46 protein-coding genes and 2 tRNA genes (1 of these 48 running past the window's edge) are annotated in these 57,671 nt (G+C 35.9%); 36 read left to right on the plus strand and 12 right to left on the minus strand.

Annotated features, from left to right (window positions below):
* Positions 1 to 130 precede the first annotated feature (130 nt).
* From RTR43_RS17325 to tsaD, 6 genes are all read left to right on the plus strand, one after another.
* Positions 131 to 204: transfer RNA gene (locus RTR43_RS17325), tRNA-Met, on the plus strand.
* A 3-nt stretch (positions 205 to 207) separates the two neighbouring features.
* Positions 208 to 284: transfer RNA gene (locus tag RTR43_RS17330), tRNA-Asp, on the plus strand.
* Between the two features lie 200 nt (positions 285 to 484).
* Positions 485 to 940: a tRNA (adenosine(37)-N6)-threonylcarbamoyltransferase complex ATPase subunit type 1 TsaE gene (gene tsaE, locus RTR43_RS17335; RefSeq protein WP_312473531.1), complete on the plus strand. Its 456-nt coding sequence runs from the start codon at positions 485 to 487 to the stop codon at positions 938 to 940.
* A complete protein-coding gene (gene tsaB / locus RTR43_RS17340) occupies positions 937 to 1,644 on the plus strand; it encodes a tRNA (adenosine(37)-N6)-threonylcarbamoyltransferase complex dimerization subunit type 1 TsaB (protein ID WP_312473479.1) in 708 nt (235 codons plus the stop codon). Before tsaE ends, tsaB begins: the two co-directional genes overlap by 4 nt.
* Positions 1,645 to 1,656: 12 nt before the next feature.
* Positions 1,657 to 2,106 carry a ribosomal protein S18-alanine N-acetyltransferase gene (gene rimI / locus RTR43_RS17345; RefSeq protein ID WP_248735367.1) on the plus strand — a complete coding sequence of 150 codons (450 nt, stop codon included), beginning with the start codon at positions 1,657 to 1,659 and terminating at the stop codon, positions 2,104 to 2,106.
* Complete coding sequence (gene tsaD, locus RTR43_RS17350) at positions 2,103 to 3,128, plus strand: tRNA (adenosine(37)-N6)-threonylcarbamoyltransferase complex transferase subunit TsaD (protein ID WP_312473480.1); 1,026 nt, start codon at positions 2,103 to 2,105, stop codon at positions 3,126 to 3,128. Before rimI ends, tsaD begins: the two co-directional genes overlap by 4 nt.
* A gap of 538 nt (positions 3,129 to 3,666) precedes the next feature.
* On the opposite strand, the gene RTR43_RS17355 is transcribed toward tsaD, so the two are convergent.
* Positions 3,667 to 5,586 (minus strand): ABC-F family ATP-binding cassette domain-containing protein, encoded by a 1,920-nt coding sequence (locus RTR43_RS17355; protein WP_312473481.1) that lies wholly within the window; start codon positions 5,584 to 5,586, stop codon positions 3,667 to 3,669.
* Positions 5,587 to 5,764: 178 nt separating this feature from the next.
* On the opposite strand from RTR43_RS17355, the gene moaC reads away from it, so the two are divergent.
* From moaC to RTR43_RS17385, 6 genes are all read left to right on the plus strand, one after another.
* Complete coding sequence (moaC, locus tag RTR43_RS17360; RefSeq protein ID WP_312473482.1) at positions 5,765 to 6,262, plus strand: cyclic pyranopterin monophosphate synthase MoaC; 498 nt, start codon at positions 5,765 to 5,767, stop codon at positions 6,260 to 6,262.
* A 35-nt stretch (positions 6,263 to 6,297) separates the two neighbouring features.
* Positions 6,298 to 6,954 (plus strand): redox-sensing transcriptional repressor Rex, encoded by a 657-nt coding sequence (locus RTR43_RS17365; protein ID WP_312473483.1) that lies wholly within the window; start codon positions 6,298 to 6,300, stop codon positions 6,952 to 6,954.
* Between the two features lie 329 nt (positions 6,955 to 7,283).
* Positions 7,284 to 7,907 carry a YhbD family protein gene (locus tag RTR43_RS17370; protein ID WP_312473484.1) on the plus strand — a complete coding sequence of 208 codons (624 nt, stop codon included), beginning with the start codon at positions 7,284 to 7,286 and terminating at the stop codon, positions 7,905 to 7,907.
* 12 nt (positions 7,908 to 7,919) lie between these two features.
* The gene (locus tag RTR43_RS17375; protein ID WP_312473485.1) at positions 7,920 to 8,642 is read left to right on the plus strand and encodes a polymer-forming cytoskeletal protein; all 723 of its coding nucleotides are present in this window, start codon (positions 7,920 to 7,922) and stop codon (positions 8,640 to 8,642) included.
* Between the two features lie 16 nt (positions 8,643 to 8,658).
* Positions 8,659 to 9,378: a cytoplasmic protein gene (locus tag RTR43_RS17380; RefSeq protein ID WP_312473486.1), complete on the plus strand. Its 720-nt coding sequence runs from the start codon at positions 8,659 to 8,661 to the stop codon at positions 9,376 to 9,378.
* Position 9,379: 1 nt separating this feature from the next.
* Complete coding sequence (locus RTR43_RS17385; RefSeq protein ID WP_312473487.1) at positions 9,380 to 10,882, plus strand: MDR family MFS transporter; 1,503 nt, start codon at positions 9,380 to 9,382, stop codon at positions 10,880 to 10,882.
* A gap of 378 nt (positions 10,883 to 11,260) precedes the next feature.
* Here RTR43_RS17385 and RTR43_RS17390 read toward each other — a convergent pair whose 3' ends face one another.
* Together RTR43_RS17390 and RTR43_RS17395 are read right to left on the minus strand one after the other, a co-directional pair.
* A complete protein-coding gene (locus tag RTR43_RS17390; protein WP_312473488.1) occupies positions 11,261 to 11,461 on the minus strand; it encodes a YdiK family protein in 201 nt (66 codons plus the stop codon).
* Positions 11,458 to 12,180: a CPBP family intramembrane glutamic endopeptidase gene (locus tag RTR43_RS17395; protein WP_312473489.1), complete on the minus strand. Its 723-nt coding sequence runs from the start codon at positions 12,178 to 12,180 to the stop codon at positions 11,458 to 11,460. Before RTR43_RS17395 ends, RTR43_RS17390 begins: the two co-directional genes overlap by 4 nt.
* Before the next feature lie 283 nt (positions 12,181 to 12,463).
* Between RTR43_RS17395 and groES the strand changes: the two genes are divergently transcribed.
* Together groES and groL are read left to right on the plus strand one after the other, a co-directional pair.
* On the plus strand, positions 12,464 to 12,748 hold the full coding sequence (gene groES / locus RTR43_RS17400) for a co-chaperone GroES (RefSeq protein WP_312473490.1): 285 nt from the start codon (positions 12,464 to 12,466) through the stop codon (positions 12,746 to 12,748).
* Between the two features lie 54 nt (positions 12,749 to 12,802).
* Positions 12,803 to 14,437 carry a chaperonin GroEL gene (groL, locus tag RTR43_RS17405; RefSeq protein ID WP_312473491.1) on the plus strand — a complete coding sequence of 545 codons (1,635 nt, stop codon included), beginning with the start codon at positions 12,803 to 12,805 and terminating at the stop codon, positions 14,435 to 14,437.
* A 475-nt stretch (positions 14,438 to 14,912) separates the two neighbouring features.
* On the opposite strand, the gene RTR43_RS17410 is transcribed toward groL, so the two are convergent.
* From RTR43_RS17410 to RTR43_RS17430, 5 genes are all read right to left on the minus strand, one after another.
* Entirely contained in the window at positions 14,913 to 18,827 is a 3,915-nt protein-coding gene (locus tag RTR43_RS17410) for a hypothetical protein (protein ID WP_312473492.1), read from the minus strand.
* A 406-nt stretch (positions 18,828 to 19,233) separates the two neighbouring features.
* Complete coding sequence (locus RTR43_RS17415) at positions 19,234 to 19,389, minus strand: hypothetical protein (RefSeq protein WP_312473493.1); 156 nt, start codon at positions 19,387 to 19,389, stop codon at positions 19,234 to 19,236.
* Between the two features lie 51 nt (positions 19,390 to 19,440).
* Positions 19,441 to 20,436 (minus strand): toxin Cry1Ac domain D-VI-related protein, encoded by a 996-nt coding sequence (locus tag RTR43_RS17420; RefSeq protein ID WP_312473494.1) that lies wholly within the window; start codon positions 20,434 to 20,436, stop codon positions 19,441 to 19,443.
* Between the two features lie 610 nt (positions 20,437 to 21,046).
* Positions 21,047 to 21,988 carry a DUF4268 domain-containing protein gene (locus RTR43_RS17425; protein ID WP_312473495.1) on the minus strand — a complete coding sequence of 314 codons (942 nt, stop codon included), beginning with the start codon at positions 21,986 to 21,988 and terminating at the stop codon, positions 21,047 to 21,049.
* Between the two features lie 198 nt (positions 21,989 to 22,186).
* Positions 22,187 to 24,397, minus strand: coding sequence for a zinc-ribbon domain-containing protein (locus RTR43_RS17430; protein ID WP_312473496.1), 2,211 nt, complete (start codon positions 24,395 to 24,397; stop codon positions 22,187 to 22,189).
* Positions 24,398 to 25,123: 726 nt separating this feature from the next.
* Between RTR43_RS17430 and RTR43_RS17435 the strand changes: the two genes are divergently transcribed.
* The 5 genes from RTR43_RS17435 (at position 25,124) to RTR43_RS17455 (ending at position 36,411) form a co-directional block, all read left to right on the plus strand.
* Entirely contained in the window at positions 25,124 to 25,744 is a 621-nt protein-coding gene (locus RTR43_RS17435; protein ID WP_312473497.1) for a recombinase family protein, read from the plus strand.
* Positions 25,745 to 26,311: 567 nt separating this feature from the next.
* Complete coding sequence (locus RTR43_RS17440; RefSeq protein ID WP_312473498.1) at positions 26,312 to 27,421, plus strand: AAA family ATPase; 1,110 nt, start codon at positions 26,312 to 26,314, stop codon at positions 27,419 to 27,421.
* Entirely contained in the window at positions 27,411 to 29,783 is a 2,373-nt protein-coding gene (locus tag RTR43_RS17445; protein ID WP_312473499.1) for a S8 family peptidase, read from the plus strand. Before RTR43_RS17440 ends, RTR43_RS17445 begins: the two co-directional genes overlap by 11 nt.
* Positions 29,784 to 29,860: 77 nt before the next feature.
* Entirely contained in the window at positions 29,861 to 30,463 is a 603-nt protein-coding gene (locus tag RTR43_RS17450; RefSeq protein ID WP_312473500.1) for a hypothetical protein, read from the plus strand.
* A 2,936-nt stretch (positions 30,464 to 33,399) separates the two neighbouring features.
* A complete protein-coding gene (locus RTR43_RS17455; protein ID WP_312473501.1) occupies positions 33,400 to 36,411 on the plus strand; it encodes an efflux RND transporter permease subunit in 3,012 nt (1,003 codons plus the stop codon).
* Between the two features lie 173 nt (positions 36,412 to 36,584).
* Here RTR43_RS17455 and RTR43_RS17460 read toward each other — a convergent pair whose 3' ends face one another.
* Positions 36,585 to 37,289 carry a helix-turn-helix transcriptional regulator gene (locus RTR43_RS17460; RefSeq protein WP_312473502.1) on the minus strand — a complete coding sequence of 235 codons (705 nt, stop codon included), beginning with the start codon at positions 37,287 to 37,289 and terminating at the stop codon, positions 36,585 to 36,587.
* Between the two features lie 231 nt (positions 37,290 to 37,520).
* Here RTR43_RS17460 and RTR43_RS17465 point away from each other — a divergent pair, with 231 nt between their 5' ends.
* The 4 genes from RTR43_RS17465 to dsdA all read left to right on the plus strand — a co-directional run bounded on the left by RTR43_RS17465 (position 37,521) and on the right by dsdA (position 41,993).
* Positions 37,521 to 37,895: a RidA family protein gene (locus RTR43_RS17465; RefSeq protein WP_312473503.1), complete on the plus strand. Its 375-nt coding sequence runs from the start codon at positions 37,521 to 37,523 to the stop codon at positions 37,893 to 37,895.
* A 295-nt stretch (positions 37,896 to 38,190) separates the two neighbouring features.
* Entirely contained in the window at positions 38,191 to 38,565 is a 375-nt protein-coding gene (locus RTR43_RS17470) for a RidA family protein (RefSeq protein ID WP_312473503.1), read from the plus strand.
* A gap of 366 nt (positions 38,566 to 38,931) precedes the next feature.
* Complete coding sequence (locus RTR43_RS17475; protein ID WP_312473504.1) at positions 38,932 to 40,269, plus strand: GntT/GntP/DsdX family permease; 1,338 nt, start codon at positions 38,932 to 38,934, stop codon at positions 40,267 to 40,269.
* Between the two features lie 353 nt (positions 40,270 to 40,622).
* Entirely contained in the window at positions 40,623 to 41,993 is a 1,371-nt protein-coding gene (dsdA, locus tag RTR43_RS17480) for a D-serine ammonia-lyase (protein ID WP_312473505.1), read from the plus strand.
* Positions 41,994 to 42,236: 243 nt separating this feature from the next.
* Here dsdA and RTR43_RS17485 read toward each other — a convergent pair whose 3' ends face one another.
* Both RTR43_RS17485 and RTR43_RS17490 read right to left on the minus strand, forming a co-directional pair.
* Positions 42,237 to 43,139: a DMT family transporter gene (locus RTR43_RS17485; protein ID WP_312473506.1), complete on the minus strand. Its 903-nt coding sequence runs from the start codon at positions 43,137 to 43,139 to the stop codon at positions 42,237 to 42,239.
* 40 nt (positions 43,140 to 43,179) lie between these two features.
* Entirely contained in the window at positions 43,180 to 44,316 is a 1,137-nt protein-coding gene (locus RTR43_RS17490) for an NADH-dependent flavin oxidoreductase (protein ID WP_312473507.1), read from the minus strand.
* A gap of 137 nt (positions 44,317 to 44,453) precedes the next feature.
* Between RTR43_RS17490 and RTR43_RS17495 the strand changes: the two genes are divergently transcribed.
* The 4 genes from RTR43_RS17495 (at position 44,454) to RTR43_RS17510 (ending at position 48,221) form a co-directional block, all read left to right on the plus strand.
* Positions 44,454 to 45,326: a LysR family transcriptional regulator gene (locus RTR43_RS17495; protein ID WP_312473508.1), complete on the plus strand. Its 873-nt coding sequence runs from the start codon at positions 44,454 to 44,456 to the stop codon at positions 45,324 to 45,326.
* 200 nt (positions 45,327 to 45,526) lie between these two features.
* Positions 45,527 to 46,366 (plus strand): YitT family protein, encoded by an 840-nt coding sequence (locus RTR43_RS17500; protein WP_312473509.1) that lies wholly within the window; start codon positions 45,527 to 45,529, stop codon positions 46,364 to 46,366.
* 610 nt (positions 46,367 to 46,976) lie between these two features.
* The gene (locus tag RTR43_RS17505; RefSeq protein ID WP_312473510.1) at positions 46,977 to 47,504 is read left to right on the plus strand and encodes a GNAT family N-acetyltransferase; all 528 of its coding nucleotides are present in this window, start codon (positions 46,977 to 46,979) and stop codon (positions 47,502 to 47,504) included.
* A 198-nt stretch (positions 47,505 to 47,702) separates the two neighbouring features.
* Positions 47,703 to 48,221 carry a hypothetical protein gene (locus tag RTR43_RS17510; protein ID WP_312473511.1) on the plus strand — a complete coding sequence of 173 codons (519 nt, stop codon included), beginning with the start codon at positions 47,703 to 47,705 and terminating at the stop codon, positions 48,219 to 48,221.
* A 68-nt stretch (positions 48,222 to 48,289) separates the two neighbouring features.
* Here RTR43_RS17510 and RTR43_RS17515 read toward each other — a convergent pair whose 3' ends face one another.
* Entirely contained in the window at positions 48,290 to 48,871 is a 582-nt protein-coding gene (locus RTR43_RS17515) for an LOG family protein (protein ID WP_312473512.1), read from the minus strand.
* Positions 48,872 to 48,966: 95 nt separating this feature from the next.
* Between RTR43_RS17515 and RTR43_RS17520 the strand changes: the two genes are divergently transcribed.
* The 9 genes from RTR43_RS17520 to RTR43_RS17560 form a co-directional block, all read left to right on the plus strand.
* Positions 48,967 to 49,290, plus strand: a complete 324-nt coding sequence (locus RTR43_RS17520; protein WP_312473513.1) for a MazG nucleotide pyrophosphohydrolase domain-containing protein — start codon at positions 48,967 to 48,969, stop codon at positions 49,288 to 49,290.
* A 225-nt stretch (positions 49,291 to 49,515) separates the two neighbouring features.
* On the plus strand, positions 49,516 to 50,391 hold the full coding sequence (locus RTR43_RS17525; protein ID WP_312473514.1) for an ABC transporter ATP-binding protein: 876 nt from the start codon (positions 49,516 to 49,518) through the stop codon (positions 50,389 to 50,391).
* Complete coding sequence (locus RTR43_RS17530; RefSeq protein ID WP_312473515.1) at positions 50,388 to 52,514, plus strand: ABC transporter permease/M1 family aminopeptidase; 2,127 nt, start codon at positions 50,388 to 50,390, stop codon at positions 52,512 to 52,514. Before RTR43_RS17525 ends, RTR43_RS17530 begins: the two co-directional genes overlap by 4 nt.
* An 8-nt stretch (positions 52,515 to 52,522) precedes the next feature.
* Positions 52,523 to 53,194 (plus strand): hypothetical protein, encoded by a 672-nt coding sequence (locus RTR43_RS17535; protein ID WP_312473516.1) that lies wholly within the window; start codon positions 52,523 to 52,525, stop codon positions 53,192 to 53,194.
* A gap of 15 nt (positions 53,195 to 53,209) precedes the next feature.
* On the plus strand, positions 53,210 to 53,749 hold the full coding sequence (locus RTR43_RS17540; protein WP_312473517.1) for an RNA polymerase sigma factor: 540 nt from the start codon (positions 53,210 to 53,212) through the stop codon (positions 53,747 to 53,749).
* A gap of 5 nt (positions 53,750 to 53,754) precedes the next feature.
* A complete protein-coding gene (locus RTR43_RS17545; protein WP_312473518.1) occupies positions 53,755 to 54,549 on the plus strand; it encodes a hypothetical protein in 795 nt (264 codons plus the stop codon).
* On the plus strand, positions 54,546 to 55,259 hold the full coding sequence (locus tag RTR43_RS17550; RefSeq protein ID WP_312473519.1) for an ATP-binding cassette domain-containing protein: 714 nt from the start codon (positions 54,546 to 54,548) through the stop codon (positions 55,257 to 55,259). Before RTR43_RS17545 ends, RTR43_RS17550 begins: the two co-directional genes overlap by 4 nt.
* Before the next feature lie 194 nt (positions 55,260 to 55,453).
* A complete protein-coding gene (locus RTR43_RS17555) occupies positions 55,454 to 56,305 on the plus strand; it encodes a CPBP family glutamic-type intramembrane protease (protein ID WP_312473520.1) in 852 nt (283 codons plus the stop codon).
* A gap of 271 nt (positions 56,306 to 56,576) precedes the next feature.
* A protein-coding gene (locus RTR43_RS17560; protein ID WP_312473521.1) for an ABC transporter substrate-binding protein crosses the window boundary here: on the plus strand, positions 56,577 to 57,671 show its 5' portion. Its footprint extends 21 nt past the window's final position; only the first 1,095 of its 1,116 coding nucleotides appear in the window; it begins with the start codon at positions 56,577 to 56,579; its stop codon lies off the right edge, out of view.

The raw sequence follows: 57,671 nt of genomic DNA on the forward strand, positions 1-57,671 counted from the left end.
GCGCCGATGGTAGTTGGGGCAGGCGCCCCTGTGAGAGTAGGACGTTGCCAGGCTGTTTTTTAAAAACATATTATCGTCGAAGTCAGTTACAAATCATGGAGCATGCTCCAAACTTAATACTTTTTATTGTCGCGGGGTGGAGCAGTCTGGTAGCTCGTCGGGCTCATAACCCGAAGGTCGCAGGTTCAAATCCTGTCCCCGCAATATGGTCCGGTAGTTCAGTTGGTTAGAATGCCTGCCTGTCACGCAGGAGGTCGCGGGTTCGAGTCCCGTCCGGACCGCCATTATAGTTTGTAAACTAAGTACGAAACAGGGTTTCGTCTTTTTTTATGCATTTTAATAGGTAGTTCTCATTTTTTTCAAAAATCATGTAAACTTCAAATGAAATAAGTATCCTTAGGAGATATCCTAAGGTTTTTTTTGCACATAAATAAGGGTAAAATGAAGATATAGGATAGTTATGTTAAAGTATAAAGGTGATTGGATGAATCAATTAGAACTAAATACAATGAATACTGATGAAACTTCTCAGTTCGCAGAACGGTTGGCCGCATTTTTAAAAGCAGGAGATGTCATTGCTCTTGAAGGCGATTTAGGTGCTGGCAAAACAACCTTTACAAAAGGTTTGGCTAAAGGGTTGGAGATAAAGAAGACCGTAAATAGCCCAACATTTACAATTATTAAAGAATATAAAGGGAAGCTGCCACTATATCATATGGATGTTTACCGCGTAGCTGATGCTTATGAAGACTTGGGTTTTGATGAATACTTTGAAGGTGATGGAGTAACTGTAGTCGAATGGGCCCATTTGATTGAGGAGCAACTTCCTCATGAAAGGCTGACCATTTTCTTGTACCGTGGCGAAGGGGATACAAGGAAAATGGTTTTATCGCCAAAGGGTGAGAGATATGAGCAATTATGTAAGGAGATTTTTCGATGACAATATTAGCGATCGATACTTCTAACTATGCCTTAGGGGTAGCGCTTTTAGAAGATAATCAGATACTTGGCGAGTATATTACTAATTTAAAAAAGAACCACTCCGTACGAATTATGCCGGCTATTCAAACGCTTATGAAGGATTGTGAAAGGGTACCTGCTGATTTAACGAAAATTGTGGTAGCAAAGGGTCCTGGTTCTTATACGGGAGTAAGAATCGGTGTTACGATTGCTAAAACATTAGCATGGACTTTACAGATACCGCTTGTTGGAATTTCTAGTCTGGAAATTTTAGCGTCAGGTACAGGAAGATACTTTGAAGGCCATGTATCACCATTATTTGACGCGAGGAGGGGACAAGTCTACACAGCACTATATCAGTTTCAAAATGGCAATCTGACAACGGTGGAGCAGGATCAGTTGGTTATGTTAGCCGACTGGGCAGAAAAATTAACGGAATTAAGCAAACCGATTTTATTTGTTGGAAATGATCTTCCTATTCATAGAGCTAAGATTGAAGAGTTGTTAGGAACAAAAGCCATTTTTGCAAGTATCACGGAACACAATCCACGTCCGTCGGAACTTGCATTGTTAGGCAGAGATATACAAGGGGAAGATATACATTCCTTTGTACCGAATTATATCCGTTTAGCTGAAGCGGAAGCAAAGTGGTTAGAAGCTAAAGGGAAAATTTCAAATGGATAGGATAAGAGGAAAATGGTAGATTCTTACGTTTTTCGTTATATGAGGGAAGAGGATATTGACCAAGTTTTAGAAGTAGAACATGCTTCGTTTACAACGCCATGGAGCAGGGAAGCTTTTTATAATGAAATATATAATAATAAATTTGCTGTCTATATTGTTATTGAAGAAAATAATAAAGTCATTGGATATTGTGGGACATGGGTCGTGATTGATGAGGCACATGTGACAAATGTGGCCGTCTTACCGGGTTATAGAGGTAAGAAACTCGGAGAGGCATTAATGAGTAAGTTAATGTCAATGTCCAGGGAGATGGGAGCAAGAAAAATGACACTTGAGGTCAGGGTTACGAATCATGTAGCACAATCACTTTATCGGAAACTCGGGTTTCAAAACGGTGGGATTCGTAAAAATTATTATTCTGATAATCAGGAAAATGCACTAATTATGTGGGTGAATTTATGAAAAAAGATCAATTGATTATAGGAATCGAAACGAGTTGTGATGAGACCGCAGTCGCGATTATTAAAAATGGCCGTGAAATTGCCGCAAATATTGTCGCATCACAAATTGAAAGCCATAAACGTTTTGGTGGTGTGGTTCCTGAAATTGCTTCGCGCCATCATGTTGAACAAATAACAATTGTGATTGAAGAAGCATTGAAGCAAGCAAATGTTACATTTGCAGAAATCGATGCGATAGCAGTTACAGAAGGCCCGGGATTAGTAGGGGCCCTGTTAATCGGGGTTAATGCTGCGAAGGCACTTGCCTTTGCTCATAACAAACCACTTGTACCCGTCCATCATATTGCCGGGCATATTTATGCGAACAGACTGGTAACTGAGTTGAAGTTTCCTCTCTTAGCCCTAGTTGTTTCTGGGGGACATACTGAGCTTGTATATATGAAAGAGCACGGTCATTTTGATGTAATCGGTGAAACAAGGGATGATGCTGCGGGTGAGGCCTATGATAAGGTAGCGAGGACATTAAATATGCCGTATCCAGGCGGACCTCATATTGACCGCATGGCGCAGGAAGGTAGCCCGACGATTGATTTACCGCGTGCTTGGTTAGAGGAAGGATCGTATGATTTTAGTTTTAGTGGCTTGAAATCGGCAGTAATAAATACGGTTCACAATGCGGAACAACGGGGAGAATCGATAGCCCCTGAGGATCTTGCGGCCAGCTTCCAAGCAAGTGTCATTGAAGTGTTAGTGAAGAAGACGGAAAGAGCCGTAGCTGAGTACGGCGTGAACCAGGTATTAGTAGCTGGCGGTGTAGCGGCGAATAAAGGATTAAGAGCCGCTTTAGAAAAGACTTTCGCAAATAATAGTAGGGTAGAATTAGTGATTCCTCCTTTATCATTATGTACCGATAATGCTGCGATGATTGCTGCAGCTGGAAGTGTGATGTTCGAAAAAGGAATCCGAGCAGATCTTTCCCTGAATGCGAATCCGGGACTGGATATCGAAATATATAATAATTAGTCCTTCAACTGGAGGACTTTTTTTGCCGATAGGAAAGTATCAATTTCCTATTAGGCATACGCGACTACACCTCTGACTTCGCCTAACGACTCGCCAATCGGCGAGTTTTTTTTTATCTTATAAAAAACTAATCAAACGTTTGTTTAAATAGGATAAAGGTTCCGGAAAACGTTAATTTACAGAATAATGTGGATATTTTTTTGAAAAAGTTGAAACAAAAAACCATGAGTTGTTGATAAGTGGGTATGTAACTGTGGGTATTGTGGATAAAAACGGTGTTTATTGTGGATAATGTGTAAAAGTTAATTAACTGTTTGAAAATAAGCTGTTTGAAATGTGAATAAGGTTGTGGATAAGGGTGTTATTTATAATAAATTGTTATTATCCTACGATAATTTGTCGATAGATCCGAGGGATTTGTTAATATCGATCAAGATTTGTCGATAACCCACTAAAATTGGTTCATATATTCAGTAGCCTAGCTATTTTCAGGAAAAAAATAGTAAAAAAACCGGACTAATCAGTCCGGTTATCACACTTATTCAGCCAGTTCTGCCCATTCTTCCATCAATTGCTCGAGCTCTATCTTAGCTTTTTCACTTTTTAAGTTGATTTCTAATACTTTTTCGTGGTCTTGAAAAATCTCCGGTGCGCATAATTGCTGCTCATAAACGCTAATTTGTTCTTCAAGCTCCTCTATTCGTAACTCAATTCCATCCAATTTTCTTTTTCGCTGCCGTTCAAGCCTTTTACTATCCTTATCCTGTTGATATTTATTTTTCTCTTTAGCTTCCACATCTGCTGCTTTTTTTACCGACGCTGCTAAAGCAAGTGCTTCGAGTTCTTCCTTTTCAAGTTTCTTCTCTAAATAATAATCATAGTCTCCGAGATATTCTGTGCTTCCCTCACGGCTCAATTCTAATACTTTTGTAGCAATACGGTTAATGAAATACCGATCATGTGAAACGAATAAAATCGTTCCAGGGTAATCAATCAAGGCGTTCTCGAGGACTTCCTTGCTATCAAGGTCTAGATGGTTGGTTGGTTCATCTAATATTAACACATTTGCTTTTTCTAACATCAGTTTAGCAAGTGCAAGCCGTGCCTTCTCTCCGCCGCTTAAGGTAGAGACAATTTTCAGGACATCATCGCCGGAAAATAAAAAATTGCCGAGTACTGTCCGGATTTCTTTTTCACTTTTTAATGGGTAATCATCCCAAAGTTCATTTAATACGCGTTTATTCGAGGTCAATTCAGCCTGTTCCTGGTCATAGTACCCGATTGAAAGGTTTGTCCCATATTGTATGGCTCCTGCAAGCGCAGGTAGTTTTTTGATAACTGTTTTTAACAGAGTCGATTTACCGATTCCATTTGGGCCAACAAGGGCAATGCTTTCTCCCTTATAAGCCCGAAAGGTGATGGCATCTGAAACTTTTTCCCCGTCGTAACCAACCGCAAGCGAATCTACCATTAGAACGTCATTTCCACTTTGTTTTTCAATTTCAAACGAGAAGGTTGCGGACTTTTCATCACCTAAGGGACGGTCAATAGTCTCCATTTTCTCAAGCTTTTTCCGGCGGCTTTGTGCTCGCTTCGTCGTCGATGCGCGTGCCAGGTTCCGTTGGATAAAGTCCTGGAGATTGGCTACCTCTTGCTGTTGTTTTTCGAAAAGCTTCATATCACGCTCATAATTGGCCGCTTTTTGGTCAAGGTAAGAACTATAGTTACCCGGAAACCTTTGAATTTTTTTGCGGGCTACTTCGTAAACTTGGGTGACAACCTTATCTAAAAAATAGCGGTCATGGGAGACAATTAAAATCGCGCCATCATAGCTCTGTAAATATTGCTCAAGCCAGGAAAGGGTTTCGATGTCAAGATGGTTGGTAGGCTCGTCCAAAATTAAGATATCAGGTTTCGTTAATAGCAATTTCCCTAAGGCAAGACGGGTTTTCTGCCCACCACTTAAACTTGAAATCAGCAAAGAACTTTCGCGGAAATTTAGCCCATGCAGCACGGAGCGAATATCGGCCTCGTATTGATATCCACCTTGTTCCTTAAATTTCACTTGGAGCTCGTCATATTCTTTAAGAACACGTTCGTATCTTGTGTTGTCTTCGAACACACTTGGGTCAGCCATTTGATTTTCAAGCCTGCGAAGTGATTTTTCCATCAATTGAAGCGGTTCGAAAACGGTTATCATTTCTTCCCAAATTGATAAATTTGATTCTAAACCAGTATTTTGTGCTAAATAACCGATGGTCACTTCTTTTGGCTTGATAATATCCCCGCCATCATGAGACAATTGTCCGGCAATGATTTTTAACAATGTCGATTTCCCTGCACCATTGCGGCCAACAAGTGCCGCGCGGTCCCGGGTTTGTAATTCTAGCTTTATATTCGATAAAATAAGGTCAGCACCATAATATTTTTGTAGTTGATTGACCTGCAATAAAATCATTCTAATTCACCTCTATTACATAGGAATAGTGTACCTTATTCCGGCATTGTCGGCAATAAAGGGCAGACCTATAGCGTCGAGTGAGATATTATTTTTTGAAAAAAATGTTTGAATTAGTTCAAAGTTTCACACACAATAACTGAAAAATAGTGTATGATTTTTTTGGGAGGATTTATTTATGGCAAATTTTACACATTTTAATGAAGAAGGCAGAGCAAAGATGGTCGACGTCAGCGAAAAACCGGAAACGGCTCGGACCGCTCTTGCTCATTCAAGCATAACTGTTAGTAAAGAAATTTTTGGAAAAATAACCAATAATGAAATGAAAAAAGGCGATGTCCTGGCTGTGGCCCAGGTTGCTGGAGTTATGGCGGCAAAAAAAACATGGGATCTGATTCCAATGTGCCATCCGATTCCATTAACAGGAGTTAATATTTCCTTCTCATGGGAAGAAGATCAAGAAGATCACTATCATTTACATATTGCAGCAGCGGTAAAAACCAAAGGTAACACGGGTGTGGAAATGGAAGCGTTAACAGCGGCGTCAGCTTGTGCCTTAACCGTGTATGATATGTGTAAAGCGGTGGATAAAGGCATGGTCATTGGACCGACCTATTTAGTCGAGAAAACGGGCGGCAAAAACGGCGATTATAAAAGAACCGAACAAGTTAAATGAAATGTAACTAAATCATTCAAGGGGTGTGGGAGATTATGAGTAATGAAACGATGAAAATACCACAGGCGACAGCAAAACGGCTGCCCCTCTACTATCGATTTTTAAAAAACCTCCATTCTTCCGGTAAACAAAGGGTCTCTTCTGCAGAATTGAGCGAGGCGGTGAAAGTGGACTCAGCAACCATTCGCAGGGATTTCTCCTATTTTGGTGCTTTAGGGAAAAAGGGCTATGGCTATAACGTCAATTACTTATTATCCTTTTTCCGGAAAACCTTAGACCAAGATGAATTAACAAAGGTTGCGTTAATAGGGGTCGGTAATCTCGGAACTGCCTTTTTAAACTATAATTTTTTAAAAAACAATAATACGAAAATAGAGTGCGCCTTTGATGTGGATCCGACTAAAATGGGAACGCTGATTCGTGAGGTACCGGTCTATCATTTGGACGATTTGGAGAATGTTCTAGCCAATGAAAATATATCGGTTGCGATTCTTACGGTTCCGGCTTCCGTTGCGCAGATGATTACAGATCGACTTGTGAAGGCGGATGTGAAAGGGATATTAAATTTTACTCCGGCAAGGTTAAATGTTCCTCCCGCCATTCGGGTCCATCATATCGACCTAGCAGTAGAACTGCAATCACTGATTTACTTTTTAAAGCACTATCCGACTGGGGAAGTAGAAGAAGAATAGCTAGTATAAAGGGTTTTTCACGAATATCTACTCGTGAAAAGCCCTTTTTTTGTTGTATAGGAAATTATAAAATAATTAATTGTGGATAAATTGAAATAGTTCTCTGAATCCAGCTCCAGCGCCCAGCGGCTAGTGTACTTCGCTCTCCGCCCTACGATAAGTCAACATCGAATCGCTATCGCTCTTCGTGTTTCCTTTATCTCAGTTGGAGCGCTCCAGTCCATACGCCGCTAAACGGGCGCTTGCGCCTTTTGTGCTTGAAGGTCTTTTTGCTGCTTTACAAACGTAACAGTGTTATGTTACATTGAAAATAGAAAGGGGTTTTCAATATGAGTGAGGAGTTAATTTCTAAGAAGGATTTATTAGATATTGCTGGAATATCGTATGGACAGCTATATCGCTGGAAACGGAAGGATCTCATTCCTGAAGAATGGTTTATTCGGAAATCCACATTTACGGGCCAAGAAACCTTCTTTCCAAAGGAAAAAATCTTAGAAAGAATCAATAAAATTCAAACAATGAAGGAAAATTTGTCATTGGATGAGCTAGCTGATATGTTTTCTCCAAATATTAGTGATTTGCAGTTGGAAAAGGATGATTTAATAAAACGTAACATTGTTTCGATTGAAGTAATGAATTTTTATCTAGAGAACGATAAAGGCGTGAAGATATTTAATTTTCCGAGAATCCTTGAAGTATATATATTAGAAAAGCTGCTTCAGTCAGGTGAGATTAATTTAGATGAGGGGAAAATGCTCTTACAGGTATTAAAGGACAATGCCCAGCATATCAAGCAAAAAAGCTGTGAATTGGTATTTACGCGAAAACTAGGAGTTTCATCGTGTCTTTTATTATTGAATGCCGAAGCTGCTCATTTTGAGCGAGGAACGAAAGTTGTCACGACTCTCGCACTGATGACCTGTATGGAAGAAATTAAATCGAAATTATTGTAAAGGAGAATCGTGATGGAAACAAAAAATAGAGGAGATTTGGTCATTAATGGTATTGGGGCATCAAACGGTGGGCAGTTCCATCTTGTTACCTTAAATGGACGAGGAAAAGTTAACAGTGATTTGGAGTGTAGTGAGTTTGAATGCAATGGTTCAGGTACGGTCAATGGCAATGTTACAGCAAATACAGCTAAGGTAAGCGGGAATGCCAGTTTTAAAGGAACAATCGAAAGTCAGAAGTTTACGGTGGACGGAACAGCAAAAATTGGGCAAAATCTGTATGCTAAACAATTACAGGTTTCAGGTAAAGCCTCTGTTGGCGGAAAAGTAAAAGCTGAGGAAATTAAACTTAGAGGCATTCTGACGATTGGAGAAGATTGTGAGGCTGAAACGTTTAAAGCACAATACCGGTTTACAATTGGAGGACTTTTAAACGCGGATCAAGTAGATATTGAGATCTATGGAGAATGTAAAGCACAAGAAATCGGCGGGCAAACGATCATCGTAAAACAACATAAAGGATCCTTCATGGGCACTCTCTTCAAGCCTTTTTTTAAAACACAATTAGAAACGGATTTAATTGAAGGAGACAGAATTGAACTTGAAAGTACGATAGCAAAAGTTGTCCGTGGTAACCAGGTTAGGATTGGTCCTAATTGTCATATTGGCGTAGTTGAATACACAGAAGAATTTTCACAGGATAAAAATGCCATTGTAGGTGAAAGCAGAAAGGCTTAATGGGAGGGAGAAGAAAATGGGAAAAAGCGAAAATCTTATTATTAATGGATCGGGAAGTTACCCCGGTGGCCGTTACGATAAAATCAGCATCAGAGGAGAAGGTACGATCGTTAATGATGTGGAATGTTCAATTTTTAATGTCTATGGCACGAGCGAAGCAGTCGAGAATGTTACAGCAGGTTCAGTAAAAATAATTGGTGAGGTAGAATTCCAAGGGAATATCGAAGTGAAGGAAACGCTTGTCATGGGGACCATGAAGGTCGATGGTAAATCCCATTTGAAAAAAGTGAAGATTCTCGGGTTGCTGGAAGTGGGTGAAAAGCTCAGTGGAGATGAAGCAACCATTAAAGGGAGCATCGTGGTCAATGGTGATGTTGAATATGAAACGTTCGATTCAAGCGGCGGTTTTGAAATCAAGGGATTATTAACGGCTGATACGATTAAGGTGGGATTGCGCTTTGGCCAGAGCTCAGCAGAAGAAATCGGTGGCGGAAAAATCACAGTTAAGAGAAAGAAAAATTCTCTGTTTCCTTTTGGAAAAGAGGTAGGATTCCTAACGGCTAAAGTAATCGAAGGGGATGATGTTTATTTAGAAAATACGAACGCCGATATAGTTCGTGGCAATATGGTCAAAATTGGCCCTGGTTGCCAAATTGGATTAGTGGAGTATACTAATGAATTGGCTCATGACCCTTCATCAACGATAAAACAAAGTCAAAAAAACAAAGGAGAATAGGATGGTAGCGAAGGATAGTAAGTTAGGATTGGTTGTTGCAGGGTTATTATTGGGGATTTTGATGGCATCGATGGATAATACGATAGTGGTTACTGCGATGGGAACGATTGTCGGTGACCTCGGTGGGCTGGAGAGCTTCGTTTGGGTGGTTTCGGCCTATATGGTAGCGGAAATGGCTGGGATGCCGATTTTCGGCAAACTATCGGATATGTATGGACGGAAGCGGTTCTTTATTTTTGGATTAATATTGTTTATGGCAGGTTCTGCGCTGTGCGGGACAGCAGAGAACATTACACAATTAAGTATTTACCGTGCTATTCAGGGGGTAGGCGGTGGCGCGCTAGTGCCGATCGCGTTTACGATCATGTTTGACCTCTTTCCTCCTGAAAAGCGCGGGAAAATGGGCGGCTTGTTTGGAGCTGTGTTTGGCTTGTCGAGTATTTTTGGTCCATTGCTCGGGGCATATATTACTGACCATATTAGCTGGCATTGGATTTTCTATATTAATTTACCACTTGGGATTTTGTCGCTGATTTTTATTGTCATCTCCTACAAAGAATCACCTATTCACCAAAAGCAATCGATTGATTGGTGGGGGGCAGTGACCTTAATTGGAGCCGTGGTTTGTTTAATGTTTGCCCTGGAGCTTGGCGGACAGAAATATGATTGGGATTCTAGTGTCATTTTAAGTTTATTCACAGGATTTGCAGCACTATTTCTACTCTTTTTATTCATTGAGACCAAAGCGAAGGATCCAATCATTTCTTTTTCGATGTTTAAAAACCAACTGTTTGCCGGAAGTACGATCGTTGGCTTGTTTTACGGGGCCGCGTTTATGGCGGCAACAGTATATATCCCGATCTTTGTCCAGGGGGTTTATGGCGGCAGTGCCACCAATTCAGGGCTTATTTTGTTGCCCATGATGCTGGGATCGGTGATTACGGCACAGGTCGGTGGATTTTTGACAACAAAAATGAGCTATCGGAACATCATGTTTTTATCGGGTGTTATTTTGATTATCGGATTTTTGTTGTTAAGCACGATCACGCCGGATACAAGTAGGGCGTTGCTGACAATCTATATGGTTGTGATTGGCTTGGGTGTCGGTTTCTCATTTTCTGTTTTGAGCATGGCGGCGATTCATCCATTTGGCATGGAGCAACGGGGCTCGGCTACCTCGACAAGTAACTTTATTCGCTCGCTCGGCATGACGGTAGGTATTACGGTATTTGGTATGATTCAGCGAAATAATTTTAGCGGGAAATTAGCAGATGCTTTTTCTGGGATGGGGCCAATACCTAAAGGTGATTCGCGGCAATTGTTATCGGAGCAGGCAAGGAGCCAGATTCCAGCACCAATATTGGAAAAAATCACGAATGCCCTTTCCGGTTCAATCGTCCACACCTTTACCTGGGCGCTAGTTCCCGCGGGCTTAGCCTTCCTGTTTATCTTTATTTTGGGGAAAGAGCGAATGGTGATTAACAGGCAAGAAGTTTCAAAATAACGGGCTCATTTCGTTAATATTGTTGCTATTGGACCGGTTTTTGGAATAAAACTTACTATGAAGGGTCAGTGTGAGCGGTTTCAAAGAGACTGAAACGACGATGCTCTATCGGTAAATGAATGAGCGTTTCATTGCCCGTTAGGAGAAAAAGAGAGCTGCCTCGGTAAAAGAAAGAGCGTTTCATTGCCCGTCAGGAGAAAAAGAGAGCTCCCGCGGTAAAAGAAAGAATGTTCATTTACTGATAAAAGGAAAAAAGCGCTCTTATGGTAAATGAAAGGACGGTTCATTTACCAAAACTCATTCTTTCAAAAAAATATTAGAGTGAACAGAGAAAAATAATAAAAGGGATCCATGCACACGCTGCAGGGATCCCTTATTTTATTTTTTTTGTTGATTCTTTAATCTAAAATGAAAAGCAATCATTTTTAAGCCTGAGCCGAAATCAAATGTGGCTAATAAAATCAGGAGATAGCTGAAGAAGCCCCAACCGTTTTTCTGCACATCATCAATGGCAAAGTAAGTAAATAGCCCGCCAAGCAGGAAGTAAATTAATCCGGAAAACAAGGGTGAACGTCTCATAGAAAGCCTCCGATAAAGTTTTGAACCGCTTCAGCCTCACGTCTTAATCTGTCAATATCATCTTTGTAAACAGTTTGAACCAAGACAACCATGGTGTTCATCGCGACGTGGGCAAAAATCGGCACGGCAATACGCCCAGTTATTACATAAAGAAAAGCAAACGTAAAGCCCATGGCCGAATAAAGTAGAATATGCACCGGCTCTTGATGGGCCAGAGCAAAGATTACCGAACTAATCAATGCTGAGATAAAGAAGTTAAATCGTTTATGCAGGACACCAAAAATAATTTTTCGAAAGACGATTTCTTCTAATATCGGTCCGATAATGCTCGTTACAATGATGGCCAACGGGAATAAGTCGATGATTCGAAGGATATGCTGCGTATTTTCAGAGCCCATCTTAATCCCTAAGAGAGTTTCGATAATGGCTGCGACGTACTGAGCAAAAAGAGCTAAAAAGACTCCTAAAAAAGCCCACATGACTGAATATCCAAAAGTACGGTCTCGTTTGTTAAAGCTATCTGCCTTGATTTCCTTTCGCAGTAAAAAAAGGATGATTAGTAAGGCAAGCGAAAAACTAGCAATGAGCCAAATAGGAATAGCAAGATTTTGGCTAATTCCTAAAGATTTAAAGCCCCACATCAATACAGGAAGTCCGATTAGGCTAGAAAACTGCATCACAATGTAAACGATTATGATAAACCAATATTCCCTTTTCAAATTTGTAATCTCCTTTTAAATCCATTCCATATTACCTACACTATCTTATTATTCTACTCTTAAACACAGGAAAGTTTCAATTTTGAGAAACGTTATTAGGTAAATGAGGTATAGAAATTTTTGTAATTCACATACTTGTAAGGTTGTAAAAAAATGAAAAAGTTTATGCTTCTTACTTGCAAAAAATTTTCAGATTCTTTATTATAATAATTGTGTTAGCACTCAAGGTTAGAGAGTGCTAATAATGTCGGAATTACATATATTTTTGAGGAGGTTGTTTGATTTGTTAAGACCATTAGGTGATCGCATTGTCATTGAGCTTGTTGAATCAGAAGAAAAAACTGCAAGCGGTATCGTATTACCAGATTCAGCGAAGGAAAAGCCTCAGGAAGGAAAAGTTGTTGCCGTTGGCACTGGCCGCGTCCTTGAAAGTGGAGAACGTGTTGCACTTGAAGTTGCTGTAGGCGACCGCATTATCTTCTCAAAATACGCTGGTACTGAAGTGAAGTACGAAGGCGTAGAATACCTACTTTTACGTGAAAATGATGTCCTTGCTGTAATCAGCTAATAAGGGATTTTTTTAAAAAATAAAGTTTAGAAAATTCGAGGAGGTTTTTGAACAATGGCTAAAGAGATTAAGTTTAGTGAAGACGCGCGCCGCGCAATGCTACGTGGTGTTGATACACTTGCAGATACAGTTAAAGTTACTCTTGGACCTAAAGGACGCAACGTGGTTCTTGAGAAAAAATTTGGTTCACCGCTTATCACAAATGACGGTGTAACAATCGCAAAAGAAATCGAATTAGAAGATGCATTCGAAAACATGGGTGCGAAGCTTGTTGCTGAAGTAGCAAGCAAAACAAACGATGTTGCCGGTGACGGTACAACAACTGCAACTGTTCTTGCTCAAGCGATGATTCGCGAAGGCTTAAAGAACGTTACAGCTGGTGCCAACCCAATGGGCATCCGTAAAGGGATCGAAAAAGCAGTTGCTTCTGCTGTTGAAGAATTAAAAGCTATTTCAAAACAAATCGAAGGAAAAGAGTCAATCGCACAGGTTGCTGCGATTTCTTCTGACGATCAAGAAGTAGGCGAATTAATCGCTGAAGCAATGGAGCGCGTTGGCAACGACGGCGTTATCACAATCGAAGAATCTAAAGGCTTTACAACTGAATTGGATGTTGTCGAAGGTATGCAGTTTGACCGTGGCTACACTTCTGCATACATGGTAACCAATACAGATAAAATGGAAGCTGTGTTAGAAAATCCATATATCTTAATCACTGACAAAAAAATCTCAAGCATTCAGGAAATTCTTCCAGTTCTTGAGCAAGTCGTTCAACAAAGCAAGCCATTATTGTTGATTGCTGAAGATGTTGAAGGTGAAGCCCTTTCTACGTTAGTAGTGAACAAGCTTCGCGGAACATTCAATGCAGTAGCTGTTAAGGCTCCTGGCTTTGGTGACCGTCGTAAAGCAATGCTTGAAGATATCGCTGCGTTAACTGGCGGTGAAGTAATCACGGAAGAGCTTGGCCGTGAATTGAAAACTACAACAATCGATTCTTTAGGACGCGCTTCTAAAGTAGTTGTGACAAAAGAAAACACAACAATCGTTGAAGGTGCAGGAGAATCTGCAGAAATCGCAGCTCGCGTTAACCAAATTCGCGTTCAATTAGAAGAAACAACTTCTGAATTTGACCGTGAAAAATTACAAGAACGCTTAGCTAAATTAGCTGGTGGTGTTGCCGTAATCAAAGTTGGTGCTGCGACTGAAACTGAATTAAAAGAGCGCAAGCTTCGTATCGAAGACGCTTTGAACGCTACTCGTGCTGCAGTTGAAGAAGGTATCGTTTCCGGTGGTGGTGTTGCCCTTCTTAACGTATACACCAAAGTCGCTGAGGTTCAAGCAGAAGGTGACGTTGCTACAGGTATCAACATCGTATTACGTGCGATGGAAGAGCCAGTTCGCACAATCGCTCAAAATGCTGGCCTTGAAGGATCTGTTATCGTTGACCGCTTAAAACGCGAAGCAGTCGGCACAGGCTTCAACGCAGCTTCCGGCGAGTGGGTAAACATGATCGAAGCTGGTATCGTTGACCCAACTAAGGTTACACGTTCAGCACTTCAAAACGCTGCATCTGTTGCTGCTATGTTCTTAACAACTGAAGCAGTTGTTGCTGACAAACCAGAACCAGCTGGTGCAGGCATGGGTATGCCTGACATGGGCGGCATGGGTGGAATGGGCGGCATGATGTAATAATCAATAAAAACCTTTGATATCATTGGTTTGATTGATTTATTATATAGTAATGCTCATAATTTGCTCATAATGGAAAATATATTAAAAATAAAAGGTCTTCCAAGCTAAATGTACTTATGGAAGACCTTTTTTCTTTTTACCATAATAATGAACAAGTGTTGCTTTAAAATATTTGATCAAATTGATACAAATAACCTTTATTAAACGATCATAGGAAAAAGCGTGTTTTGTCAAAAAGATTGATCAAAACACGCTCTTAATATTTTTAATTGACTCATTCTATTATAAAAAAGTTTGATTATTTCCTACCTATGTTACTCCACAATCGCGCCCGATTGTGGAATAAAGAACCTTCTTTTTAAGAGTGCGATAATGGCTATTTTTCCACTCTGATTTTTTTATTCTTTATTTATTATTTTTTATAATATAGAAATTTATTTTAGCTATTAGATATAGAATTTACAAATAATAACTAAATACCCCAATATTCATAACCGGCCCATGAAGATGGTGCATTCCAATCATCTGATTTCAATAATTTCTTTTGAGCTTCACACAATAAATGGCAGACTGGTTTATCTCCATTAGAAACTATGTGTTCTAAAAGAATTAATGATGGTCGAATGTCAACATCCCACCTACATAGTATTGAATTATTTTTTTGAGATAATATACTGGTCCATACGCTATTACTGGACTGTATGTTATCTGAATAAGGTTGTCCACTTCTACATGTTATTAAGAACATATTTTTGGTATGCAAACTAATATCTTCAATATCATTAACTGATAGATATCGTTTGTCAGGTCCTAAAATAGAAAACGCCCCATTATTTCCGCTTATATCAGGTTCTTCAACACCATGAGCAATCATAACGTACAGGTTAGGTTTTTCTTTTTTAAGAATATCAATGACCAAACGGTTATCTTCACCAAAATCATTTACGATTTCTTTAAAATACTTTTTATTTCGTTCTCCCCAATTCTCTGCTAAAGGGATTGCTCCATCTCGTTTTGGTTTCCTTGATCCAATAGTAAGTATATTATAACTATCTTGCCTTCCTTCATTTTGCCTACGATCTAATAAATTTGTAACTGATAATAGATTATAAATTCCATCTAAAGAGGTTATAAACCATTCCTTTTTATATCTAATTAAGGAAGTTGAGAAATAAGGAATTGACATGTCTGGACATATAAATAGGTTAGAAATCCTTTCAACGTATTTTTGATTAAAAATAGGATGAAAAATTGGTTCAGATACATTCTCACACAATGCTTCAATTTCTTTAATATTCTTAACATCCATATTCTGTGAAAAAGTTTCCCCAAATTGATTAGCAATTTTTTTAAACCTTTGGGAGTCGAAAAAAGCATGTCCAAACTCTAGTTCTTTTCCAGTAATTAATAAATAAACCATTCCCATTGGTGTCAAACAGTACTGATAAAATATTTCATTTTCTTGCAATTTTTCTTGAATTTGAGATAAATCATTTACTTGTATTACTGGTAATGATTTTAAATAGGGATGGATTTCTAATAATTCTTTTTGCAATGAAGAAAACTTTTGAGTTTTTTGTTTATATTCGGTACTTTCTATATCAGCTTCGATTGTCATTAGTTCATCATACAACATTAGGTAATTATTAAATTTTTTCTCTGCATCCTCAGAGACTTCTCCTTCATAAAGTCGTTTTTCTGTAATTGTTCTCGGTGCAATTTTAATTAAATTTAAAATAGCTTCCTTTTCGAGATCTTTTTTTACATCTGCTGGAGTCTCTTTTAACTTGTTCAAGATAGCGAGAGTTTCAACATATGTTCTAAAAAGTAAATTTGTTTTATCGCTGAGGTTGGCTCTTTCTTCTCTATGAAAAACACTATTCCTTTGTTGTTCTATATCTCCAATCGCTATTTTTAATAAATCCTTATTTATAAGTAGGATTTCTAATAAATTATATTGTGAATCTTCTCTTGTTAACAAAATCTGTGACCACGTAAGCATGTTTTTCCATCTTATATCCATTCTTACTTCTAATAATCTCGCCGCTTTTTTAGCTTTATTATATAAAAGCTGAACTGCTTCATCACGATTTCCACTTTGGATACAAACAGTTATATAATTTGAAAAGTGGATTCCCCAATTCTCATTTTCCTGGTTTTCGTCTACTAGTACAAAAGGCTTTAATAAATCGTAAGCTTTTTCCCACTCTTTTTTCAGCATTAAGCCTTGGATTTCTACAAGTTTAGAATCCTCTCCTGCTACTCTTGAGAACTTTTCATAAAACTCATTTAATTTTTTTCTGTCTTCTAAACCAAAAATGTCATTATTTGAAATCCATAAATGAATAATAGTTAAGCCTTTATCAATAAGATAATAGTTTTTCAAGAATATTCCCTTTTTTATTGTAGCAATTGCACAAATTACTCCTTCAATCTCTCTTCCTAATCTATATTGTGAGTCACCCCAAGCGGCAATTCCTAGTGCAAATGAAAGATCTCTAAGATTATCATTATCTATTATACGGTTATAATAGTTTAATGTAGTTAAGGCATGATTATTAGCATCTTGATAATATCCCAGATAAGAGAACCAAGTTGATGCCTCAAATCTTAACCACAAATCATTTCTTTTATTTTTCTCCTGCTCAGCAAGAATTAAGGCACCGGAAATTATATTAATAATATCTTCCTTGGAATATGCCTTTTTAGTTTTATATTTTCTAATAAGTCTTACTGCATTTATAGAATTAGTTTCAGATAGATCATTTTCAGTATATTTATCCACGCTATCTTGCATACCTTCCAGATCCGCTTTATTCCAATCACTTATTTCGTTTCTTAGTCTCCTAACTATGCTTGTTTTCCACGCATCTTTGCTTTGAACATCATCTATAAATCCTCTTAATAAGTTATGTCCATTATCCTTTAAGAAAATAAATTCAATTTCATCCACAATTAAGTCTATTCTTTTAGAAAGTAAAACATCATTATCTCTTTCTTTTGCTAAAGGTTTTAATTTTAATGCTTTTTCTACATTATGATAGTTTGCTAAAATATCCATTTTTTCATTTATGACTTCATATGACTGATTAAAAGTATGAGAAAGTTTAATTTTAAATAGGTTTTCAGAAAACTTATACATACTTTTATATAAGAATTTCCAAATTAATGCAGACCTATAATATACCTCATTCTGTAAATCAGGTTCTTCAACTGCTATTGATAAAAGATACCCTTCGGCATCTTGACCGTTTGATGGAGGATTACTTTGAAGCTCTGCAGTTCGAGCTAATAGCTCAAAATATTTGTTACCTGTTAACTTTAAAATTTCTCTAAATAATTTACCTGATTTATCATATTCTTTTATTCTATTGTAAAAATTAGCACTTTCTTGCAATAGGAAAGCGTCTTTAACATTCATAGTCAATATATCTTCTATTAACTTCTTCCTCTCATCAGTATCTAAAACTCTAGAAGAGGTTATAAATGAGGACGTCAAACCCGGCATCCACTTGTCCTCGAGATATAGTTCTTTTAAAATCTGATAAGATTCAGCATAATGTTTTCCACTATTTAATAAATCAGCATATATCAATTTCAATGAATTATTTAGAGAAGTATAGTCAGATTTCAATAGATTTAAAGCTTCCTCTTTATATCCATTTTTTAAATACGAAGTAAATCTTAAAGTTTTTTTCCACTCAGTTGGAAAATTCTCTTGTCTTTCTATGAAGGATAGTGATTCGTTTAGCTGCATAGCATCTATGATTTTAAGGATCTCATTAAGGCTTATATCATTTGAATCTGATTCTGCAGGAATCATTATATTTAGTTCAACATTCTTATCATCTTTATATTTAGCAAATATTTGTTTAGCCATATTAGAACTTGTTTCAAAAATAGCAACTAGGTTAGAAATACTGTGATCTAATAAATTGTTTATTTCAATTACTTTCTCCATTCCTGTTTCAATGTTAACTTGATCTGGAGAATACAATTTAATCTTTAATTCACCGTATGTTTTTTCTATACTTGGTGTGGAATCAAATTGGGATAACCTCTCTGCCCCGAAGATAATTAGCATATTTTCCTCTGAGTTTAAGTCCGCCTCATCTAGAATAACATTCAGATTTAATTGAGTAGGCTGATAGATGTTTATTCTATAGAGGTTTGCACTTAAAATTTCATTCGAAGCTGAAACCTTTTTTAAAAAATCTTCTAATTTTGAAGTAGAATATTTTAATAGTGCAAGGTTTAAGATCCCACTTTCACTTTTACTTAATAATTCCACCATTACTTTTTCAATAGCTATCTGTTCAACCATATAATTAGCAGTTAAACATACTGTAAAACTTTCTTCACATAGCATTGGAATTTCGTTCGACATAATTTTTTCCTCTTTTCTTATATGTATGCTGAATGATAATTGATATCTTAATTTATGTAATGTTTTATTAAGCTAATATATTCATTATACAAAAAAATTAACAATCTTTTCTGACTCTATTTCTACATTTTCAATGGTCATAGGAACATAAGGATTTAGTAATTAAAAATAGAGTGCGATAATGGAAATATCCGCACTCTCTCAAAAAAGAGTATTCAACAATCTGGCCCTTTAACGGAGTAACTTATTGTCACTCAACAGGTCCTTAATCGAACTTTTTATTAAAATTTTCTTTTCTTTTTCACATAAAAACACCCCTTTAGATAACCATCCAAAGGGGTAAAACGGTACATCTTTTTTATAAACGGTATAGCTTTCTTATAAACGGTACATCTTTCTTTCAAATCTACACTTGACCACGATAGACAACAGCAGCACTTGCAGCACTTACTTTATTTATAATCCCAAAATAATCTACAATTGGTGTAAAAAACTGCATAAAAAGAGCTACCGACATAATATACGGTAGCCATTTAAACCTTAATTTATTTTTTTTACTCATTTTCGTTCTCCCTTTTATTTCTAGTGCTCTCTCCATCAAAACATCTAATGCTTACCATTCGATTGTTCCCCATGTGCGACCACTATCAGACTCCATCTCTCCTTTATCTGTGGTCTTTCCTTCCCATGTTGTTCCAGGTTTATCTGCCGGTGGTGTCCATGAACTTTTACTTGAACCATTATTTTTTCCAGAATTAGATAAACTACTGGAATTTTTTTTACTCGATGAACTACTGTTTTTTGTAGTCTTATTAGAGCTGCCTGAAATATTTGAAGATGACGTACTTACATTATTACCAGACTGTGTCTGTTTATTGGATTGTGTTAGTTGGGCCTCCTTGGCTTTCTTTTCAGCTTCTTCTCTTACCAATAAATATTGATCTACTTTGTTTAGTGCTTCTGATAAATCTGTCTTTGCCTTCTCTTGTTTAATTTTATTAATTTCTTCTTTTACTTGGTTATAACCATCACGCGACACATCTGATTTGATCTCTTTTTGCTCTGCACTGGCAAACATTTGATTCACTTTCTCTGTAGCTTCTTTAATCTGTTTTACCTGTTGCTTTTCTTCATCAATGATCTTTTGCTGTTCTGCTACAAATTTCGGTTTGATATCCTTCAATTCTTCTACTTTTTTATCCACTGCATCAAAGGTTGCATTTTCCACAACAGCACCTTTATCATCAAGTAGATTATTTACTAAATTTTGTAGTTCAAACATGTTTTGTGCATAACCAAAATCCATGATTGCCGTATTTAATTTCCCTGCATTTTCTATTTCAAACTCTTTGCCTTCTTGGTCCTTCAAGCTACTTTGAATAACATCGAAATTATCTTGAGTTATATCTTCAGCTAAAAACTCTTTTTGGTCATCTTTAAATAACTTATTTATTTTACTTTGTATCCTATTAATCGTTTCTATTTCTTTTTGCTTAACTTCAATTCTAGCCTTTTCTGCCTCTACTTTTTGACTATAAGCAAAGCCACTGCTTACCCCAATTGCTATGACCGCCGTCAATAACACCAACCAAAACTTTTTCTTTTTCATAAACATTGCCTCCCTTACCTATACATAATTATCCATTATCCTTTTGATACTTTTACCATTTGATTAAAAAGACACCTGCATTATAGCAAGTGCCTGTAATATTACTTATTTAAAAATTTGGGTTCAAGACCATTGGCCAATATTTCAGCGAGTAACGTTCCCCATAATCAATTCAGTTAGTTTCTTGTTTTTTTCTGCCATATTATTTAGAACCAATTCTTTTCCGTATGTTTTTTCCGCAAGAATCAAATCACAATTGTTGATTTAAAAGAAAGTTTGAACAAAAAACACAAACCCGTATTTTACGGTAATATGAAGAACCCATTTTGAACAAAGATGATCAAAATGGATTCTTTTCTAGTAGATTTAAGATTGGTTTTTATAAAAAGATTGATCAGTTTCTACCTGTGTTGCTCAATAATAGCGCCCTTTAACGGAACAACTTATTGTCACTCAACAGTTCCTTTATCGATCTTTTTATTAAAATGTTCTTTTCCTTTTCACATAAAAACATCCCTTTAGAACCATATCCAAAGGGTAAAACGGTACAACTTTTTTATAAACGGTATAACTTTCTTATACACGGTACATCTTTCTTTTAATTCTATACCTATTTCCAATCTTGTTGGCTTATATGTTGTATATGTGGACTTAATGCAGCTTGCCATTTTATGAATTTGTCAACAAACATTGGCATCCCTATCTCCCAGGTAGAAGAATCTAAGCTACATTCATTAATATCGAATTGAATTCGACTTGATTTATTCTCATCCATCCTTCTCCAAATTAATTTTTCGCCAAACTCTTTTTCTATATTTTCTTTACAAGAATAAAAATAGTCGTATATCTTTTTATTCGTTTCGGTGCTACTTTTTTCAATTACTAGTTGAAGAGAAGAGTTTTTTTGTCGAACGATTAAAGAGTGAATTATTCCACCAATTCCAGTTGCACCGTTAAGCCAGTTATCCATCGTTGGGCTTACATTTCGATAGATAGACGTTTCTTTGTTTAGATGAACAAGCAATGTTTCCCAGAATTTCACCCTTTTATGATGCCGTTCCGCTACTTCTTTTTTCTCGTTACCCATATTTTTCACTTCTTGGCTGGGACCACTAATTTTTGTGAAAAGCGGTGACACTGATGTATCACCTAACTTAATAACCTCTAACTTAAATAGATACCAGCTCGTGTCTATAGGTGTAATTTCATTTAGCCATTCAAAAACTTCTACGTGTTCAACCCTTGGTTCGGGTGTAATCCAAATAACCGTTTTAGCGGTCGTTCCAACTGCGTAAGTTAAGATTTGCCCTAAGTGAGTATGGTCTGTCTTTTCGAGTTGATTTTCGATTATTACGCTATTTCCTTGCTCGTCCTCACAGAATATGTCTACATTAAATGAACCAATTTGTTTTTCGGTTTGAATAACGTTTAAATTAATATCTAATTTTTCATTTAGAAAATCGATATTAACAGCCAACCATTTTGTAAAATTCCTTGGTTCATTTGCCCATACTTCTCTGACGTTCAAAAGCTCTGCTTTTTTTATTTCCATATGTATTTTTCACCCCTAATAAAATCCCTATTTTTACATTTCTAGGTCCCTGTAAAAAAACTGCTAGAAGAGATTTTTTATAAAAATCCAAGGTACAAAACTTTTCTAGAAAGGTATAAATTAAGGTTGTAATCCACTGAAGTACTAATTAAAATTAACTTTTTCATTTAACGGTAAATACAAAAATCAAAACTTATGTTAGCCAATTCTATTCTTTCTACATACCGGGCATTTACTACCATTAACCCTATTGTATATTGTTTCATTCCATTCGTGGCCACATTTCCCAAGCCACCATACATTTTTTTCTCCATTACCAATTACATTTGATGGTTTTAAATCTCGGTTTTTGGTGGGGTGCCATTCTTTTGCAAGTTCGGGGTTTTTTGTTTCGAAATCATCAAAGCCTCTTAAGACCTTTTGATTTGCACAATAAGGACAGCCTGTGCCCCTATTTCTACTAACCGTCTTCGCTTCCCATTCGTGGCAACATTCCCCAAGCCACCATACTTTCTTTTCTCCATTTGCAATCACATCTGATGGTTTTAATTCTCCATTTTTAATGGGATGCCATTCTTTTGCTAAAACAGGATTTGTGGTATCCAAATCATTAAATCCTGCTAAGACTTTTTTATTTGAACAAAACGGACAACCAACGCCACTATTTCTGCTACCTATTGTGGATTCCCATTCGTGGCCACAATGACCGAGCCACCATACTTTCTTATGACTCCCATTTAAAAAGCCGGACGGGAGTAAATTCCCGTTTTTAGTGGGATGCCATTCTCTTGCTAAATCAGGATTTTCAGAAGCTAAGTCGTTAATCCCTTTAATCAAACTTCTTCTATGACCAATCTTTCTTCCGGTGGAATTTTCATAACATCTAGGGCAGTCATTTCCATTGAACCTGTTGTTAACTTTAGCTTCCCATTCGTGGCCGCATTGTCCTAACCACCAGACATTTTTATTTGAACTATAAGAAATTTTTTCAGGTGTTAAAACTCCATTTTTTGTTGGATGCCAATCTTTCGCTAACTCTGGATTCATAAATGCAAGTGACTTTGCTTTTTCGGATATTAAGTACATTTCCATTATTTTGGGCCGATCACGAGATATGTCTATATCTGCTACTAGGTTCATCTTATATTTTTCATTCACATAAGCGATAATAAATTCAACGCAATCCTTCAGTTCTTTTTCATTTAATGACTTTCTCACATAACAATTTATTTTATTAGGTAACACCGGGCAATTAGGTTCTCTAATACGAATTACATCTATTTCATTCTCTTGACATAGTTCATTCTTTTTTATATCTTTTAAAGCATTTTTGTGATAATATTCGCCGTCATACTCAATTGCTAAGGATATACTCGGAATAAATATATCCAATTCTTTTTTGTTAAGAAATCTAGGTCGATAATTTTCTTGTATATCGTCAAATAATAATTTTAAGTAGTAAAAAATCACTTTTTCGTTGAATGATGACTTTCTTTCCATATCACAATTAGGACAGCCTGTGCCATTCTTTTTTGCTCTATTATTAATGGAAGCTTTATATCTATGCCCTTTTTCACAAACCCACCATACTTTTCGATGAGTTCCGGCTACTACGTTCATAGGTAACAAATCACCGTTCTTTTCAAAATCCCATTCCGTACATAATTCTTTATGAGTTGTAGCTAGATCATTGAATCCGATTAAAATCACCTTATTATTACAAACAGGGCAACGACTTTTCCTACGTACTCGATTACTTGGTGTAGCCTCCCATTCGTGATTGCAAGTTCCGATCCACCAAACTTTTATATCACTAGCTGGACTTATATTATCTGGAGTTAGTTCTCCATTTTTTAAAGGATGCCACTCATTTGCTAATTCTGGATTATGTTTTAAAAGTGATCCTCTTCTTTTAACCAGTGCTTTCTTTATATTTTCTGCTTGTTTCTTTTTACGACAGCTATCTTTTGGACATTCCCTGCCTCTTATTCTATGACTTAGGCTACTTTGATAACTTTGATTACACTTTGGACAAACCCACCATACCATTTTACTACTTCCTCCAATAACGTCAGATGGTAGCAAGTCGCCGTTTTTTATATAGTCCCATTCCTTTGCTATTTCTGGGTACTCGGTAGCTAGATCATTTTTTCCTCGAATTAATTTACGTCTAGGTGCTATACTTCTACCAGTTTTCTCCTTATAACATATAGGACAACCAGTTCCACTAGTTCTATTCTTAATAGTAGACTCCCATTGGTGATTACAGCTACCAATCCACCATACTTTTTTTTGACTACCGAATCCGATTTCTTTATCACTAATACCTTCATTTTTTTCATAATCCCACTCGGATAACAAATGTTCCTTGTGATTTTCTAAACACCATTGAAAGAAACTTTTTTTCATAAATTACATCTCATTTCACTAATAGATATGTTCCTTTAAATATTAAAATTAATTCTACAATTAGAATCATAAATCCATTTCCAACTAATCTACCATTTAGTTCAAAAAAGAAAGCCACCCTTTGGCAGCTTTTTTCCTAATACATTTTCTTTTCTACATTCAGTAAGTATTTCCCTTTTCCACTAACTTGCTTCGTTAGTTTAAGTTCGACCCTACACATTCTCATCTGTATTTTAACATAAATATCCAATTTTCTTCAAAGTAAGTTATTCAATTAAATGGCCCGATTGTGGAACAAGGAAAAATCCTGAATATCAACACAGGATTTTTAATCAAACTTAATTATAAATTACCAATCTTTATTTTAAATAATCGAACTATGTTTTAAATGATCAATCTTTTTATAAAACTTCATCTCAAAAAGAGGAAGTGAGAATCGGACAAGCTCTCTATTTCGATCTACTGATTCAATGGTACAAGATTGACGATGTCAATTGTCACCCAAAAAATGGAGGTTCGAATAAGACGAGGGAAAGGTCAACATTTGAAATGTATGTCCGTAAAAGTACACTTTTACGATCAGGTATTTTTGTTTAAAAAAAGCAGTTTTTTACGTTCGCAAAACTTTGAAATTAATTTATGAACGTTTTCTGCTTTTAACGCACTTTTACGAACGTCTTATAGTAGAATAAGAGTAAAGAGAATCAAAAATGAGGGGAATTTAAAGTGGACGTTAGAAAGTTTGGATACATACGAGTCAGCAGCAAAGATCAAAATGAAATACGACAACTTGAAGCCATGAAGGAAAAAGGGATAGATGATCGAGATATCTTCATGGACAAACAAAGCGGAAAAGATTTTAAGCGTGCTAAATACCAATTACTTAAGCGTCTCTTACGGAAAGGGGACGTTCTCTATATACATTCGCTTGATCGCTTTGGTCGGAATAAAGTAGAAATATTACAAGAGTGGAATGATATTACTAAAAACATCCAGGCCGACATTGTGGTATTGGATATGCCTTTATTAGATACTACTCAATTTAAAGACAACCTGGGTACATTCATTGCCGATCTGGTTTTACAAATTCTTTCTTGGATGGCTGAAGACAAACGAACCCGAATTCGAAACCGACAGCGTGAAGGAATTGATGTAGCTTTGAAAAACGGCGTAGTTTTTGGCAGACCGAAATCGATTATCACAGAAGAGTTTAAACAAGCCTATCATCGATGGAAATCAGGTGAGAAGACAGCTGTGAAGGCGATGCAAGAAATAGGGCTTAAAAAGACAACATTTTATAAATTAGTTAAGGAGTATGAAAAAGAATTAAATAATACAAATATATAATAAAGAAACTCGTCAAATAAGGAGCACCTGCTGGAGAGCAAGTGCTTTTTCAATTTATAGTGATTGGATAAGGTTATGGAAAAAATACATCTTATTTCGCCAAAGAGTCAGTCTTAGCATTAATCCTCATGAATAAGCAGGAATTACCTTTCTTTTATCTAATCTTACAAGCCGTATACGACGCTTTTTAGATAGGGCTTAGATTATAGGCATTTTTTGCAGATGCGTATGCGTGTAGTACTTGTCCACATAATACAATATCCTAGATGCTAGTGTAGTGGGATAACACTTTGATCCTAATGGTCTAAACTGGCTGTTGGGGTCCCAAACAACAGGTACCTAATGATGGTACCTGTTGTTTTTGTATTTACTATTTACGCCTTATAAGTAGTTATATTGTGATCAAACTATCCTTGTTGTGAATTGAACGTGAATGATTTTTGAAAAAAATGGTTTGTAAATAAACAAAAGTGTTCACGTTTTAATATAATTCGTGCATAAATTAAGGATAAGTGGTAATATATATATAATAAAACAGAGTTTGGTAGGAGTTGGAAGTCTGTGTATATGAAAACAGAAATATTAAAATTAATTGAAGGTGGTTTAGAGAAAAATCCAGAAAAAGTAAAGAGTTATGCAAGATTAATTTCAAAAAAACTGCATTCTCAAGGAGAGGAGAAATTCGCCGAACGAATATTAAATGTTCTTAATAATAAAGGAGCACATCCTGTCTACTTAGATGAGTTTATGACAAAGCCGGTTGATAAAGATAGCCGGTTAGATATGGTTGAAGTAACAATGTCAGATGAATTTAAAGATGAATTTGTATTACCAAATCTTACAAAAACAAAACTGGATATGTACATTCAAAATCTTAAAAAAAGGGATAAATTCATTGATTTGGGGTTAGATTTACCTGAATCACTCCTTCTATATGGGCCTCCAGGATGTGGTAAAACAAGTATCGCACATTATATTTCAAAACAAATTGGACTTCCATTGGTTACAGCAAAATTAGATGGTTTGGTTTCATCTCTTTTAGGCAGTACTGCTAAAAACATTAGAAAAATTTTTGAATATGCTCAAGAAAGACCATGTATTTTATTTCTAGATGAATTTGATGCAATTGCAAAAGCGAGAAATGATGAACATGAAGTTGGTGAGCTAAAAAGAGTTGTAAACAGTTTGTTGCAAAATATTGACAATTTTAATAAAAATAGTATACTTATTGCTGCAACAAACCATGAAAAACTTTTAGATCCAGCTGTTTGGCGGCGTTTCTCTAACATAATAGAAGTCCCTAAACCTACAAAGAGTGAAATTTTAGAGCTTATAGAACTCTTTACTATAAAAATGGGTAATAACTTTACAAATGACACCAAAAAATTAGGTATTCTTGCAAATTTATTAGAAGGAGTTTCTCCATCTGAAATAAAAATAATATGTATTAATGCGATGAGAAGAAGTGTCCTCTTAGAAGAAAAATCTTTAAGTTATGCCAATTTGTTATATCAAATCCATTTAAGTAGAGATTTATCAAAGGACCAGGTACAGTTAGTTCGGTACTTAAATAAAAATGGCGTATCCCAAATTGACATTTCAAGAACGTTGGGGATTTCACAAAGACAAGTAAGGAATATAATAAATATTAAGGGTGAAGATAACTGTGGCAAATAATAAAAATCTTCCTATACGAATATTTGAAAAAAGAGAGAACGTTGATGATCGTTTAACAGAAGGTGGCGGAGGAAAACAACCTCCCAAATGGGTATTGAATGATGAAGAGCTACTTAAAAAATCCACATTGTTATTAGACGATTTGATGGATACCTATCCAAAAGTAGAAGGCAAACTAAATAAATATAAGGGAACGCCAGCTGTTATTAAGGCCAAAGTGAATGATGACGCCATAGCAAAAAGTCATAGAAAAGAATTAAAGGATTTGTTCTTATCTAGTAAACAAGACAATCGTGTGATAGGAATTTCGAATGAACAAGAATTATATATTAGGGTAGACAATATAGAGCAATTAAGAGCTGTTGATAGAAATCTAAAGCAGGTTAAACGAAATGAAAAGGCTATTTCCGGAATCGATAAAATTGACACTTATGATCCAATTATTTCATTAGACAATATTAATCCTCAAAAAGACGGAAAATATATATTAAAGATCAGGTTTTTTGATTTTAATAATTATCAATTAAATGATATGGTATTGCGGAATTTTAAAGAACTTATAAAAAATAATCCCCACATCGAGTTGATGAAAACGGTAAAGTACACAGATAGCTTATATATACATCAAGTAAAAACAGACTCATTAGACTCCATAAATTTAATTAACGACTTCAGTCCTCTTATGTCTATTGAACCAATGCCTATGTTGGAAGTGGTGGAAGATGATTTTTTTAGTGAAGCTACTCTGGATATGCCCGAACCTGAAGAAGGAAGAGATTATCCAATCGTTGGTGTTTTAGATTCTGGGATTGCTGATATACAATCGCTTAGATCTTGGAAACTTTCTAGATATACTAATTATCCAGAGGAGTTGTTAAATCCAGCACATGGTACTTTTGTTGCGGGTATAATTAATTTTGGAGATATATTGGAAGGGAAAGACTATACCGGTACAAAGGGATTTAAATTATTAGATGCTGCAGTTTTTCCAAATGCAAACTTAGAATCAATTACTGAGGCAGAGTTGATTGATAATATTAGAGAAGTAGTTGAAGAGTATGGTAAGCATATTAAGATTTGGAACTTATCGCTTGGCAGTAAAACGGATATAAAGAATGCTGAATTTTCAGAGTTCGGAACCGCGTTAGATAATATTCAAGATGAAAACAATATTTTAATAATTAAGTCTGTTGGAAACTGTAAAAATTTCCTTGATGGAAGACCCGTTAGTAGAATTGCTAGGGGAGCTGACTCCGTTAGAGCATTAACTGTTGGCTCAATAGCCCAATCCAAAAATGATTCTGACGCTTCCGAGCTTAATCACCTTTCACCTTTCAGTAGAATTGGACCTGGTCCATCAAATATAATAAAGCCAGAATTAGTTCATTATGGTGGAAATTGTGGTGTTGATAATAATAGGCCAATACCAAATGGTGTAACTTCCTTTGATGTTAATGGCAATATTTCTAAAAATATTGGTACTAGTTTTTCCACCCCAAGAGTTACAGCTATCGCAGCAGATTTACATAATCGTATTGGTGAGGATTTTGATCCCGTATTAATTAAGGCTCTTATGATTCATTCGGCTAAATATCCATTAGAAGTTGATTTGCCAAATAACGAAAAAGTAAATCAATTAGGATTTGGGATCCCTGGTAAAGCGGAAGATATTTTATATAATGATCCATATGAAATTACACTTGTCTTAAGGGATACACTAAGCAAAGGGGAATTTATTGAAATTTTGGATCTTCCGTATCCACCTTCAATGATTAATGGGGATGGTTATTTCTATGGTCAAATATTTTTAACATTAGTTAATACACCAACCCTTGCAGTAAATCAAGGACCAGAGTATTGTCAATCAAATATAGAGGTTGCCTTAGGTACATATGATGAGAAGACCAGCAGAGATACTAGTGTAGCTACTATTAGAAACCCGATAGGTAGAATAGGGGGTCAAAATCTACTAACTTCTAGTATTTTTAGTAAGAGGAAAATTAGCGAAACAGAAAATTTCGCAAGATCAGAAAAGGTTTTACTGCAGTATGGAGACAAATTTTACCCAAACAAAAAGTATGCAGTTGATCTATCTGAATTGACTCAAGGAAAAAAGGAGAAATTTTTACTGTCACCTAAAAAATGGTATCTAAAAGTAGAAGGGCTTTATCGGGAATACATCGAGACTCAGGCTGAACAAGAAAGAATGGGGCTTTCACAGGATTTTTGTATTCTAATTACTTTCAAAGATCCATTAAGAGAAAAACATGTATACGATGAAATATCACAATTACTTGATTCTAATAACTTTATCCATAGAAGTATTAAAATTAGGCAGGATATTGATATTCAAGTAGATTAATTTTCTGGGAGAATAATATACAGTTATAGAGTGGGGGAGTTAACATTAAGAATAAAAACTTTGATCTTTTTAAAGAGATGTATTATTACGAATTAGAACAAAAAGAAAGATTAAATGGTAGAGTAACTATCCCTATAGCAATATTGAGTCTCTTAGTCGGATTGGTAATTTATTACTTTAATAGTTTAAAAGATATAGAAATAAATGGGTGGGGTATCGCTTTTTTTGTATTGTATGGATTATTTTTCCTATCAATTCTATTTTGTGGATACTTGATATTTAAAGCAACTTACAATTATGAATACCACTATCTACCTGATCCTGTAACATTACAAAATGATACCGATCAAATAATTGATTATTACGAATCCAATTATGATATTTATTTTCAAAATGCAGGAGATAAATCTGAATTAATTTCAAAAGATATAAACGAAATGTTGTTTAATTATTATAAAGATTTTACAACCCAAAATACAAAAATGAACAATATGAAGGTCACATATTCAAGATATTTAGGATATGCAACAGTTGTTGCCCTCCTCTTTGCTTTATTTACAGTATTTCCTTTTCAGGTTTCTTTTAAGGATGATAAAATAAACAAGGTGGAAATTCAGAAAATTGATAAAGTAATAGACGAGTTGGAACAAATAAACAAAGGAGAATTAAATAGACAATGAGTAACAATAACAATAATGGTCAAACTCCACCACCCAAGCCACAGCCTTCTGGTCCCAGAGTAGTTTTAGAAAATTTCGACATAAACGATTTAATCAAACCAGAAGAAAAAAAATAATCATTAATGGAGATGTCTAAAAAATTGGGCATCTCTTTTTAGTAAAGAGTATAAACACTCGTGGTCTGGTTAATATCATGACGTAATTGAATTATCTTATAGTGACCTTTATTAAAATCCCTATATCTAGAAAAGAGTGGAAAAATTAAATTCTAGTGAGGACCACCCGGGGAACAATTGGAGATACTTTGCGGACAAATTTGGGCAAACTGTCTCCAATATCAAAGACTGAATCATAAAGTGACTTAATAAAAACCTTGTTATACCAATACTTTTATAATTAACTTTTATAATCATAAGTATATCCATCATTGACAGGGTTGAGGTCGCAGGTTCGCTCCCAGTTGGAATCAAACGCTGACAATCCACGTTAAATTATCATTGTCGGCTTTTATTGTGTGACTTGTTCCAGAATTTATAGTCAGTTCTTTCGTATTTCATAAAACGAAAAGGGCGTTCGGTGAGGGAATGAAAACGAAGGCGGCGTGCAGCCACGACAGAAATCTATGTATTCTGGACGATTTGTTCGGATTAAAAACTCTCGATTGATTTTATATGTAAATCACTTCAAATCTTATCCGTTAAACTAGGCATATAATACATTATATACCTTAATAAAATGTATCGAGATTAAGTAGGTATTCAAAACTTCTTCAAAAATTTTATAAAAGTTATGGACGGAAGGCTTATCTATTTATCTCTTCAATTACACTTATTTATAGGTAATTGAAATGGTATCCTATTCATTAAGCAACGGATTTAGATAAATAGTAACTTCTGTATGTAGTGTGATGTAAACACAAGTAAGTTTTTGAAACGACATATTAAAAGATATTCAAAGTGAAAGGAGTTTCACAATGGTAATTAGGTATTATTTAACGAATTAAAATGTTACTGCTAGAAACTACTTCCGATTTGTTAAGGAAATAAAGGGTCTCATAAATGCTCATACAAATGCTCATACATTTTTTATTATTTATTATTTTTCATTTCTATGAAAATATTAAAAAGCCTATAAATCAATATTTTTTTAACCTGGATTAATCGTATTGTGTTAATAGAGAAATGGGCGGCATGATGTAATAACGCCTTACTAAATAAAAAGAAGCTTCTTTATGAGTCATTAGACTTTTGAGAAGCTTCTTTTTTGCTGTTAATCAAACGTTTGATTAATAATGAAGTGCTATATGTTCAAAACAATTTGTGGAACATTACTGTGAAACAAGAATAATCTGGTGTGCCTGTAACGCTAGATAATAGATTGCCTTTTCATTTATCCAACATTAAAATTAGCTGTATGAGCGTTCAAAAAGGTTTGGAGGTAAATCGATGAATGTAAATCAGTAAACATTACTAGATTGGATGAGAGAAGACGTACCATATTTTGATTTGACCACACATTTATTAAACATTGGGGAGCAAGCTTGTATAATGGAATTTTATACAAGAGAGGATGCCATTATTCCGTAACCTCTGTCAACCTTAGTTCTTTGTGCAGCAAAATTCCTGCATTATTAAGGTGGTTCAGGAATTTCAATCCATAAAAGATTGGATGTAAAATTCAGCCCATAATGTAGCCCAAGATAATTGTAATCTAAGATTCTTCTCCATAAGTCTTAAATTTTCTGTTTTGTTGCAACAGCAAATATAATCTACGAATAAGTGTTTCCTTCCTTTTTTTCTTCTCTAACACTTTACTTTTAAGATTAAATGACATATTCGCACCTCGAAAAATTTTAAATTTAGTATTTTGATTATCAATAACCTATATATATGTGTAAGTTGAAGGTTGATAGAAAAATCGTATTGGTTTGTAAGAAAGTTTACTTTTTACTTCTTTTATGGGGTCTTAATTACCTCGATGTCTTGTTTATTAAGTGTGATCGGACTTTTTGATTAACGCTTATATTATTCGACAATATTCTTGTTTTTTTGTACTTCATCTATAAAAAATATCCTCTATAGGAAATAGACATTCCCAAATCTTTCAAAAGTAACACCTCTTTTTTCTTACCAAATTTATCTATACCATAGGCAGAAGGTCTCTTCAGAGGATGATAAACTAACTTTTATAGAACCGATTAAGCTTGTGTGAAGAATAAGAACATAACAAAAGCGGGGTTTTTCCAGATTCCTCATTTGTAGTATGCTGAGGTATTTAAAAAATGAAATCGCCAGTGTTTACATACTTTTATGTGGATATAAAGTTTGTGAAGGATTGTACTTAAATATACCGCATTTTTTGTACACATCGTTAAAGATATTACACCCTCCCACCTTAGGGGCGGCATGATGTAAGGCTTTTGAGCCTTTCATAGGGGAATTAGTTTAGACTATTCTCTCCCATATTTTTCCCTCATTTTGAGAAGTAGTCATGTAAATAATTTATATCAATAGCAATAACCACTTCCTATAAAAATTAGGGAGTGGTTTTTTGTGTTGTTAAAATTTGCGTATCATTCGGGCTTACTGTTCTAAGACCTGGGACCTAGAAAAGGTTCATGCCAGGGGCTGTTACAGGAAAGCTTGAAAACTTGTAAATTATAGAAGTGGAACTGCGTTAAAACAGAGTGTAGATGTAGAGTACTGTTTAGGAAGAAAAGTAGGTTTAATTAAAATGTGATTGGGAAGAGGTGAATATTGAATCCTTTAACAAAATTGTATTGAAAAAAGATAAATGGTCATTTAGGATTGTATTTTTACATTATTTTTGCAAAAAAACAATATTTTGTTAAAACAATACATAAATTTCAGGCAGAAGTCTAGTACAATAAAAAAGCGCGATGAATCAAAGATGAAAATAAAGGGGGCAAATATTAAATGACTTTACTTACAAAATGGGCCTTTAAAAATAAAGCGGCTTTAATAGTCGTTGTTATTTTATCGTTAGTAATGGGAGTTGTGAGTTACTTTACACTTCCCATGGAATTCTTGCCAGAAGCGGATAATCCACAAGTTACGGTGGTGACACTTGGGCAGGGATATGATTCGAAAACAATGGTGGATGAAGTCACTACACCCATTGAGAATGCCGTAGTAGCTGTTAAAGGAAAAACCAATGTATATTCTACGACAGGTGATGGGTACTCACAGATCAACATTTCCTTCGATTCCAAAACAAAAATGAAGGAAGCAAAGGCTGAGGTTGAAGAAAATATCAATCAAATCAACATGCCTGAAGGGGTGCAAAAGCCTAAAGTTGTTCAACTTAATACAAACCAAATTCCTATTGCTCAAGTTTCTTTAACATTTAGCAATGGATTAACAAAAGAAAATATGGAAAAGGCTGCAAAACAAATTGAGCCTAAATTTAAATCTTTAGATGGAATTGGCCGTGTTACTTTATATGGGAAAACAGATCCAAGAGTCGTAATCCAATTGGATAATACGAAAATGGCAGCTGCCCATATCCCGCTTCAATCAGTGATGGGGGTTCTCCAAGGACAGAATTTGGCTGTATCTATTGGAGAAAAGCCGATTGATGGAAAAATGTCCAACTTGAAGGTTATTGGAAATATCAATAGTTTAGAAGCAATCAATAATCTAACCATTCCTTTACCTGTACCTAATGCACCAAAAGTAAAATTAGGCGATATTGCAACAGTGAAGCAGGAATCGAATCAGGAAAGCATTACGCGTATAAATGGGAAGGAAGCTCTAGTTCTTGTAATAACAAAGGCTGATAATGCAAGTGCTGTGACCGTTGGGAAAGAGATTACAAAAGAAGCCAAAAAAATCTCTAAAGAGGTATCAGGTGCAAAGGCAGAAGTTGTTTTTGCTACATCTGACATGGTTCAACATTCAGTCAATAGCATGATGAGAGAAGTTTTAATGGGAGCACTTTTTGCAACTATCGTCATTGTTTTATTCTTAAGAAATATCCGTGCAACCTTCATTACGATTATCTCGATTCCACTTTCATTAGGAATTACCCTATTTTTATTATTGAAATCAGGAATCACCCTAAACATTTTGACCCTAGGCGGAGTTGCTGTAGCAGTTGGCCGTTTAGTAGATGATAGTATCGTAGTGATTGAGAACATTTTTAGAAAAACACAAGAAAAAGAGTTTAATAAATCTACTGTTCTAGAGGCGGTAAAAGAAGTGGCGACAGCTATTACTTCTTCAACGCTCACAACGGTCGCGGTTTTCTTGCCTATGGGATTAATTCAAGGTTCTCTTAGAAGCTTTATATATCCATTTGCATTAACCATCACCTATTCATTGCTTGCTTCACTTGTAGTAGCATTAACGGTTGTCCCATTAATGAGTTTTGGAATGCTGAAAAAAGCAAAGCTGCCTGCACATAAGCAGCCAGTGCGGTATATGAAAGTATTAAGATGGTCCCTTAACCATAAATTCATTCCGATCTTGCTAGCTGTTTTCTTCTTTGTAGGATCCATTGGCCTTTATTTTGCCATGCCAAAGGGAGCCATTGATGCTAAAAATGCAGAAAATGTAGCGATTCAATTAACATTCCCGAGTCAAACCCCAATAGATACAGTCAAAAACAGGGCAATTGAATTTGAAAAGAAAGTCAAAGACCTTGATGGATATAAATATCTCATCACTCAAGCTGGAACAAATTCAGATGAAGCATCATGGGGTCAGGTAAGCAACCCGACTGAAGCAACATATACAGTAATCATGAAAGATGGCGCTGATGCGGACAAATTTATGAAAGGCGTTAAAAAACTCAAAAATGAGTTTTCAGAGGCGGACCTTTCTGTTTCAGCAGGTTCTATGATGGGATCTTCTTCAAGCTCTGTAATTACCCTAGACCTTGTTGGTAAAAAGACTTCAGATCTTATTGATGCATCCAATAAGGTAATGGATAGTATCAAGGGAATTAAAGGGGTAAACAAGGTTACAAGCAACCAAGAAGAAACAAAACCTGTTTATACGATAAAAGTTGATTCAAATGTGACAAATACACAGCAGATAGCAACACAACTTCATGCTCTAATGAATCAAACACCAATTGGAACAGTGAAAATAAACGAGAAAGAAACTGTAGTGTACCTGAATGCAGGCTTTAATCCAACATCAAAGGCGGATTTAGAAAACAGTAAAATCATGACTGAAACAGGTGTTGTTTCACTTAGCACTATTGCATCTATTGATAAAAGTGAACAATCAAGTACGATTCTTCATAAAGATGGCGATCAATACTTGCGTGTAAGTGCTCTTGTAGATTCTGATAAACTTTCAGTCGTATCGGACAAAATTAATAATGCTACAAAAGACCTTAAGCTGCCTAAAGGAGTTAAGCTTGCCACAGGCGGGGCATCAGACCAACAATCAAGCGACTTTGCTGACTTAGGATTAACCATGCTGGCATCCATTGGCCTCGTATATTTGATAATGGTTATTACCTTCAAAAACTTACGGACACCAATTGCAATCTTAATGACTTTACCGCTTGCCTCTATTGGAGCGATTTTAGGAATGTTAATTACAGGCGTATCCATTGACCCTACCGCATTGTTTGGAGCATTAATGCTCATCGGAATTGTTGTTACTAACGCTATTGTCCTAATTGACAGGGTTAAACAAAATGAGGAACATATGATCATAAGAGAAGCGATTATTGAGGGTGCAGCAACCCGGATAAGACCAATCTTAATGACAGCAGTAGCTACAATTTGTGCGATGCTGCCAATTCTATTTGGTGATCCAGAAACAGGATCCCTTGTGTCAAAAGGTTTAGCAGTCGTAGTAATTGGCGGTCTAACAGTGGCAACCCTACTGACATTAGTAATCGTACCAGTGTTCTACGAGCTACTTTATTTTAGAAAATCTAAAAAGCAAAGATTAAGTAGCGATAAATAACAAAATATGAAGGGACTATTGGTTTTTCCCAATAGTCCCTTTTTCTGATAAACTTATGCTATTTCAAGCAGTTTAATAAAAAGAACACAATCGCCAACAAATCTCAAAGAAATTTATGGTGCTGAGCTATCGAAACTACATCAAGAACTACACCATATGTTTTCAAATAACGTTTAGTCCATACCCTGCTTCATTTTCTGTAGTTTCGAACGATATCGATACACACTTGGCTCAGATACCATCAACTTATCAGCAATATGGCTGATAGAACCTTTGAGTTTAAAGATACCTGCACTTTCAAGCTTTTCAATTAACTCCACCTTTTCCTCTTGGGTCAGGCGCTCGGTTGGAATTTGTTTTTCTTCCTTAAACTCTTCTATAATAGAATCCACGATGTCTTCTGGATTTTCAAAGAAGTTTTCCGTTTCGGTATGGGCGGAATCAAGTGAAGGTTGAATGGTGCTGAAGTCTGTAGGAGCTTCTGATGGTAATTTTAAACCTCCGCCAAAACCTAAACGAAGAATTTCCTGGCTTAAGTCAATGAGCTTAGAATTGTCGATATTAATACAAACCATTCCTAATAACTGCCCGTTTTCTTTTATAAAAAAGGTGGAAGAATTTAATATCTTATTATTCATCGTTTTACCCTTATAATTATAAACATAATCTTTTTCTTTCCAAACTTCGCTTTTTATAAACTTAAGAGCAAGATCTGTTAAGGGCGACCCTACTTTCCTGCCGCTGATATGACCGTTTGCAATTGCGACAATGCAATGTTTTTCATCACTTACGTCCTGCAGGGCGATTTCACTGTTTTCACCCATAACCAATCCTAAAAACCCAACTAATTCTTTGTAATAATCCATAATTTTGCTCATTTAGGACACATCCCTTCTATGAATCTATCAATAAGTTTGAGTGCAGATAATGAAATTTTTATAGGTATCATCCATATAGTACCATATAAAAATTTATTATTGTAATAAAAAAGTTCCTTGTTAATAAAATTTTCGTTAATATAAAAAATTATCATAATGATAATAATTTTTTATTGACTTGTTGAAGAACACGAAATAAAATAAAAGTATAAAAACTAAGGCGGTGTCGACATGAAGGAAATACTCAATACAACAAACGCGCCAAGCGCTATCGGGCCTTATTCTCAATGTGTTGTAAAAAAAGGGATTGCGTTTGTTTCAGGACAATTACCAGTGAACCCCGAAGACAATACTATCCCAGAAGGTGTAACTGAACAAGCGAAACAGTCACTAAGCAATGTTAAATCCATATTGGAAAGCGGCAACTATAGTTTAGATGACGTTGTGAAGACAACCGTTTATTTAAAAGATATGAATGAGTTTGGCGCCATGAACGAAGTATATGAAAGTTTTTTCTCAGAACCATATCCTGCTAGAGTAGCTGTAGAAGTTGCTAGATTACCAAAGGATGTAAGAGTAGAAATTGATGTCATTGCGATAAAATAATTCACTGGGGATCTTGTAATCTATTGTTTCGAAAAAATGTAATAGGTCGAGTCCTGTTCAATATTCGATAGCACTTTCGGAATAAAACATAAGGTTGTACTATGTATAAAATGTAAGCATTTACATGTTGATAAATATCACTTTCTCTGTCATTAAAAAGGAGTAACATTCCACTTATTGTAAGCGCATTTATGATTTCTAGTATTAAGTAGTTAAAAAATTATCATAATAATAATTGTTATTTGCTTATCAAAAAACACGAAATAAAATTACAAAAAATTAAGGCGGTATTGAAATGAAGGAAATACTCAATACAACAAACGCACCAAGCGCTATCGGGCCCTATTCTCAATGTGTTGTAAAAAAAGGGATTGCATTTGTTTCAGGACAATTACCAGTGAACCCCGAAGACAATACTATTCCAGAAGGTGTAACTGAACAAGCGAAACAGTCACTAAGCAATGTTAAATCCATATTGGAAAGCGGCAACTATAGTTTAGATGACGTTGTGAAGACAACCGTTTATTTAAAAGATATGAATGAGTTTGGCGCCATGAACGAAGTATATGAAAGTTTTTTCTCAGAACCATATCCTGCTAGAGTAGCTGTAGAAGTTGCTAGATTACCAAAGGATGTAAGAGTAGAAATTGATGTCATTGCGATAAAATAATTCACTGGGGATCTTGTAATCTATTGTTTCGAAAAAATGTAATAGGTCGAGTCCTGTTCAATATTCGATAGCACTTTCGGAATAAAACATAAGGTTGTACTATGTATAAAATGTAAGCATTTACATGTTGATAAATGTCACTTTCTCTATCATTAAAAAGGTAACATTCCACTTATGGTGATGCATTAACGGAAAAGTATGTGTTGTATTTAGCAAGGTGGGTATGATTCGCTCTTATTATTTTTATCCGTAAAGCTCGGGATGGCATGGTCGCCCGAAATATCAAGGTAGCCACAATATCGCTTAAGACATACGTGTTACATAACGTTTTATGCCTTGAGCAATGCGAAAGGAATGAATATAAAAATGCAAACAGGTACAATGATGATGCTGATATTACTTTTATCTATAGTATTACTTATATTTCTTATACTTAAACTTAAAATACATCCGTTTATTTCCTTAATCTTGGCGGGTTTGTTTGTTGGATTTGCTACAGGTATGCCCCTACCCAAAATTCTTACTACCATTGAAAATGGAGTGGGTGGAACGCTGGGGGAACTAGCTATTATAATCGCTTTTGGAACGATCTTAGGTAAGATGTTGGAGGTATCCGGTGGTGCTGAACGAGTAGCGCGAACAATGCTGGATACTATGGGAGAAACTCGTGCGCCTTGGGTTATGACACTTGTAGGTTTAATTGCCGGAATTCCAGTATTCTTTGAAGTAGGTTTTGTTTTACTTTTTCCACTGATTTTCATTGTTGCTAGACAAGCTAAGATGTCGCTACTAAGGGTTGGAATTCCTTTAGCTGTATCTCTGATGGTCGTACACTCAATGGTACCTCCACATCCGGCGGCATTTGCTATTACCAATATTATGAAAGCTGATGTTGGTAAAGTTATTTTATATGCACTTCTTATAGGAATACCTACTGCAATCATTGCTGGTCCAATCTGGGCTAAGTTCATCAGTAGAAAGTGTAGTACTGGAGTATTTAATGAATCAGAAGTAAAAGCCCCAACGCCAGAAGAGAAGCTTCCTGGATTTGGAATCACCTTATTTACTATCTTATTGCCTTTACTCATAATGGTAGTAAAAACAATAAGTGTAATATTTCTTACAAAAGGTTCTATGTCTTACAATCTTGTTACATTTTTAGGCAATCCAATTACCGCGTTACTTATTTCAGTATTTGTAGCTTATTATACACTAGGACTTTCTCGTGGTCTAAAGATGAAAGATATATTATCTCTTACTGAGGAAGGATTTAAGTCAATTGCAGGCATTTTGTTGATAATTGGTGGTGGCGGTGCTTTTAATGCCATTTTAATTGCTAGTGGATTAGGTAAAGCGTTAACAGATATTATGACATCATTGCATATGAACCCAATTATTCTGGCTTGGCTAATAGCCATGATTTTACATCTTGCTATTGGATCTGTTACGGTAGCCATGATGAGTGCTGCTGGTATAGTAGCTCCATTGATGGCCGTTTATCCACATTTGAGTCCAGAAATTATGGTTCTAGCTATTGGTGCTGGTGCTATTGGATGGTGTCATGTTAACGATTCTGCTTTCTGGCTTGTAAAAGAATTTTTTGGATTATCATTACCAGATGCGTTTAAGAGCTTCACTGCTGCAACCGTTCTTGCATCAGTTGTTGCACTTGGAGGGGTATTACTTTTAGCACAAGTATTATAAAAAAATCAAGATAAGAAACGAATTAGTGAATTTCTTTGGAATAAACTCTTATTTTAAAGATGTACAGGCTAAAAGTAATAAATTAATTCATTTTATTAACATTGTGAATTGGTTTATTACTTACACATTGTCCAATGTTATGTGCTTTATAAAGGGAACAGGATAACATCTATTAATTAATAAATTTAATGATCATTGCTGGATATTTTAAGAGCAGTAAATGCTTTTACCAGGATAAATTGTTGAATCTTAATCATCAAAAACACTTTGGTAACCAATTTTCATAATTGTATATTTAATGAATATACGGAAAGAATTTAGATAAATAAATAACAGAAGGAAGATGGGTTTGTATGGAAAATAAGATCATTCAAGGACACACTATAAAAGAATGGGAAGAGAAGTATCCTTTAATGAGCAAGATTATTTCAACTGACGAAGTGTTTTGGACAAATTCTAAATATGAAAACTTTACAGATGCTATAAAAAAGATTTCTTTATCAGATAAGGATGTAAAAGATGCAGAAGAAAGATTAAATAGATTTGCCCCATATATAGCTAAAGTTTTTCCAGAAACACAAAAAACAAATGGAATTATTGAATCACCGATTGTTCCAATTCCTAATATGCAAAGTAATATAGCAGAAACATATAATCAAGAAATCCTAGGTCAATTATTGCTGAAATGTGATAGTCATCTTGCTATTTCGGGGTCAATTAAAGCAAGAGGCGGTATTTATGAGGTTTTAAAACATGCAGAAGATTTAGCTATTGAGAATAACATGCTAACAATAAAAGATGATTATTCTATTATGGATAGTGATAAATTTAGAGAGTTCTTCTCTAAGTATTCTATTGCAGTAGGATCAACTGGAAACCTAGGACTTAGTATTGGAATAATGAGTGCACAATTAGGGTTTAAGGTTTATGTTCATATGTCAGCTGACGCAAAACAATGGAAGAAAGACCTCCTTAGAAGCAAGGGTGTTACAGTAATTGAGTATGAATCAGATTATAGTAAGGCAGTAGAGGAAGGTAGAAAACAAGCAGAAGCTGATCCAAACATGTACTTTATTGATGATGAAAATTCGACTAACTTATTTTTGGGATATTCTGTTGCAGCTTATAGATTAAAAAAGCAATTAGAAGAAATTAATGTAGTTGTAGATGAGAATCACCCATTATTTGTTTATCTTCCATGTGGAGTTGGTGGCGGACCTGGTGGAGTAGCATTTGGGTTAAAGTTAGTTTTCAAGGATAATGTACATTGCTTCTTTGCCGAACCAACACATTCTCCATGTATGGTTTTAGGATTAATGACAGGTTTGCATGATAAAGTATCGGTACAAGATTTTGACATTGATAACATTACTGATGCAGATGGGCTCGCGGTTGGTAGAGCTTCAGGTTTCGTAGGGAAAACATTAGAAAACCTAATAAGTGGATCATATACTGTAAATGATGAGCAGTTATATAAACTTTTAAGTATGTTATCCGACTCAGAAAATATTAAATTAGAACCTTCTGCATTAGCTGGAATACATGGTCCAATTCAATTATTCAGAGATGAAGCTGGACAAAAGTATATAGAGAATAACAACTTAAAAAATAAAATAACAAATGTTACACATATCGCTTGGGCAACAGGAGGTAGTATGGTTCCAAAAGATGTAATGGAAACCTATTATAAAAAGGGAAAAGCGGCATCTGCTACCCTGATATAATTAAAAGTTCATTTGTATGAAAGAGGCTATCAGTGGGCCTGCTATTAGTAGGATAAAACTTAAAACCGGACAAGGGAGTGAGTTCAGTTGGAGCGATGCATGGCTCCATACTGTTACTCATTCTTTTTCTTTGTAGGCAAACCTACCCTTGCTTATGTGGCTCTACCTTGATTACCAATTGAAAGAGTGTCATGGATGTGAAAAAGTAATAACACCCTTTCCTTGCATCTCAGATATCAAAGACTAGGCCGCTGAATCTTTTCCACTACCTATGCATTCAGAATTAGCAGAGGTTTTAGACTGCTTAATGGTAAAAAGCAAACCGCAGAAAATTAATAAAATCCCCAAACATTGAAGCCAATTTGGACGAAATTCGGTCAGTAAGATATCCAATAGAATGGCCACTGCAGGATCTACAAATATCATAAAAGAAATGACCTTAGCAGGAAGATTACGTAAGCCATTAAAGAAAAGAAGGTAGACAACACCCGTATGGACAACCCCAGTAAGAATCGAATAGAACCACTCGATTGAGTTTAGGGAAGTGTAGGCTGAAAAATCAACAAATGGGACTAGTAACAAGATACCTATGGTCATTTGCAGAAAAGTTGTCGCATATACACTCGTCTTTGTAATGCTTTTTCCAAAAAGCATGGTTGCTGCGTAGAAAAATGCTGCAACCATGCTATAAATAATTCCATTCCATTCAAAGGCTGATGAATGAATCTCACCTAAACCCAAAATAAATAAAGTGCCTGTAAAACATAGAGAGAGTGCTAAAATTAAGAGCCATGTCAATTTCTCTCTAAAGATGAAGCTCCCTATGATGAGAACAAATATGGGTGCTAAATGATAGAGAGAAATAGCGATAGTTACAGAAGTCTGTTCAAATGATTTAAAGAGAAATATCCAATTCAACAAGTTCGATGTTGCGCAAAGAATGATGAACAGCAGTTCTTTTTGGTTCCATATCTCGTTCTTAAAATTCCCTGTTATAAGCCAAGCCGTAAACAAGAATATAGCAGCACATACTAAACGAACAAAAACGAGTTCAATTGCGGAAAGTCCCGTGAGGCCAGAAAAGAAGCCAACAGAACCAAATATGGACATAGCTAGAGCTAGTTGAGTTAATGCTTTTTTGTTCATGCTGAATCTCCTTATATCTGCACATATTTGTAAAACAGGATTATCGCTTTTCTGGCATACCATCTCGTGTGATTATGTTAGTCCACATGTGATCAGGAATAACTAATTTACTTTTGCTATCTCGAGGCAGGATATCCACAATAGTTTCTTCCCTGCCCTCCTCTACTTTTTTAACCCAATCTGGTTCCATTAATATCTCTCTACCTAATGCAAAGAGAGGTACGTCTTTCTCCAATACGGCTAGCGCTTCATCAGGTGTATGAATGGATCCTAGTGAAATAAAACTAGTTCTGCCAGCAATAACATCTCGAAAGATTTCTGTTCGTGTTAATGTTCGATTTGAGCCGCTCCGAGGCAGGGACCACACATTCTTTACAGAAAGATGTAAATAGGAAAGCTCTTGGTCAGCCAATCTATTTACAAATGCTACGGTATCATCCATCTTTATACCAGATTCCTCCGGTTCTTCAGGTGAAAATCGATAGCCTATAATAAACTGCTTGTCAGCATAATGATCACGTATACGTTTCACTTCCTCTATAACTGCAAGTGGAAAATTCATTCTTTTCTCCAATGTACCTCCCCAATAGTCGCTACGGTGATTAGAATAAGAAGAAAAAAATTGTTGTATTAAATATCCATTCGCACCATGAATTTCTACACCATCAAATCCCGATTTGATGGCTAAATGGGTTGCTCTTCCAAAGTCTTGAATGGTAGATAAAATTCCATCTTGACTCAGTTCGCGGGGGATATATTTTTCTCCGGCTTCTTTATAAATGCTTGCTACAACGCCACTTGGACTAACCATTTGTTCTCCACCTGTATAGCCTGGAAGACTTTCACTGCCACCATGGTGAAGCTGCAAAATTGCTTTTGCACCTTTTGCTTTAATTGTATTTGCTAGATCTGTAAGACCGCTGGTACTTTGCTTGTCATACACTTTTATTTGTCTAGGAAAGCTTGTAGCTACAGGTGAAATCGTAGCTGCTGCTGTAATAAACATACCTGGCCCTGCTGCTCTTCTTCTATAGTAGGAAAGCTCTTCCTCGGAAACACACCCGTCCTCTTGACCTGAGTAAGTTGTCATGGGTGCAACTACAACCCTGTTTTTAAGAATCGTTCCATTGGAAAGAGTATACGGAGATAGTATCTTGGTATATTTTTGTTTCATCATTGTATCCATTCTCCAATCATTCTATTTTTCTGAAGCTGAATCTATTGTATTCCTGGTTATTGCATAAGCAAAATGAATGTTTTTCATTTGTTACATTCGACTTTCTAATGTAAAATAAAAGAAGAAGGAGATGAGAAATGTTGAATTTTTTTCAGTTGGAAGTCTTTTTAAAAGTCGTAGAGAATGGAAGTTTTACAAGAGCAGGAGACCAAATAGGACTTACTCAATCAGGAGTCAGTCATAATATAACAGCACTAGAGTCAGAACTTGGTGTGGACTTATTAAAACGTGGACGAAATGGAGTATCTTTAACCACTGCGGGTGAGTATATTATCCCTCATATACGTGCAATTGCTGAAAATATGGCACATATTGAGCAAAAGGTTGCAGCTGTGAATGGGATGGAAATAGGGAAGCTTTCAATAGGGAGTTTTCCAAGCTTTACTGCCAGGTTTATTCCGTTTTTGGTTTCTAGCTTTAAAGAAAAATTCCCTAACATTGAGGTCAGGCTTTATGAAGGAAGTTACGATGAAATCATAAAATGGGTGGAAGAGGGAACAGTGGATTTTGGTTTTGCAGCATTGCCAGTCAAAAACGTGGAATTTATTCATCTGCTAAATGACCCTTTATCCGCTGTGATATACGAAGGCCACCATTTTGAACAGAATTCTGTTATCAATATAGAAGACTTTGTTGGAGAAAGCTTTATTATGTTGCGATCTGGCTGTGAAACACTGATAGAAGAAAAGTTTCGCGAGGAAAAGATAAAACCAACCATTTCATACGATATTAAAGACAACCAAACAGTACTTTCAATGGTTGCTGGAAAGCTAGGAATCACCATTATGCCTCACCTGGCCTTACCGAAAAAACTAAAAGATATACGTAGTTTGCCGCTGAATCCGGAGATCTTCAGAGAGATAGGATTGGTTAAGAAATCAGCAAAAGAACTGACTCCAGTCGCAAGAGAATTTTCCAAGATTGTTCAAGGCTATTTTATAAACCATTAATATAAATTTTCTTGAATTTCAGAACATTTTTCAGCAAATTCGAATAAATGTTTAGCATATTGAAAAACTAATGTCTAGTAGAATCCCCCCCTTAATTTACTCCTAATATATAACAGACTACTGTACGAGTTAAATGTTAAACGATATAATGGTGAGAGTTTGTGCCTGAGTAAATATTTTTATAAGCAGTGAGGTAGAGTATGAAAAAAACAACCACAGACATCATTTTTATCATTATTGGTGCCTTTCTTTTTGCGTTAGGTGTTAATTTATTTGTTATTCCGAACGAGTTTGGGGAAGGCGGGGTAACGGGTATCACAATTATTACCTACTATTTATTTGAGTGGTCACCAGGTCTAGTCAACTTAATTCTGAATGCATTTTTGTTAATAATTGGTTATAAATTTTTGAATAAGATAACAACGATTTATACGATTATTGCTGTAGTTTTTAACTCGCTTTTTCTTCATCTAACAGAAGGTTGGAATATTGCTTCTGATGAATTGATGGTGAATGCTATTTTTGGAGGAATCATTATAGGGGCTGGGATTGGCTTAATTATTCGGGTTGGCGGAACAACAGCAGGTACTACCATCTTAGCAAGGATTACACATAAGTTTTTAGGATGGAATATTAGCTATGGTCTATTGTTTTTTGATTTAATCGTCGCTTTTTCATCTTATTTTATCATTGGTGCAGAAAAGCTGATGTTGACAATTATTATGCTATATGTTGGAACGAAAGTGATGGAATTTGTAATCGAAGGCTTGAATACGAAGAAGGCCATTACAATTATTTCTGATAAACCGAATGACATTGCCAAACAGGTGACTACATCAATGGACAGAGGGGTAACTGTATACTCGGGTCATGGTTATTACACAAAAACCCCAAAGGAAATTCTTTATATTGTTATTAGTAAGCAAGAAGTAATAAAGTTGAAACGAATTGTTCAATCTACTGATCCGAATGCTTTCGTCGCTATTCACGATGTTCGTGATGTGTTCGGAGAAGGATTTATTGATATTTCTAAAGCATAATAAGAGGCTGTTTTAAGAGTTAGATTGGTTTTAGATAGAAATCTACCTGTTTAAATTACTAATATACAGGCAGAGTCAGCCACTTTTTAATGGTTAAATGACTTTTTTCTAAACAATAGACTACTTCCTAAAAAAATTAGGGAGTAGTTTTTTGTGTTATTAAAATTTGCGTATCAAGACTTTCTGGATGACAGACGTTTCAAGAACACGACTAAGACAAATATCAAAAATTATGAAATGCTTTTAGGGAAATTTGTTGATTAAGCTTAGACAAGAACTAGAACAGTATAAAAATAAAGACTTGGATTCTAAAAAGAGCTGATTCAAAGCTTCAAAACGGGTGTTGTATGCGAAGAGATGATATCTAACTAACGGCGTTCAGGAATTGAAGATTTAATGTTTTCATTAGATGACCTTATTAAATATTCCTCTTCATCTAAAGCAACAGCTTTTGTTTAATATCTAATACTGATAATCCAACAAATAATCACTTTACTCAGAACTAATGTTCTGGTAATAATTATTAATATCAGGAATTATTCGCTGGAATAAACCTCACTAGCAACCACAATTCGGTCTGAAATAGAAAACAAAAATTGGAGTGATAAGTATGTCAGAACGGATGAATGCACCACAGGTTCGGATTGAACCTTGGGGCGATGCCGATCTTGCTTTGCTTCGTCTTATTAATGCACCTGAGATGATGGAACACCTTGGAGGTTCAGAGACTGAGGAACAGATCCTCGATCGTCATAAACGTTACCTTGAAATCGGCGGGCGGGGAACTGGACGTATGTTTAGGATCGTCCTGCTCTCGTCTCTCGAAACCGTAGGCAGTGTGGGTTATTGGGACAGTTCCTGGCAAAAAGAGACTGTATATGAGATTGGTTGGAGTGTCCTACCGACATTTCAAGGTAGAGGAATAGCGACAGAAGCTGTAGCGGAAGCCATTACCCATGCCAGCACTGAACATAAGCACAGGTCCATTCATGCCTTTCCTTCAATCAACAACCCCGCGTCTAACGCTATTTGTCGGAAGCTCGACTTCTTGTTTATCGGGGAATGCGACTTCGAATACCCGCCTGGGAGTATCATGCAATGTAATGACTGGAGGCTCGAGATAACTAAGAAACGTTGAGACCATTGAAAAATAGCATTTTGTATTATTTGAGGATATTCTTTAAGATCAGGCTGCCATTCTTAATTAGCGGCTCTTTCTTATTTAAATATTGGCGTTCTTGACCACAATATTTTTAGATAAATAGGACAAAAAACTTTTTAGGTAACTAAATTTAGAATATATTGATATAAAAAGGAATACCAAGGAAGTGATAAAATGATCAAAAATAAATTGGCTAATATACTTTCTGGTATTGAGATAGGTTTATTTGATACTTGTAAAAATTGGGGAGAAGAAAATTATGATTATTACTATAAATATTTTAATGAGAAAGATTTTGAGATTCGTGGGCGTTCAATATTAACTTTTGCTGCTATGCTAGGCAATTGGTATAAAGGTTCAGCAGATGTTTTTCGAACTGTACAAGGTGTTATTCATTTGCCGAAAGAACAATTTTATTTTTTTGAAGATTATCTGTCTGCATTTTTAAAAAGTGCTTCATCTATAAAAAATGATTTCCCTAACCTTCATACCTATATTTTGTATTATTTATATAATATAGATAAGGAAAAACCATTTGAGCTTGTTTTCCCTCAAATTGATCATTGGCTTTTTAAGGAAATGCGGACCCAATTATTTTTCAACAAAAAGATTTTTCCTATTAATCACATAATTTTACCACCTTTCAATAACTTACTAAAAGAGGTTGGATTACCAACATTCTTTTCAGATTAGTCTAGCATCAAACATTTAAATAGACAAAAAACAGACTTAGGGTAATACCTAGGTCTGTTTTTTGTCTATCAGATTTGTTTTTCAGTAATGTAAGTTTTTACGGTTGGTGGTTCATATGTATTAAATTTATCAAGTATCCCTTTTGGGTCATTATCGACTAATGCAAGAGTACGGTATTTTTCATGTAAAAACTGTTCCTCAGTCATATGATTAAATAATGCGATAAGAGGATCATAATAATGATTAATATTTAAGAGACCACATGGTTTATGATGAAGCCCTAATTGAGCCCACGTAAAAATTTCAAAGAATTCTTCTAATGTGCCTGGCCCACCAGGCAAAGCTATAAATCCATCTGCCAGATCTGCCATTTTCGCTTTTCTCTCATGCATAGAATCTACGATGATCAGCTCTGACAAGTTTTTATGGGCTATCTCTCTATTATCTAGAAACCTTGGCATAACACCAATTACGTGTCCTCCTTCATCTAAAACTGAATCTGCAACAGCACCCATGATTCCAACACTCGCTCCACCATAAACAAGTGCAATATCACGTTTAGCTAGTTCTTTACCAAGGTTTTTTGCACCTTCTATATAGACATCAGATGCTCCATTGCTCGCCCCGCAAAATACAGCTAACTTTTTCACAATAAATCGCCTCCTAAAGAAATCAACGTATAAGATTATATAAAACTTTCGATACTTTGTTAAACTTAAGGTATTGAATTGGAGGTTGAATGGAAATGGATGTAACTGAATTTCAACAATGGGTAAAGGATTATTATGAAAGTAGAGGCTGGTCTGAGTTAGACATTTTTATTCGTATTGGCTTTTTAGCAGAAGAAACAGGCGAGGTTGCACGAGCGATAAGAGCCCTTGAAATAGGTAGAGATAGGCCTGATGAAGTAAGGGGATCTTACGAGGAAAATAAACAGGAGTTAACAGAAGAGTTAGGAGATGTATTAGGTAATTTAATTGTGATTTCAAACAAGTACAATATTCCTCTGGAAGAAGTTTTTCAGTCACATAAAAAGAAACTGTCAGAACGTTATTCCGATCGAGGTTAGGGAGAGCCATTATATAAAATACAAGTGACTCGATTCGCGGTGTTATAGAAGTGAATTATGGTATGCATTTTCCGAATTAGAGGCCTCCATTAACTTTTGAAATTTAATGGAGGCCTCTTTTTTCATGTCTATTGTGACTAAGTTTATAAAAAATATTTTTCTTTGAAACAATTTGAGTCTTCCATACGTGAAAGGAGCAGAGTGGTTTTTTAGGAGGAGAAATAGATGTTGACGTTAAAAATAGAAGGATTACAGAAAAACTACCGTAAATTTCAAGCGTTAAAAAATATCAATCTACATATGGAAACGGGATTATTCGGACTGCTTGGCCCAAATGGAGCGGGAAAATCCACGTTAATGAAAATTCTTAGTACAATCCTTCCTTTTCAAGATGGGAAGGTGACCATTTATGATTTTGATTTAGTAAAAGAAGGAGATAAGGTACGACAACTGCTCGGTTATTTGCCACAACATTTTAACGTACCAACCCAGTTTACAGGAAGAGAATTTCTACATTATGTTGCTTCCATGAAGGGTATAACGAATCAGCAGGAAAGAAACTTACAAGTAGAGAAAGTACTGGAAGAAGTAAATTTATTACCACAAGCAAATAAAAAGATAAAAGGTTACTCCGGAGGGATGAAGAGGCGGCTTGGTATCGCTCAGGCTCTTCTTGGAAATCCGAAATTAATTATCCTTGATGAACCGACTGCTGGACTTGATCCTTCAGAAAGAATTCGCTTTCGAAATTTGATAGAAAAATTGAGTAAAGACCACTCTATTATTTTATCAACCCATATTATTAGTGATATTGAATCCAGCTGTGAAAATGCTGCGGTTATTCATCATGGCGAAGTGCTTTTCCAAGGTTCCACAGATGCATTAGCCGAAAAGGCTATAAATGTTGTTTGGGAGGTATCAGTACCTTATTCCGAATACGATCAAGTTGAAAAGGAATATGTCATCATTTCCAGTCGGAAAGAAAAGGATAATGTTGTATTTAGGATTATTTCGATAGATGCCCCCTTTGAAGAAGCGATCCCCGTAAAACCAACGATTGAGGATGGCTATATGGCGGTTATTAATGGGGTGATTTCATGAATTTGATGAAATCAGTTATTCGAAATGAAGGGCTACTTTTACTTCGTAATAAATTTCTAGCTATTCCTTTAGTAGTAAATGTTTTGTATTGGGGATATAGCATTGTCTCTTATGAAATCCAATCTATTCATTATAAAGAGCGAGCTGTAGTATTTTATAACAGCTTCATCTGGATGTTACTGCTCAATCTACTCATTGTTGGACTAATGGCTGTTTATATGGCGAGTAAAGATCGGGATAATGATTTTGAACAATTAGTTGTAACATACGATGTGAAAAATGTGGATTGGGTTGTAGGGAAATGGCTGATCACCCAATTATACGGTTTATCTATCACAGTCATTACAATAGTCGTGCAAGCAATATGGTTCATGAGTGCAGCAATGACGATTGGAGATTGGTTTAAAAATATTTTTTACGTATTCATTCAAATGGAAGGAGCATTTTTTCTTCTCATTTCCATTGGTTTTTTATTTGCGATATTGATTAAATCCATGTTGGCGTATCTTGTCATTCCAGCTATTTTAGTACTGAGTTTACTTTTACCTATTGACTATGTTGGATATGCCCAAAAATGGGATAACCCGAAGTTTCACTTATTAACTCCTTTTGATTTTATGTTTATTGGTTCTCCATATGAGGGGATATGGGGGATTCATCATGTGTTTAAATGTTCAATTTTGCACCAAAGTGCTGTTGTTTTGGTGGGGATTGTGTTTATTGGTGTAACACTATTATTGTTCAGGCGTAATCGAACGAACCAAAAAGAAAAAAAGCTGATTCCCATCCTTATTACAATCTTCATCATTCCTGCGATTGTGTTAAGTGGAATGCGCTATATGCAATATGACCAAGCCCTTAAACAATTCATTACGACGGGTCAGCAATATGTAGAGTCGTTTCAAGGTGAGGATGAAACAGCATATTACCAATGGGAGAATTCCTTCTATGAAAAGCATAAAGATGATCAAGCATATGAATTTGCAATGGAAAAAACAAATTTAAGTGTGGAACTTAAGGCGGATGATCAGATTAGTGTTCAAGGTACCTTAACGATTAAAAACAATGGCAATGAGTCAGTGGATGATGTATTTCTCACTTTATACCACGGGTTAAATATAGGGGAATGTACAAGCGAAAAGTCTGTTACTTGTTCACGAGATAAAGATTTTATCACACTTCACTTTGATCAAGCGATTCAGCCGGGTGAAAAATTTGACGTAAACATTCATTATGAAGGAAATGTCTTGCAATTTCGTGATGATGGTTATGTGGAACAAGCCTTTATTAAAAGTGAGCGCATTTATCTTCCTAAAGAGGCAGGTTGGTATCCTTTAGTTGGGAAGCGGCCTCTAGTGATTGCACGGGAGCATACTAATCTTTATGCGCAATTTGAATTAAGAAACGCTCGGCTTGTGAAGGATTTTCCTACAGAATTCACGGTTAAAATTACAAGAGAAAATCAAAAAATCCCTCTTGCATTGACGATTCCCGAAGTTAGTAAAGGTACGTTTCAAGGGACTTCTCAATATGGTCTATCTTTAATAGGTGGAAATTTCAAGGAAAACAAGGTTGGTCAAATTCGGGTTGTCGCACATCCTGAAGTCTTTAACGGTGTGAAAGAAGTGATCAAGAGCTATCAAAAATCCTGGACCTTTATTGAAGATTGGCTAGGAGTTCCGATGAGTCCTTCTGTTATCTACATATTGAGTGATAACTATTATTATCTTACACACGATAGCGTAAATTATGGTTTTTTTGTGATGAGAAGCGAGGATATAGATGATTCGGAAATTGCGTATGAACTAAAAAATGAATTAACCCGGGAATATAATTTCAGTAATAACGAAGATTCTTATGTTTTGTCTGATGCGTTGGTTTGGATGATTATGAATAATTTACATGAACAGATTAGTTTTGCGGAATGGTATAAATCCAATTGGCGGGTGGAAGGTGAAAAACTTACACCTGTAAATTTATTACAAGGCTATGAGGAAAAAGGTATAGAACAATTTAAAGATGTCATAAAGTATCTTTTTAATTATTGGGTAGAGCTTGATAACAAGCAGGAATTTGACATGGAAGTCGCTTTAAAACAATACGAAGGAGAATCAAAATGGTGAGGGGATTCTTGATTAGACTCCGACTTTTTTTAAAGCTATGGTTTACATCAATATATTCGTTCATGACGCTCTTGCTTATTCCAATTATCGGAGTAATCAACTACAATTCCGGAACATATACAGTGGATGCTTTATCTAGTCTTATTTATGAAAAGACAGCACCGATATGGTTCGTTTTTATCCTCCAATGGTGTTTTTCAATTGATGTAGATTCAAAGTTTTTTAATCAGCTAATTACATTTCCGGTAACTAAGTGGTCATTTCTTCTAGAGAGGGCAGCATTTTCTGTGATTATATTTTTCGGGCTAACGAGTACCATCACAATTCCTTTAGCCATTATTTTCGGAAAATTTCTATGGCAAGGCTTTTTTTTTACAATTCCCGTTTATATCGCATTAGGTGGTTTGGTGATTCTTGGGACTGTAATAGGAAATCATACACTTGGAGGATTGGTGGCAGGGATCTTTTTTTGGATGATGATCCTATTTGGTGGTGCGTTGTTGCGGGATTACAACGCCATTTTACTTATATATCAAAGTGTTCAACGTTTTGCGAGTGGAGAAAGTGGATTTTTTGCAGTGGAAAATCATTGGATTATTTTTAACCGATTGTCTTATATCGGACTAGGCGTATTATTTATGGTAGGGGCAATTTCTAAAATCAATCAAAAGTCAGTTTGAAACGGAGGTAGAAGGATGCAAGATGAGGAATATATGCGGCAATTGTCACTTGGGATAGACTCTGCGTTCGATATCCTTGTTTTCCGATACCATAAACCTCTGTTTGGATACGTTTATCGGTTATTGAACGATGAAAAATTGACGGAAGACATTGTTCAAGAAACATTTCTTAAAATCTATCAACAAGGACAAAAGGGCTTTGTTCCTGATCAATATAAACCGTGGATGTATAAAATTGCGACCAATACATGTAAAGATTATTGGAGAAAACCTACGTCGCGTCTTGAATATGTAACGGATAAAGATATTGAAGGAACAGGACAAGTTCACCATATTATTGATCATCAACTTGAACGACAATGGATGGTAGAGTCGTTGAATCAGTTATCAATTGATTACCGTACAGTATTATATTTACGATTTTATCAGGATTTGAAATACTCGGAGATCGCATTGGCATTAGATCTTTCTATAAATACTGTAAAAACTCGAATTGCGCGTGGCTTAAAACTGCTCGAAAACATTTTAATTGCAGATGAGAGAGAAAGGGGTTGAGGGAAATGGATGAAAATCAAGAACTAACGAAATTGGAAAAAGAGTGGAAAACACATTTTGCTCGATTTACTGCCCCCGAGCCGACAAGAGAAATGACGCTCGACTTGATTCAAAAAATGAAAAAAATCGAGGAGAACCAAAGTCCAGTTGATTTACGTCTAGAACTTGAAACGACGCAAAATTCTCTTTCAACTAGAGATAAGATAGTAAATATATTTTTATCGCAATGGAATTTTTATGGTACGACAAGCTGGCTATTAACCGGACTTGTCATGATTGCGATAACCTTTACGATTAGTGTAAATACGGCAGATCCATTGTTTGGATTTACGAACTGGATCAAGTGGATCACCCTTCTTGTCATTGCAGTCATTGGATATTCCTTCCGTCCTAAAAACGAAGGGAATGAGATCATTGAAACATTAAGCTATTATCCAATCATCCAGCAAATGTTTACCCGATTTATGATTGTTATGGGATTCCAGTTAGTCTTGGCGCTGCCATTATGTTTTTTTATCGTAGGAAGAGAAAGTACGATATTGTATTTAGTTAGTTCCTTTATTCCTGTTTTCTTTTTTGGAGTAGTTGGATTTGTTGCGACATTCTGGTTAGGACAAAAAATAGGGTTGTCACTCACACTATTTATTTGGTTCAGCCAAGTTTTATTAAAGAAAGAGCTTTTGTTTCAAGTGCCTGGCGATGATTATTTTCTTGTAATGAATATGATAATTTTTGGACTCTCTATTTTATTGTTAAGCACCATTTTATTAAAGAATCGCTTTTCGGTGAATTTAAAATGAGAATAAAATTAGACGCTGTGGAATATTCGTTGAAGGATACCAAACTTTTAAACCAAATCACGTGTTCGTTTACAAAAGGAATTACGTATGTAGTTGGAAAAAATGGAGCAGGGAAAAGCACGCTGTTGAAGCTCCTTGCGACAGCAATTCAACCACAGCAAGGGGAAGTAAACTATACTACATTAGTTCGTGATGAAAATATTGGGACTTATCGAAGAGAGTTAACGATTGAAGAGATTCGGAAAATAATTGGTTTCCTACCACAACATTTTACAGGTCATTCAGATATGACGGTAGAAAAATATGTAATGTATCTTGCCTTTCATAAAGGCATTCCCGTGAATCTTATAAAAAAAACTGTTGCTCAATGGCTGCAAGAAGGCCATCTAACGCAAGTTAAAAGGAGGAAGCTTCGTAACCTCTCGGGAGGACAACTACAAAAAGTAGGCTTGATTCAAGCTCTCATCAATCATCCACGTATATGTATTTTGGATGAGCCGTTTGAAGGTTTAGACATAGGGGAGCGAATCTATTTTCAACGCATTCTGCAGCGGCTTTCTTATCACAGTATCATCATTATAAGCACTCATTTGCTCGATGGGATCCAGCAATCGAGCGAAGATAAATTACTTTACTTAAGCGAAGGGAAAATAGCTTATTTTGGAGGAATGGAAGCACTCGATGCTGTAACTCAAGGGTTGCAGGAATAAAGTTGAAAGAAAATAAGCTTAATATTGAAAAATACTATAAAGGGAATAGTGAGACGGAAGAAGAATTAGTAGATTTATATTAATAGCATAATTTGTGGTTCTGAAATGCAATTGAATTGGCACGTACTCCCGATGCGCTTTTGCCCAGTGTGAATCTATTGGACATCGTAATGAAGTGAAAGGAGACGTTGAAAATGTTTGACGAGAAAAGAAATAAACGAAGATACAATTTGCTTATTTTCATTATTGTTGTATTGTTAAGCGGTTGGCTTGGCGTATTGCTTGATTCTATTCTTACAGAACAGTCAGAAGATAATTCTTTGGGTATGGGGCTGTGGCTTGTGTTACCGTTACTAACAGCAATACTACTTAGAATTATCAGCCGTGATTGGAAAGACATTGGTATTAAGCCCAATTTTAAAGGTAATATAAAGTGGTATCTTGTGTCATTGGTTATTTATCCGTTAATTACTATAATAACCGTTGGCTTCGCATTGCTTTTAGGATGTACTGACCTATCAAATGGTGAAATGTATACGTTTTTTTCACTTGCAGCTGTTTCTGTTGCAGGTAATTTTATCAAAAACATATTTGAGGAGTTTGCATGGCGTGGATATCTGACACCAAAACTAATAGAACTAAAGTTCAATGACTGGCTGATTTATCTTATTTCTGGGCTTGTTTGGGCGTTGTGGCATGCTGCGTATTACATGGTGTTTCTGCCAAACGATTATTTTGAATCAATTTCAAGGATGGGTATGCTTTTGACAGGCTGTGTGCTTATGGTGTGCTGGACTGTTATGTATGTTGAAATATACAGGCTTACAAAGTCCGTATGGCCATGTGTGTTGATGCATGCAGTTGAAGATGCGTTTCCTACGGTTTTGGTAACAACAAGTGGCATTATTACATTTACTAAGAACGGTGACTTTTGGTTGAATCCAATCAGCGGAGTTATTGCAACGGTTTTGTTCCTTGGAATAGGGTTGCTTCTCAGATCATTTAGAGTTAAAAAAGAGCTTGCACTGCAAACACCAAGGTTATGAGCAAACAACCGGTTAAAATCTAATCCTTTCAGGGTATCAAAATGATTTTTTCTAAAGGATAGACTATTTCCTAAAAAAGGAGGTAGTCTTTTTTTTGTTATGTTTGTTTTGGTGGAAAAATTATTCAGGATAAGTGAATTAGATAAATAAAGAGAGGATTTACAACAACTTAATATCGGATTAATGAGGGATTAATATTGTTTGATTATGATTAAACCGTAACAAACAGTAAACAACGTTAAAAAATCCACATTAATTGGAGGCGCTTTTTATGAACTACACATTCAAGAAGAATTGTTACAAGTCTATTCAAGCTGTGATGTTAGGAATAAGTGTACTAGGATTAGCTGCTTGTGGAACGACAAAAGAGCCAGCAGCTTCAGTTATTAAGGATCCCAACACATTATCCTTGAAAGAAATTGAAACAAAAGCCAAAAAAGAGGGCGAAGTGAATAGTGCCGGAATGCCTGATTCATGGGCCAACTGGGTAGAAACATGGGATGAAATGACGAAAAAATATACATTGAAACACACGGATACAGATTTATCCAGCGCCGAAGAGATTGCTAAAATGGAATCTGAAAAAGAGAACGCAACCGCTGATATCGGTGATGTAGGGATTTCCTTTGGACCTATTGCCGAACAGAAAAAATTAACAATCCCTTATAAAACGTCCTATTGGAACGATGTACCTGAGTGGGCAAAAGATGACAACGGGGATTGGGTTGTCGGCTACCAAGGAACGATTGCTTTCTTAACGAATAAAGAATTAGTGAAAAACCCGCCAAAATCTTGGGATGATTTATTAAAAGGAAATTATAAAGTAACCGTTGGAGATGTTCAGCGTGGTACACAGAACCAAATGGGCGTTCTTGCTGCTGCAATGGCTTACGGCGGTGATGAAAAACACCTTCAACCAGGAATTGACTTTTTTGCAAAGCTTGCCAAGCAAGGACGTCTTGGCTTAACGGATGCCAAGCCGGCTAACATCGAAAAAGGGGAAGTGGAAGTGGCCATTGTTTGGGATTTCAATGCCCTTGGTTATGCTGAACAAATTAATCGTAACCAGTTCGATGTCACCATTCCAAAGGAAGGTTCAGTCGTTAGCGGCTATGCCACGATTATTAACAAATATGCGAAGCATCCGTATGCAGCGCTGGCCACTAGAGAATATATCTTAAGCGACGAGGGACAAATTAACTTGGCTAAAGGGTTTGCTCGCCCTATTCGTGATAATGTAAATCTTCCGAAAGAAGTAGCGGATAAAATGATTCCAAAAGAAGAGTACAAGAATGCAAAACCAATTAAAGATTACAAAGCCTGGGAAGAAACGGCTAAAACGTTGCCGCAGCTTTGGCAAGAAGAG

The organism is Neobacillus sp., assembly GCF_031988165.1.
In the GTDB taxonomy this organism is placed as follows: domain Bacteria; phylum Bacillota; class Bacilli; order Bacillales; family Cytobacillaceae; genus Neobacillus; species Neobacillus rhizosphaerae.

Excerpts from the sequence above, each read along its gene's own strand:
- tsaE (WP_312473531.1), top strand. The coding sequence starts at position 485 with ATGAATCAATTAGAACTAAATACAATGAATACTGATGAAACTTCTCAG.
- tsaB (WP_312473479.1), top strand. The coding sequence starts at position 937 with ATGACAATATTAGCGATCGATACTTCTAACTATGCCTTAGGGGTAGCG.
- rimI (WP_248735367.1), top strand. The coding sequence starts at position 1,657 with ATGGTAGATTCTTACGTTTTTCGTTATATGAGGGAAGAGGATATTGAC.
- tsaD (WP_312473480.1), top strand. The coding sequence starts at position 2,103 with ATGAAAAAAGATCAATTGATTATAGGAATCGAAACGAGTTGTGATGAG.
- RTR43_RS17355 (WP_312473481.1), bottom strand. The coding sequence starts at position 5,586 with ATGATTTTATTGCAGGTCAATCAACTACAAAAATATTATGGTGCTGAC.
- moaC (WP_312473482.1), top strand. The coding sequence starts at position 5,765 with ATGGCAAATTTTACACATTTTAATGAAGAAGGCAGAGCAAAGATGGTC.
- RTR43_RS17365 (WP_312473483.1), top strand. The coding sequence starts at position 6,298 with ATGAGTAATGAAACGATGAAAATACCACAGGCGACAGCAAAACGGCTG.
- RTR43_RS17370 (WP_312473484.1), top strand. The coding sequence starts at position 7,284 with ATGAGTGAGGAGTTAATTTCTAAGAAGGATTTATTAGATATTGCTGGA.
- RTR43_RS17375 (WP_312473485.1), top strand. The coding sequence starts at position 7,920 with ATGGAAACAAAAAATAGAGGAGATTTGGTCATTAATGGTATTGGGGCA.
- RTR43_RS17380 (WP_312473486.1), top strand. The coding sequence starts at position 8,659 with ATGGGAAAAAGCGAAAATCTTATTATTAATGGATCGGGAAGTTACCCC.
- RTR43_RS17385 (WP_312473487.1), top strand. The coding sequence starts at position 9,380 with ATGGTAGCGAAGGATAGTAAGTTAGGATTGGTTGTTGCAGGGTTATTA.
- RTR43_RS17390 (WP_312473488.1), bottom strand. The coding sequence starts at position 11,461 with ATGAGACGTTCACCCTTGTTTTCCGGATTAATTTACTTCCTGCTTGGC.
- groL (WP_312473491.1), top strand. The coding sequence starts at position 12,803 with ATGGCTAAAGAGATTAAGTTTAGTGAAGACGCGCGCCGCGCAATGCTA.
- RTR43_RS17410 (WP_312473492.1), bottom strand. The coding sequence starts at position 18,827 with ATGTCGAACGAAATTCCAATGCTATGTGAAGAAAGTTTTACAGTATGT.
- RTR43_RS17415 (WP_312473493.1), bottom strand. The coding sequence starts at position 19,389 with ATGAGTAAAAAAAATAAATTAAGGTTTAAATGGCTACCGTATATTATG.
- RTR43_RS17420 (WP_312473494.1), bottom strand. The coding sequence starts at position 20,436 with ATGAAAAAGAAAAAGTTTTGGTTGGTGTTATTGACGGCGGTCATAGCA.
- RTR43_RS17425 (WP_312473495.1), bottom strand. The coding sequence starts at position 21,988 with ATGGAAATAAAAAAAGCAGAGCTTTTGAACGTCAGAGAAGTATGGGCA.
- RTR43_RS17430 (WP_312473496.1), bottom strand. The coding sequence starts at position 24,397 with ATGAAAAAAAGTTTCTTTCAATGGTGTTTAGAAAATCACAAGGAACAT.
- RTR43_RS17440 (WP_312473498.1), top strand. The coding sequence starts at position 26,312 with ATGAAAACAGAAATATTAAAATTAATTGAAGGTGGTTTAGAGAAAAAT.
- RTR43_RS17450 (WP_312473500.1), top strand. The coding sequence starts at position 29,861 with ATGTATTATTACGAATTAGAACAAAAAGAAAGATTAAATGGTAGAGTA.
- RTR43_RS17455 (WP_312473501.1), top strand. The coding sequence starts at position 33,400 with ATGACTTTACTTACAAAATGGGCCTTTAAAAATAAAGCGGCTTTAATA.
- RTR43_RS17460 (WP_312473502.1), bottom strand. The coding sequence starts at position 37,289 with ATGAGCAAAATTATGGATTATTACAAAGAATTAGTTGGGTTTTTAGGA.
- RTR43_RS17465 (WP_312473503.1), top strand. The coding sequence starts at position 37,521 with ATGAAGGAAATACTCAATACAACAAACGCGCCAAGCGCTATCGGGCCT.
- RTR43_RS17470 (WP_312473503.1), top strand. The coding sequence starts at position 38,191 with ATGAAGGAAATACTCAATACAACAAACGCACCAAGCGCTATCGGGCCC.
- RTR43_RS17475 (WP_312473504.1), top strand. The coding sequence starts at position 38,932 with ATGCAAACAGGTACAATGATGATGCTGATATTACTTTTATCTATAGTA.
- dsdA (WP_312473505.1), top strand. The coding sequence starts at position 40,623 with ATGGAAAATAAGATCATTCAAGGACACACTATAAAAGAATGGGAAGAG.
- RTR43_RS17485 (WP_312473506.1), bottom strand. The coding sequence starts at position 43,139 with ATGAACAAAAAAGCATTAACTCAACTAGCTCTAGCTATGTCCATATTT.
- RTR43_RS17490 (WP_312473507.1), bottom strand. The coding sequence starts at position 44,316 with ATGATGAAACAAAAATATACCAAGATACTATCTCCGTATACTCTTTCC.
- RTR43_RS17495 (WP_312473508.1), top strand. The coding sequence starts at position 44,454 with ATGTTGAATTTTTTTCAGTTGGAAGTCTTTTTAAAAGTCGTAGAGAAT.
- RTR43_RS17500 (WP_312473509.1), top strand. The coding sequence starts at position 45,527 with ATGAAAAAAACAACCACAGACATCATTTTTATCATTATTGGTGCCTTT.
- RTR43_RS17505 (WP_312473510.1), top strand. The coding sequence starts at position 46,977 with ATGTCAGAACGGATGAATGCACCACAGGTTCGGATTGAACCTTGGGGC.
- RTR43_RS17510 (WP_312473511.1), top strand. The coding sequence starts at position 47,703 with ATGATCAAAAATAAATTGGCTAATATACTTTCTGGTATTGAGATAGGT.
- RTR43_RS17520 (WP_312473513.1), top strand. The coding sequence starts at position 48,967 with ATGGATGTAACTGAATTTCAACAATGGGTAAAGGATTATTATGAAAGT.
- RTR43_RS17525 (WP_312473514.1), top strand. The coding sequence starts at position 49,516 with ATGTTGACGTTAAAAATAGAAGGATTACAGAAAAACTACCGTAAATTT.
- RTR43_RS17530 (WP_312473515.1), top strand. The coding sequence starts at position 50,388 with ATGAATTTGATGAAATCAGTTATTCGAAATGAAGGGCTACTTTTACTT.
- RTR43_RS17540 (WP_312473517.1), top strand. The coding sequence starts at position 53,210 with ATGCAAGATGAGGAATATATGCGGCAATTGTCACTTGGGATAGACTCT.
- RTR43_RS17545 (WP_312473518.1), top strand. The coding sequence starts at position 53,755 with ATGGATGAAAATCAAGAACTAACGAAATTGGAAAAAGAGTGGAAAACA.
- RTR43_RS17550 (WP_312473519.1), top strand. The coding sequence starts at position 54,546 with ATGAGAATAAAATTAGACGCTGTGGAATATTCGTTGAAGGATACCAAA.
- RTR43_RS17555 (WP_312473520.1), top strand. The coding sequence starts at position 55,454 with ATGTTTGACGAGAAAAGAAATAAACGAAGATACAATTTGCTTATTTTC.